At 68.1% G+C, this 57,671-nt stretch carries 47 protein-coding genes (1 of these 47 cut by a window edge); 20 read left to right on the top strand and 27 right to left on the bottom strand.

Annotation, left to right across the window (positions count from 1 at the left end; all coding sequences use genetic code 11):
- The 3 genes from THSYN_RS02465 to THSYN_RS02475 all read right to left on the bottom strand — a co-directional run.
- Positions 1-126, bottom strand: partial view of a glycosyltransferase gene (locus THSYN_RS02465; RefSeq protein ID WP_157817410.1) — the 5' end (the start) only. It extends 867 nt beyond the left edge of the window; the window shows 126 of its 993 coding nt (coding positions 1-126); its start codon is at positions 124-126; the stop codon falls past the left edge of the window.
- A gap of 218 nt (positions 127-344) precedes the next feature.
- Positions 345-1,439 carry a glycosyltransferase gene (locus tag THSYN_RS02470; RefSeq protein WP_172965223.1) on the bottom strand — a complete coding sequence of 365 codons (1,095 nt, stop codon included), beginning with the start codon at positions 1,437-1,439 and terminating at the stop codon, positions 345-347.
- A 62-nt stretch (positions 1,440-1,501) separates the two neighbouring features.
- Positions 1,502-2,440 carry an FkbM family methyltransferase gene (locus THSYN_RS02475; RefSeq protein WP_157817411.1) on the bottom strand — a complete coding sequence of 313 codons (939 nt, stop codon included), beginning with the start codon at positions 2,438-2,440 and terminating at the stop codon, positions 1,502-1,504.
- 700 nt (positions 2,441-3,140) lie between these two features.
- Here THSYN_RS02475 and THSYN_RS02480 point away from each other — a divergent pair.
- Positions 3,141-4,472, top strand: a complete 1,332-nt coding sequence (locus THSYN_RS02480; protein ID WP_100917745.1) for a PilT/PilU family type 4a pilus ATPase — start codon at positions 3,141-3,143, stop codon at positions 4,470-4,472.
- A gap of 88 nt (positions 4,473-4,560) precedes the next feature.
- Positions 4,561-5,592: a PilT/PilU family type 4a pilus ATPase gene (locus THSYN_RS02485; RefSeq protein WP_100922267.1), complete on the top strand. Its 1,032-nt coding sequence runs from the start codon at positions 4,561-4,563 to the stop codon at positions 5,590-5,592.
- On the opposite strand, the gene gspD is transcribed toward THSYN_RS02485, so the two are convergent.
- The 9 genes from gspD to gspG form a co-directional block, all read right to left on the bottom strand.
- Positions 5,589-7,943, bottom strand: a complete 2,355-nt coding sequence (gene gspD / locus THSYN_RS02490) for a type II secretion system secretin GspD (protein WP_100917746.1) — start codon at positions 7,941-7,943, stop codon at positions 5,589-5,591. The genes THSYN_RS02485 and gspD overlap by 4 nt on opposite strands.
- Positions 7,909-8,619, bottom strand: coding sequence for a type II secretion system protein N (locus tag THSYN_RS02495; protein WP_236848776.1), 711 nt, complete (start codon positions 8,617-8,619; stop codon positions 7,909-7,911). The genes gspD and THSYN_RS02495 overlap by 35 nt, the downstream gene beginning before the upstream one ends.
- Positions 8,616-9,233 carry a type II secretion system protein GspM gene (gene gspM, locus THSYN_RS02500; protein WP_100917747.1) on the bottom strand — a complete coding sequence of 206 codons (618 nt, stop codon included), beginning with the start codon at positions 9,231-9,233 and terminating at the stop codon, positions 8,616-8,618. Before gspM ends, THSYN_RS02495 begins: the two co-directional genes overlap by 4 nt.
- Positions 9,230-10,330, bottom strand: coding sequence for a PilN domain-containing protein (locus tag THSYN_RS02505; RefSeq protein WP_100917748.1), 1,101 nt, complete (start codon positions 10,328-10,330; stop codon positions 9,230-9,232). Before THSYN_RS02505 ends, gspM begins: the two co-directional genes overlap by 4 nt.
- A 164-nt stretch (positions 10,331-10,494) precedes the next feature.
- The gene (locus THSYN_RS02510) at positions 10,495-11,508 is read right to left on the bottom strand and encodes a type II secretion system minor pseudopilin (RefSeq protein WP_100917749.1); all 1,014 of its coding nucleotides are present in this window, start codon (positions 11,506-11,508) and stop codon (positions 10,495-10,497) included.
- Positions 11,466-12,188, bottom strand: coding sequence for a prepilin-type N-terminal cleavage/methylation domain-containing protein (locus THSYN_RS02515; protein WP_100917750.1), 723 nt, complete (start codon positions 12,186-12,188; stop codon positions 11,466-11,468). Before THSYN_RS02515 ends, THSYN_RS02510 begins: the two co-directional genes overlap by 43 nt.
- 1 nt (position 12,189) lies before the next feature.
- Positions 12,190-12,603: a type IV pilus modification PilV family protein gene (locus THSYN_RS02520; protein WP_100917751.1), complete on the bottom strand. Its 414-nt coding sequence runs from the start codon at positions 12,601-12,603 to the stop codon at positions 12,190-12,192.
- Entirely contained in the window at positions 12,600-13,037 is a 438-nt protein-coding gene (locus tag THSYN_RS02525) for a GspH/FimT family pseudopilin (protein WP_100917752.1), read from the bottom strand. The genes THSYN_RS02520 and THSYN_RS02525 overlap by 4 nt, the downstream gene beginning before the upstream one ends.
- A gap of 69 nt (positions 13,038-13,106) precedes the next feature.
- Complete coding sequence (gspG, locus tag THSYN_RS02530) at positions 13,107-13,535, bottom strand: type II secretion system major pseudopilin GspG (RefSeq protein WP_100917753.1); 429 nt, start codon at positions 13,533-13,535, stop codon at positions 13,107-13,109.
- 284 nt (positions 13,536-13,819) lie between these two features.
- Between gspG and THSYN_RS02535 the strand changes: the two genes are divergently transcribed.
- The 11 genes from THSYN_RS02535 to xerC all read left to right on the top strand — a co-directional run bounded on the left by THSYN_RS02535 (position 13,820) and on the right by xerC (position 23,137).
- Positions 13,820-14,722 (top strand): recombination-associated protein RdgC, encoded by a 903-nt coding sequence (locus THSYN_RS02535; RefSeq protein ID WP_100917754.1) that lies wholly within the window; start codon positions 13,820-13,822, stop codon positions 14,720-14,722.
- A gap of 28 nt (positions 14,723-14,750) precedes the next feature.
- On the top strand, positions 14,751-15,476 hold the full coding sequence (gene trmB, locus THSYN_RS02540) for a tRNA (guanosine(46)-N7)-methyltransferase TrmB (protein ID WP_100922269.1): 726 nt from the start codon (positions 14,751-14,753) through the stop codon (positions 15,474-15,476).
- Positions 15,476-16,168 carry an ABC transporter ATP-binding protein gene (locus THSYN_RS02545; protein WP_100922270.1) on the top strand — a complete coding sequence of 231 codons (693 nt, stop codon included), beginning with the start codon at positions 15,476-15,478 and terminating at the stop codon, positions 16,166-16,168. Before trmB ends, THSYN_RS02545 begins: the two co-directional genes overlap by 1 nt.
- Complete coding sequence (locus THSYN_RS02550) at positions 16,165-16,977, top strand: ABC transporter permease (RefSeq protein ID WP_100917755.1); 813 nt, start codon at positions 16,165-16,167, stop codon at positions 16,975-16,977. The genes THSYN_RS02545 and THSYN_RS02550 overlap by 4 nt, the downstream gene beginning before the upstream one ends.
- Before the next feature lie 204 nt (positions 16,978-17,181).
- Complete coding sequence (locus tag THSYN_RS02555) at positions 17,182-18,255, top strand: META domain-containing protein (RefSeq protein ID WP_100917756.1); 1,074 nt, start codon at positions 17,182-17,184, stop codon at positions 18,253-18,255.
- 84 nt (positions 18,256-18,339) lie between these two features.
- Entirely contained in the window at positions 18,340-18,630 is a 291-nt protein-coding gene (locus tag THSYN_RS02560) for an LptM family lipoprotein (RefSeq protein ID WP_100917757.1), read from the top strand.
- Positions 18,630-19,877 (top strand): diaminopimelate decarboxylase, encoded by a 1,248-nt coding sequence (lysA, locus tag THSYN_RS02565; RefSeq protein WP_100917758.1) that lies wholly within the window; start codon positions 18,630-18,632, stop codon positions 19,875-19,877. Before THSYN_RS02560 ends, lysA begins: the two co-directional genes overlap by 1 nt.
- Complete coding sequence (locus tag THSYN_RS02570; RefSeq protein WP_100917759.1) at positions 19,874-20,554, top strand: class I SAM-dependent methyltransferase; 681 nt, start codon at positions 19,874-19,876, stop codon at positions 20,552-20,554. The genes lysA and THSYN_RS02570 overlap by 4 nt, the downstream gene beginning before the upstream one ends.
- Complete coding sequence (gene dapF, locus THSYN_RS02575; RefSeq protein WP_100917760.1) at positions 20,554-21,384, top strand: diaminopimelate epimerase; 831 nt, start codon at positions 20,554-20,556, stop codon at positions 21,382-21,384. The genes THSYN_RS02570 and dapF overlap by 1 nt, the downstream gene beginning before the upstream one ends.
- A complete protein-coding gene (locus THSYN_RS02580; protein WP_100917761.1) occupies positions 21,381-22,232 on the top strand; it encodes a DUF484 family protein in 852 nt (283 codons plus the stop codon). The genes dapF and THSYN_RS02580 overlap by 4 nt, the downstream gene beginning before the upstream one ends.
- Positions 22,229-23,137, top strand: coding sequence for a tyrosine recombinase XerC (xerC, locus tag THSYN_RS02585; RefSeq protein ID WP_100917762.1), 909 nt, complete (start codon positions 22,229-22,231; stop codon positions 23,135-23,137). The genes THSYN_RS02580 and xerC overlap by 4 nt, the downstream gene beginning before the upstream one ends.
- Positions 23,138-23,150: 13 nt before the next feature.
- Here xerC and THSYN_RS02590 read toward each other — a convergent pair whose 3' ends face one another.
- The 6 genes from THSYN_RS02590 to THSYN_RS02615 form a co-directional block, all read right to left on the bottom strand.
- Entirely contained in the window at positions 23,151-27,062 is a 3,912-nt protein-coding gene (locus THSYN_RS02590; protein ID WP_100917763.1) for a helicase-related protein, read from the bottom strand.
- Positions 27,063-27,077: 15 nt separating this feature from the next.
- Entirely contained in the window at positions 27,078-27,887 is an 810-nt protein-coding gene (locus THSYN_RS02595; protein WP_100917764.1) for an HNH endonuclease family protein, read from the bottom strand.
- 3 nt (positions 27,888-27,890) lie between these two features.
- Positions 27,891-29,183, bottom strand: coding sequence for an AAA family ATPase (locus tag THSYN_RS02600; protein ID WP_100917765.1), 1,293 nt, complete (start codon positions 29,181-29,183; stop codon positions 27,891-27,893).
- A gap of 237 nt (positions 29,184-29,420) precedes the next feature.
- The gene (locus tag THSYN_RS02605; protein ID WP_100917766.1) at positions 29,421-32,651 is read right to left on the bottom strand and encodes a DUF1156 domain-containing protein; all 3,231 of its coding nucleotides are present in this window, start codon (positions 32,649-32,651) and stop codon (positions 29,421-29,423) included.
- A 623-nt stretch (positions 32,652-33,274) separates the two neighbouring features.
- Positions 33,275-33,898 (bottom strand): DUF7680 family protein, encoded by a 624-nt coding sequence (locus THSYN_RS02610; protein ID WP_100917767.1) that lies wholly within the window; start codon positions 33,896-33,898, stop codon positions 33,275-33,277.
- 224 nt (positions 33,899-34,122) lie between these two features.
- The gene (locus THSYN_RS02615) at positions 34,123-37,374 is read right to left on the bottom strand and encodes an ATP-binding protein (RefSeq protein WP_100917768.1); all 3,252 of its coding nucleotides are present in this window, start codon (positions 37,372-37,374) and stop codon (positions 34,123-34,125) included.
- A 37-nt stretch (positions 37,375-37,411) separates the two neighbouring features.
- Between THSYN_RS02615 and THSYN_RS02620 the strand changes: the two genes are divergently transcribed.
- Positions 37,412-38,020, top strand: coding sequence for a hypothetical protein (locus THSYN_RS02620; RefSeq protein ID WP_100917769.1), 609 nt, complete (start codon positions 37,412-37,414; stop codon positions 38,018-38,020).
- A complete protein-coding gene (locus THSYN_RS02625; RefSeq protein ID WP_100917770.1) occupies positions 38,017-38,199 on the top strand; it encodes a hypothetical protein in 183 nt (60 codons plus the stop codon). The genes THSYN_RS02620 and THSYN_RS02625 overlap by 4 nt, the downstream gene beginning before the upstream one ends.
- Before the next feature lie 939 nt (positions 38,200-39,138).
- Here the strand turns inward: THSYN_RS02625 and hisS are convergent.
- From hisS to THSYN_RS02655, 6 genes are all read right to left on the bottom strand, one after another.
- Entirely contained in the window at positions 39,139-40,542 is a 1,404-nt protein-coding gene (hisS, locus tag THSYN_RS02630; protein WP_157817412.1) for a histidine--tRNA ligase, read from the bottom strand.
- Positions 40,543-40,750: 208 nt separating this feature from the next.
- Entirely contained in the window at positions 40,751-40,978 is a 228-nt protein-coding gene (locus tag THSYN_RS02635) for a zinc-finger domain-containing protein (protein WP_100917772.1), read from the bottom strand.
- 37 nt (positions 40,979-41,015) lie between these two features.
- Positions 41,016-41,939, bottom strand: a complete 924-nt coding sequence (locus THSYN_RS02640; RefSeq protein ID WP_100917773.1) for a branched-chain amino acid transaminase — start codon at positions 41,937-41,939, stop codon at positions 41,016-41,018.
- A gap of 66 nt (positions 41,940-42,005) precedes the next feature.
- A complete protein-coding gene (gene glnE, locus THSYN_RS02645) occupies positions 42,006-44,873 on the bottom strand; it encodes a bifunctional [glutamate--ammonia ligase]-adenylyl-L-tyrosine phosphorylase/[glutamate--ammonia-ligase] adenylyltransferase (RefSeq protein WP_100917774.1) in 2,868 nt (955 codons plus the stop codon).
- Positions 44,870-45,799 carry a D-hexose-6-phosphate mutarotase gene (locus THSYN_RS02650; protein WP_100917775.1) on the bottom strand — a complete coding sequence of 310 codons (930 nt, stop codon included), beginning with the start codon at positions 45,797-45,799 and terminating at the stop codon, positions 44,870-44,872. Before THSYN_RS02650 ends, glnE begins: the two co-directional genes overlap by 4 nt.
- A 129-nt stretch (positions 45,800-45,928) precedes the next feature.
- The gene (locus tag THSYN_RS02655; protein WP_100917776.1) at positions 45,929-46,348 is read right to left on the bottom strand and encodes a hypothetical protein; all 420 of its coding nucleotides are present in this window, start codon (positions 46,346-46,348) and stop codon (positions 45,929-45,931) included.
- A gap of 166 nt (positions 46,349-46,514) precedes the next feature.
- On the opposite strand from THSYN_RS02655, the gene THSYN_RS02660 reads away from it, so the two are divergent.
- Positions 46,515-47,735, top strand: a complete 1,221-nt coding sequence (locus THSYN_RS02660) for a TraB/GumN family protein (RefSeq protein WP_100917777.1) — start codon at positions 46,515-46,517, stop codon at positions 47,733-47,735.
- A 210-nt stretch (positions 47,736-47,945) separates the two neighbouring features.
- Here the strand turns inward: THSYN_RS02660 and THSYN_RS02665 are convergent, their stop codons facing one another.
- Entirely contained in the window at positions 47,946-48,536 is a 591-nt protein-coding gene (locus tag THSYN_RS02665; protein WP_100917778.1) for a YqiA/YcfP family alpha/beta fold hydrolase, read from the bottom strand.
- Positions 48,537-48,826: 290 nt separating this feature from the next.
- On the opposite strand from THSYN_RS02665, the gene THSYN_RS02670 reads away from it, so the two are divergent.
- Positions 48,827-49,822 carry a hypothetical protein gene (locus tag THSYN_RS02670; protein ID WP_100917779.1) on the top strand — a complete coding sequence of 332 codons (996 nt, stop codon included), beginning with the start codon at positions 48,827-48,829 and terminating at the stop codon, positions 49,820-49,822.
- Between the two features lie 174 nt (positions 49,823-49,996).
- Here the strand turns inward: THSYN_RS02670 and THSYN_RS02675 are convergent, their stop codons facing one another.
- On the bottom strand, positions 49,997-51,154 hold the full coding sequence (locus THSYN_RS02675; RefSeq protein WP_100917780.1) for a hypothetical protein: 1,158 nt from the start codon (positions 51,152-51,154) through the stop codon (positions 49,997-49,999).
- 110 nt (positions 51,155-51,264) lie between these two features.
- Positions 51,265-53,721 (bottom strand): penicillin acylase family protein, encoded by a 2,457-nt coding sequence (locus tag THSYN_RS02680; protein WP_100917781.1) that lies wholly within the window; start codon positions 53,719-53,721, stop codon positions 51,265-51,267.
- A gap of 394 nt (positions 53,722-54,115) precedes the next feature.
- Here THSYN_RS02680 and THSYN_RS02685 point away from each other — a divergent pair, with 394 nt between their 5' ends.
- Genes THSYN_RS02685 through THSYN_RS02695 form a run of 3 tightly spaced genes read left to right on the top strand, consistent with a single transcriptional unit; the run spans position 54,116 to position 57,605 of the window.
- A complete protein-coding gene (locus THSYN_RS02685; protein ID WP_100917782.1) occupies positions 54,116-55,540 on the top strand; it encodes a UbiA family prenyltransferase in 1,425 nt (474 codons plus the stop codon).
- 5 nt (positions 55,541-55,545) lie between these two features.
- On the top strand, positions 55,546-56,868 hold the full coding sequence (locus tag THSYN_RS02690; RefSeq protein WP_100917783.1) for an FAD-binding oxidoreductase: 1,323 nt from the start codon (positions 55,546-55,548) through the stop codon (positions 56,866-56,868).
- Entirely contained in the window at positions 56,865-57,605 is a 741-nt protein-coding gene (locus tag THSYN_RS02695; RefSeq protein WP_100917784.1) for an SDR family oxidoreductase, read from the top strand. Before THSYN_RS02690 ends, THSYN_RS02695 begins: the two co-directional genes overlap by 4 nt.
- Positions 57,606-57,671 lie beyond the last annotated feature (66 nt).

The raw sequence follows: 57,671 nt of genomic DNA on the forward strand, positions 1-57,671 counted from the left end.
CGAGGCGATGACGAACGGGACCTGGTGCGACATGGACCAGGCCATCGCCAGTATGGCACTGCTCTGCGACCAGCCATTAACGAATAGCGCATCGGGGCGGGCGTCGTCCAGCGCCCGATACAGCATACCGCGGAGCCTGCCGAACGAGATCGCTCCGGCGTCAGGAGCGAACAGGGTGCGGCAGTGAAGAGCGCGCACTGCATCCCGGGCCGCTGCGAATTCCGGGTATTCGCTGCGACACTTCAACTCGATCACTTTGAGATCGTGTTGGAGCGATGACTGAAGCGCGCGCATCCGCGCGGCATGATAATTGCCGAGATCCGCAATAATCCAGCACAGGCGCACTAAGAGCCCCCGCTCAGCAAGGACTCGATCGCGCCGACAGTATGCGCTTGCGGGGTCAATTCGCTCACCCTTGCCCGCGCGAGATGGCCGGGCCGGTCCGGCCCCGTGCGCAGGCACTCGATAACCGCCGCGGCCAACGCATCGGTGTCGTGACGGTCAAGCAGGATGCCATGGGCGCGCTCACGGATGACCTCCTTGAGCCCTCCGTACAGACTGGACGCCACTACCGGTACCCCGTAGCTCATCGCCTCGAGCGGGGTCATACCCAAGGCGTCCTGGTCCGAATTAAACAACAATACGTCCAGTGCAGAATAAAAGCTCGCCAAGTCCGGCAGGCGGCCGGCCCAGACCACTTGCTGACCGATCCCCAGGCGGCTGGCCTGCGCCTCCAGGGTGCCGCGCAACTCGCCGTCACCGGCGATCAGGAAGTAACAGCCATCCCGTGTCGCAGACACCCGGGCCGCCACGTCCAGGAATACATCAAAGCGCTTGCGCGCGATCAGATGTCCCGCATTGCCGATGACCACGGCGCCCGGCGGCAGCCGAAAATGCGCCCGGGCAATCATCTTATCACGGGCGTCGGGGAGGGGCGGCAGATCGATCGGGTTTCTTACCGTGTGGGCGATGCGGGCAATACCAGATTGGATCGCCTGGGCCTCCGTGCAGACGAAATCGGACGGAAAGGTGATGGCATCGAACCTGGCCAGCGCCATGCTATAGATCAACCGCCACTGCCAGCGTGGCTTCACACCGAGATGGTGGTAATGTATCGCCAGGACTCGACGGCGCGCCGGATCCCGGTCGAGGGCCAGCATGGCGATCAAATTGTGTCCAGTCATCAACAGGGCGTCATGGTCGTGTCGCGCGATGGCCGCTCTGACTGCGCCCAGGCTGCGCCAACCCCAGGTCCCGCGATACGTCAGACCTTCAGCGGCAATCCCGCTCGCCGCCAGCAGCGGCGCGAGTGCCCCCAGTGGGTGGAGGGACAGCAACTCGACCCTGTGACCGCGCTGCATCAACCCCCGCATCAGGCGCAGCGAGGCGACCTCCATGCCGCCGAGGTTGGTGCACTGGATCAGGTTCAGAACACGCACGGAAGTCTCTTGGCGGTCATTTGAGGTCATCCCGATCGGCCTAGGCCTAAGTCACGTCAGGGCTATAACCAATGATGGAGAACCGGCAACGGCGGGGCTGACGCGAGCCGCTCCAAAACGGCCGCCGGATCGCGCACATAGAGGGTGTTACCGACATCGTGGCGCCAGTCTTGCAGCGGACTCAGGCGGCGATCGAACAGCCCAAAAGCAAACGGTCGAAACCCACGGGCACACATCAGCTCATGTACCTCCTGGTCCGTGCGCCGATAGCGTGCGCCGCTGCCGTTGAGTTCCAGCACGACGGCCAGCAGAGGCGCAGCGCCGAGTGTGCGTGTCGCCCCTTCCAGGGCCGGCAACTCATATCCTTCAACGTCGAGCTTTATCAGCGTTGCAGAGCGGTTACCCAAGATCTGATCCAGAGAGCGGAGCGGGATCTGCGCTAGGTGTTCATTGCCATGAGTATCATTGGTCACGAGATGATTCATGGTGTCCAGATCGGTCGTCATCCGCGCGATCTCTTCGCCGGCCCCCACGGCGCAGGTGTGACACTCAACCTGATCGACGATCCGGTTCAAGCAGAGATTCATCTTGAGGGTCGCCATCGCCTGCGGGTTCGGCTCGATCGCAATAGCCACCGCCCGAGCGAACGTCGTCACTAACACTGTATAGGCGCCGACGTTCGCCCCCACGTCAACGAATACGTCGCCCGGTCTTAGGCACAAGGCCGCGAAGGCCATGTCCTGTGGTTCATGCAATCCCGCATAAATGTTCCCGGTGGCCCCGGTCATGCCCCGGCGCACGAGTAATTTCGATGATCCGACAAAGGGCACTACTGCCGCACCGGGGAGCAGCCGGATGGCTAGTTGCCAGCGCAGATATCTGGAGAATGCGCGGACAATGTGTCCGCGATTCAAGGGATGGCTGGCAAGGAATGCGAGGGTGCGCCAAAGCGGGATAACACCTACCGCGGGACGTCGGAGCGTTGCAGGCGGGGTGTTCATGGAAGGGATTTCGTTCGGCGCAGCAGCGGCAAGGGAACCACCTGCGTGGGACTCGCTATCACGAACCAGTGCGGAGTGCAGGTCGGGGGCCGGACCAAGCCCGGCACGGCCGTGAGCGACCGACCCGAAGACCACGGCCTGGCGCTTCCCATGCGCTCGGTAGGGGCGGCAGCGTCGCACGAACACGCATCGGCAGCACGCCGGATGCGCGGCGAGCCGCGTTGTCCGGGGTGGCCCGTTGCTCCCCCAGCTTGCTGAAGTCGACGGGTGTTGCATGGATGTTCAAGGGGCGGTTCATCACTCATGCGATCGCCATCGCGGCGGGCGAGTCGGCGCGGCGCGCCTTTAGGCTGACTGCCCGAGAGTGTGCCATAAAGGACGACCCGTCTGCGACCCCCCGAGGTCGGTCGACTGGGCCGGGGGCAACCCTTGCGGGGCGTTTGGCGTCGCAACGCAGCCGTGGTCCGGATTAGTCTCAGGTCACGCGCTGGACCAAGGCGTTGTCAACCGTCGCCGTATCGGCAATCCCAGCCATTTCTCTAACATTATGATAATGCTTTGTATTATCCTGGGCGCTTCGGTTGCATAATCCCCTGCCCGGGGCTATCGTCTGTACGGCGGAGGCCGTGACGCCGGCCGCCGCAAGACGACGTGCAACCACACTGCGACCGAAGGCCATACGACCGCGACCGGGGACCCCATGGACCGCCAAGAAGCCACCAAATTCATGCTCGACTGCCTGCGGACCATGCTGGCCCGCAACGGCTCCGACCTCTTCATCACCGCGGACTTCCCGCCCGCCTGCAAGATCGACGGGCGCATGACACCGCTCAGCGATCGCACCCTGAGCAGTGTGCAGACCAGTGTCCTGGTGCGTGCCATCATGAACGACCGCCAGGTGCGCGATTACGAGGCCCACAAGGAGTGTAATTTCGCCATCAGCCCCCAGGGTATCGGGCGCTTCCGCGTCAACGCCTTCATCCAGCAGGGGCTTTCTGGTGCGGTGCTGCGCACCATCACGAGCAGCATCCCGGAGCTGGACGATCTGAATCTCCCGCCGGTGCTCAAGGACCTGATCATGACCAAACGGGGCCTGATCCTGGTGGTCGGTGGCACCGGTTCGGGTAAGTCGACCTCGCTCGCGGCCATGATCGGGCACCGCAACAAGAACAGCTACGGCCACATCATCACCATCGAGGACCCGGTGGAGTATGTCCATCCGCACCGCAACTGCCTGATCACGCAGCGCGAGGTGGGGGTCGACACCGAGAGCTGGGACGCCGCCCTGATGAACACCCTGCGCCAGGCCCCAGACGTGATCCTGATCGGGGAGATCCGCGCCCGCGAAACCATGGAGCACGCCATCAACTTTGCCGAGACCGGCCACCTGTGTCTGTCCACCCTGCACGCCAACAGCGCCAACCAGGCCCTGGACCGCATCATCAATCTGTTCCCCGAGGAGCGCCGGGTGCAACTGCTGATGGACCTGTCCCTGAACCTCAAGGCGGTCATCTCCCAGCGGCTCCTGCCCTGCAGCAGCGGCGGGCGCATCGCCGCGATCGAGATCATGATCAACTCGCCCCTGATCCAGGACCTGATTTTCAAGGGTGATGTGCACGGCATCAAGGCCATCATGAAGAAGTCCCGGGAACTGGGGATGCAGACCTTCGACATGGCCCTGTTCGCGCTCTATGAGGCCGGCAAGATCAGCTATGAGGACGCGCTGCGCAGCGCCGATTCAATGAACGAACTGCGCCTCGCCATTAAACTTGAGGGTCACGAGGCCCAGGGTCGGGATATGTTCGCCGACGTGGAAGGCTATTCGATCGTGAAGGACGGCGAGGATCTGATCCCCGACGTTCCCCTCTTTGGCGCCCCGCCCCCCAGGCCGGCGCCGCCGTCGGGCGCAACGAGCGAGACGAGCGGCGGCGTGCCCTTCGGCCAGCCCGAGACCAGCACCGGCCTGGCCGTGGAGACGACCGGTCCGGCGTTGGTCTACCAGGCGGGGGTCCGCAAAGAGCGGAGCAACTGAAGTCCGCACACCGAACCAAGGACCACCCGGCTGGCCGCCGCGGTCCTGAACCGGAGACGCCCGATTGGATATCGCCCCCTATCTCGAAATGATGGTCCGGCACGAGGCCTCGGACCTGTTCTTCACCCCGGGCTCGCCGGTCAGGATCAAGATCGAGGGGATCATCCGTCCGATCGGTGAGAGTCCAGCCTCACCGGAGTTTTGTCGCGAGGCGGTGCTGTCGATCCTGGACGCGGACAAGGCAAGCGCCTTCGCAACCGAGTGGGAGGTGGATTTCGCCATTGCCCTGGGGGACCGGGCGCGCTTCCGGGTCAATGCCTTCCACCAGCGCGGGGAGGCGGCCATGGTGCTGCGCTATATCCGCGCAAGCATCCCCACCGCCGCGGAGTTGGGCCTGCCGCCGATCCTGCCCAAGCTTATGACGCACAAGCGCGGGATCATCCTGATGGTCGGGTCGACCGGGTCCGGCAAGTCCACCACCCTGGCGGCGATGATCGATGCCCGCAACGCCGCCGCCCCCGGCCATATCCTCACCATCGAGGACCCGGTGGAGTTCGTCCACCCCCACAAGCAGTGCATCGTCAACCAGCGCGAGGTCGGGGTCGATACCAAGAGCTACGCCGCCGCCCTGAAGAGCTCGCTGCGCGAGGCCCCGGACGTGATCCTGATCGGAGAGATCCGCACCCGCGAGACCATGGAGGCGGCCATCGAGTTGGCCGGCACCGGGCACCTGGCCATCTCCACCCTGCATGCCAACAATGCCCACCAGGCGCTGGAGCGGGTCATCAATATGTTTCCCCAGGAGTTGCACAAGACCCTGTTCCTGGATCTCTCCATCAACATGCGCGCCATCGTCTCCCAGCGCCTGGTGCGCACCGTGAGCGGCAAGCGCTCCGCGGCCATCGAGGTGCTGGTCAACACCCCGCACATCGCCGATCTGATCCGCGACGGGCGGGTGGACGAGGTCAGTGAGGCGATGCAGGGCAGTAGCGAGGACGGCATGAAGACCTTCGACGACGCCCTGCTCGAGCTCTTTCACGCCGGGACCATCAGCTTCAGCGAGGCCCTGGCCAATGCCGACTCCGGCCCCAATCTCGAGGCCAAGATCAACTTCGCCTAGAACTTGAATTGCAGGCCGCGCATCCGATCGCGGAAATCGTTGTTGACCGACTCGATGTCCTGGTCACTGGCGATGACCTTGGGGATCAGGATGACGATGAGTTCGGTCCGCTTCGAGCCCTTACCGCGCGTCCCGAACAGGGGGCCGGCGACGGGCACGTCGTAGAGGCCCGGTATGCCGGACTTCGCGTCGGAACGGGAGTCTTCTATCAGGCCACCCAGGACCACCGCCTGGTTGGAGCGGACCGCAACCGTACTGGTGATCTGGCGCAATCCAAAGGTGGGGTTGTTGGGCGTATCGGAAGCGACCTTGTTGCTGACCTCCTGGAAGATACCCATCTGCACCAGCCCGCCGGGGGTCACGCGCGGTTTGACCTTGAGTTTGACGCCGACCTTCTTGTACTCATAACTGTTAAGGATATTGGAGCCCGCCTGGAGCGCCTGCTGCTGCTGGGTCTGCACCGGGACTTCTTGACCAACCTCGATATTGGCTTCTTGATTATCGATCACCATGACGGACGGCGAAGACAGGACGTTGACCAGCCCCTGGCTGGCGAGCGCATGGAGATTGGCAATCAGCCGCCCCGGATTGGCGACGATGGCCCAGTTGAAGCCCGGGAAGGTGCGGGCGAGCGCATTCGCCGCCGCGGCGGTCGTCGTCGCCGGGGTGGTCGCGGTCGTGGTGTCGGTCGTGAGGGGGGTCACCGCGTTGCGGTTAGTCGTGACGCCGTCCAGGGAAAAATCACTCTTGTAACCATCGCTGGCGTGCGCCAGCAGGTTCCAGGAGATCCCATACTTGAGATCTCCAGTCAGGGTGATCTCGATGATGGTCGCCTCCACCAGCACCTGCAGCGGGACTATGTCGAGTTGCTTGAGCGCATCCAGGATCTTTTTGTAGTCCTTGGGGTTTGACCGCACCAGGATCGAGTTGTTCGTCGCATCGGCGACGACGCTCACCTCCGAGCTGAGTTGAAAGGTGTGCGCCTGGGCGGTTTGGCCACCGGTCCCACCAGCCCCGCCCGGTACCCCCTGCCCGCCGGACAAACCGCCGCCCGTGCCGCCGCTCTTGCCAAACCCGCTGCCGGTTCCGCTGCTGCCGCCGGTGCTCCCACCCAGGCCGCTGCCCATTTGCCCGATCACCGCGCGCGACCCGATACTCGAGGTGCCGAGCCCCGGGGCGACGCCGCCCGTGGATTGCTTCTTCTCCTTGCCGTCGCCGGCGAAGAGCTTGGAGAGCACGTCCGCCAGGTTCTCGGCGTTGCCGTGCTTGACCCGGTAGACGAAGAGCTTCTCTGCGGCGCTGCCGCTCGCCTCGGCCATATCCAGGCGCTCGATCCAGTTGCGCGCCTGTTGGATGTAGCGCTCCTGCGGCGAGATCACCATCAGGCTGTTGGAACTCTCCACCGGGATGAAGCGGAACAGGCCCTTCATGGGGTTTCCCGATTCGTCGGCCAGCAGCCCCTCCAGTTGCGTCACCACCTCGTTGGCCTTGGCGTATTCGAGCACGAAGAACCCGACCGAGAGACCCTTCATCCAGTCCACATCGAACACCTTGATCGTGTCGATGAGATTGCCCATCTCCGGGCTGGTGCCGGCGACCAGGAGCAGGTTGCGCAGTGTATCCACGCGCACGACGCTGCCCTCCGGGGCCAGCGGCTGGAGGATGCGGCTCATCTCGTCCGCGCTGATGTACTGAAGCGGGATGACCTGGATGCTGTAGCCCGGGGGCAGGGGGCGGGTCGACTCACCGAGTTGCGGGACCAGATTGCCCTGGACCGCGTTGGCGATGGGGACCACCTCATAGGTCCCGGACTTGTAGACGATCGCTGCGTTGTTCATGCGCAGCAGCGTCTCCAGGGTCGGGATCAGGTGCTCGCGCCGCAACGGCCGGCCGGTCTGAAGCGAGGCGACGCCCTGCACCGCCGGGCTGAGCACATAGTTCACCTGGAGCAGGTCGCCCAGGATGACCTTCACGACCTCGCGGATGTCCGTGCCGTCGAAGTTCAGCGTCACATCACCCGGGGTGGTGTCCACGCTGGGGCCGGAGACCCGCCGCACGAAGCTGCCGGTCCCCCGCTGCACCGAGTCCACCGCCTTCTTGGTGTTCTTGTCATCGGACAGGTTGATGCCGGAGTCCTCGACCAGCCCGGCGGTCGGGGCCCCGGACGCGGTGGTCCCGGTCCGCCCGGCGGTCAGGTGGCCGCTGGCGGAGCCGACCTTGATCGTCGGGTCCCAATAGCCGCGCTCGCAGCCGACGAGTCCCAGAACCAACAGGGTTAGGGTCAATGCGGCCAGGGCGGGGCGCCCCGGCCGACGGCTACTGCGGCCGTTGCGGTGCTGGTCTTCGTCCATTCGGTCTCGGTTGGGGCGGCTTCGGCGGCGCGACCCGCTGGTCTGCGCCCGCCGCCTGTTTGCGTTGGGGTTCGCGCGACGGCGGCTTTAGCTGGCCCGGTGCCGCGGGGTTGGGGCGCCCGGCAGGGTTGGGGCGTACCGGCGCCGGGGCTGGTGCGGCGGGAGGCGAGGCTGGCGTCTGGGAGAAATCACGCAATAATAACTCATTCGTCTCGCCCTGTCGCTCAAACACCACGCGGTCGGCCAGGATGGCCTTGACCGACCAGCCGGCTTGCTCGTCCCCGAGCCGCAGGCGTTTGATCTGGGGTGTGCTGGGGTCGGTGATCCAGGCCGAGGTCGCCCCGGGAGAGATCAGGACCGCGCTCAGATCCAGGCCCTCCAAGGTGCCGTCCTGCACCGCCTCGGGCTCAGGTGTCGGCTCGGCGGCCGGCGGCGGCTCGGGTTTGCGCTGGGGTCGGAACAGTGGTCGCTCGGCGACGGACGCATAGGTCTCTTTGGCCTCCGGCGGCGCCGGCGTGGTCAGCGATGCGTCGGCCGCGGCGCCCGGGTCCGCCGCGGCACCCTGGTCCGACTGGGGGGGGCCGACCGGCGACAGCGGGCGCGGCCAGTCCCGCCACTGCAGCACCAGGACGCCCGCCAGCGCCAGGACCAGCAGGAGCGCCGCGGCCTTGATCACGCCTTGCCCCCGAGGGCGAACCCGAAGACGTCCAGGCGCACGGTCAACTCGCCGGCCTCATTGATCGCCGACGGGCGCCGGCCCGCACGGCCGCGTGCCACCTGCTCGGGCAGCTCTCCACGGGCGGACGAGCGCACCGAGACCTGCTCGACGAAGAGAAAGGGGCGCGCCTGATCGAGCTCATAGAGGACCTCGAGCAGGATATCGGTGGTACCTTGGATCTGGACCCGCAGGCGCACCCGCGCCGGCTGTTCGGCCTTCTCCTCGGGCAGCAACTGGGTGCTGATCAGGCGGCCGTGGGCGGCGGTGACGATGTCCTGCACCTTGCGTGTCAGTTCCGCGCCGGCCAGGTCCGGGGTGGGGGCATCGAAATAGAAGGCCTTGAAGTCCTGATTGCTGTTGACCTTCTCCAGTTCGGCGCGCAACCCGGGCAGGGTGGCAATGAGGCGCTGATAGCGTCCGAGTTGCTCCGAGCCGGCGGCGATGGCGTCGCCGAGCCGCCGGACCTCCCCCAGCCAGGGGATGGCGATGGCGGCGATGAGCAGAGAGGGGAGAAGGATCGCCGCACCCCAGACGAGTACACAGTAACGCTTGGTGGGGTTGGCCTGGGTCATGGCGGGGCGGGCTCGGCACGCTTGTAATTGAAGGCGAGGTTGAAGCGTTCCTTGCCGGTCTGGGCCACCTGGGTCACCGGGGAGCGGAACGAGACCCCGGAGATCCCCGGGGCGCCCTCCAGGAGGCCGATCAGGGCCGTGGCCCGACCGGACTCACCGCGCACCTGGACCTCGCCGCTCTGGTATTCGAGGCTTTGCACCCAGGTGTCGTCGGGGATCCGTTCGGTCAATTCCCGCAACATGTCGAGCATGCGCGGCAGTTCCCATTTCTGGCGCAGGACCTCGGTACTGCCGCGCCGCGCCCGTTCCAGTTCCTGGCGGACCTGATCCACCTGCACCGCCTGGGTGCGCGCCTTGCGCACCTCGGACTCCAGAGTCTCCAGGGTACGCGAGCGCTGCCACAGGGGCGTGACCAGTACCCCAGCACCCAAGAGCAGGATCAGGGCCAGGAGCAACTTGCCCGGATCGAGCAGCGGCTGACGGTGGCGCGGGCGCTCGGCCGGGGGCAGGAGATTGGCCTTGGGCCAGGCCCCCTCCCAGGTGACCTGATCCACCGGTGACCCGGCCTCACGCAGGCGCTTGAGCCAGCCCTCCACCAGGTCGCGCCGGGCCAGGGCCAGGTCCAGCGTGAGGCGCGCCTCGCCCTTGCCGCCGCCGACCACGCGCGAGTCATAGACCACCTGCTCCGGCCGGAAGGGCGAGAGCCGGTCCAACTCATAACGCAGGACGGTCGCCAGATTGTCGCGGACCTGGGCCGGCAGCGAGGTGCGGCGGGTCAACACGGCAGTGGCCGGCAGCAGCAGGATGGTCCGGCGATGCTGATCCTTGGAACGGTCGGCCAGGACCCCGGGCAGCGGCTCTCGCCCGCCGAGGTCGAGGGTGCCCAGGACCTCCCGGGTCTCCCCCGCGATCCACTCCAGGTGGGCACCGGGACCGTCCGCACGGATCACCAGGCGCCGATCGCGCCGCGCCAGGTAGCGCCGCACGGGCGTCGGCAGACAGGCGACGAAGCGCTCGCCGGACGGGCGCGGGGCACTGGCCCAAGAGCGTCGCGCGAGCCCGCCCCAGGGTCGTTTCAGAGCATCGATCAGGGCCATGGAACTAATACCGATACGACAACGATGGTGTCTGTGCCTAACCTGTGCTTGACTGGTTACTGAGCGGGCTGACCATCCCGCCTAAATCCGTCACGCTACCCGTCCCGGGGCACCGGGGCGAAAATACCTGGGCAGTGTAAGTCGGGCGCCCCGCCGGGCGCCAGTCAGCCGTTCGGCGCACCGCTCGGGGTCGGCGGCGCCGCTACCAGCCCGAAGCGCCGCCACCGCACCTGGTAGGGCGGGTTCCGGCCGGGCGTGATGCTCACCAGGGCCTCCATGGTCCGGGCCGTCGCGGCTCCCTGCTCCTTGATCTGGATGCGGTAGATGGGTCCGCCGCGGTTGAGCGCGCGCGGGGCCTGGGCGTCCGGCACCACCGGGCCAGTGCGTTGCTCGACCTGGAGTTGGGCGTCCGCGAGCGCGATACCCTGTTGGGCGGCGATCACGGCCGCCGAGGCGAAGGTCAGGTCTACCACGTCGCCTTCGGTATCGACGGTCACCTCCGGGGCCAGGTGCTGGTAGACCTCACGGTTGACCCCCAGGACCTGCTGCAGCTCCTCCACCGCGACGAAGGGGGCGTTCTTGGGCCCCAGCGCCCGCCCGGCGCTTTCGTATTCGCTGGCCTCGGCGCCGTTCAGGAGCTTGAGGTCGTCCTCGTCGCGCCAGTCGATGATGGCGTCGGCGATGGCCTGCGCCTCCTGTTCCTGCGCCCCGAGCGTCGCCAGCAGCGCGGACAGCACCTGCGCGGATGCCTCGTTCAGGTTGATCCGGGACTGCTCGTTGAACACGGCGATGGACAGCGCGTTGCCGTCGAAGTCCCAGGGCCGGGGCGACCCGTCGGGGACCCAATCCGGCGTTTGCGCGGCGTCATCGGCCGCCGCCATGCCACCTGAGCCGCCCTGCCGGACGCTCCCCTGGCCGACATCTTCCGCGGGCGGCGGGGCCATAAAGCTGAAGACGGCATAGGCGATCGCCGCATCCGCCGAGGCGCCGAAGCGGGCCTGCGCGATCAGGTTTTCCGTCAGCGCCGTCTCGGTGCGTCCGGCGGCGGTCATCCCGACCGCCATGACCGTCAGCAGGGTGAGGACCCAGAGGACCAGGACCAGGGCGATGCCGCGGCGCGCACCGCCGCGGTGCCTCAGGCGCGCAGGGCGGGGAGGGCGACGATCAGGTCCGGCCATGTCTGGTCAACCGTGCTCAGGTGGATGCGGATCAGGGCCGGCGGCGCCGGTTGCTCCAGCCACTCCTTATGCCAGGCGGGGTCATTCTCCCCCGCCAAGACCCCGTAGTAATTGATTTCGATCTCCGCCACGCCCTCCAGCAGCAGGGTGCGCCCGAAGGCCCCGGCGGCCGCGTCCTGGTCCAGGGCCGTCCCCCCCAGACCCATCCGCGTGTTCTCCTTGAGCGGCTCCCACTTCACCGTGCCCTCAAGCGTGCCCTCCAGTACCTGCGGGTGCATCAGCCAGCGGGTCAGGATCAGGGCGCGCTGCCGCCCGGCCCCCTCCACCTGCAGGCGCAGGATATAGACACCGGGGACCCCGACATGTTCGGACAGCGGGGCCGCATACTCCACGCGCTCGGCGTCACCGGCGAACACCGGCAGCAGGGCGCCGTCGAACATCAGGCTGACCGGGCGTGCCTGAATCAGGGTGCGCAACAGGAAGCCGTGGGCGAGCCGCACGGCCCCGACGCGCTCGGCGGTGATATCGACCAGGTCCCAGGACCGGGTGCCCACCCGTAACCCGGCAAACAGCAACACCATGATCAGTGAGACCATCGCGAGCGCGATCAGCAACTCCACCAGGGTGAAGCCGCGCGCCGCGCGCGCTCGTCGCGAATCAAGGTCGAACCGGACCTGCATGCTATTGCGCCGGCTCCCCCAGCCGCAGGGTGCTGAGCGTGAGGCGCCGCACCCGCGGGCCTTCCTGCCACAGGGCGGTCACCGTGACCCGATAGGCGGTCACCGCGGGTGCCACGTCGGAGAGCCCCGAAGCCGTGGGCGTCTCGCCGAGTTCGACCGGGACTATGCCGATCTGCCAGGCGAAGCCGTCCTCCGGGTCGCCGGAGACCGGACCCTCCTTGAGCGCGATGGCGCTGCCCACCGCGGCCAGGCGCGCCTGCGCAAGCGCCACGGCGCGGCTGTACTGGGCCGTGGTGATCGTGGTGATGGTGGCGCGCGAGAAGATCTGCATCAAGACCCCGAGCGACACGGCCAGGATCGCGAAGGCGACCAGCACCTCCAGCAGCGAAAAGCCGGCCTGACGACGGCGGCTCACTCCCGTTCCCAGGGTGCCATGCGTACCCGACCGGTGAGCCAGTTGACCCCGACCTGGTAGCCCGCGCCCCCGTTCGCCGTGTCGCGCGTCAGGATGATGACCCCGCCGGTGGAACTGCCGTCCGGAAAGAAGCGCACGGCTCCGCGCCGATCATCGAGCATCTCACGACTGGCCGCATTGAGCTTGACGTGCACCTGGCTGGGCAGGGAGAGGGTGCGCATGCCGGTGAGCGCGAACGTGCGCTCCTGCACATCGACTACCAGCGCGGCATCCGCCCCGGTGCGGATGGCGCTCTCCCGGGCGAGCCGCAGGGCCGCCGCGGTGCGGCGCGCCGCGGCCTTGAGTTCGACCCCGGGAAAGGCCGCGGAGATCAGGGGCGGTACCGCCGTCAGCAGCAGGGCGGCAATGGCCATGACCACCAGCAGCTCGACCATCGTGAAGCCGCGGCCACGGGCGACGCGCGGCCGGCGGCCCCGGGGCGTACCGGACAAGGCGCCGCGGCCTCAGTCCCAGCTCTTCACGTCCGCGTTCTCGCCCTCGCCCCCCTCCCGGTTGTCCGCACCCAGGGTCCAGATGTCGACCCCGCCGTGCTCGCCGGGGAACTTGTATTGGTACTCGAAGCCCCAGGGGTCTTTCGGCACATCGCCCTTCTTGAGATAGGGCCCGTTCCAGTTCGCGGCATTGCCGGGCTTCTTCACCAGGGCCTCCAGTCCCTCCTCACCGGTCGGGTAACGCCCGGTCTCCAGCCGGTACAGGTCCATGGTAGCGCTCAGGTCCTCGATCTGCAGGCGGGCGGTCTTGGTCTTGGAAGACCCCAGGAACTTCATGACCTGCGGACCCACCAGCCCGGCCAGGAGGCCCAGGATGGCGAGCACGACCAGGAGCTCGACCAGGGTGAAACCAGCGGTGCGCTTGGCACAGGACGGATACATCGCGAGACCTCCGAACCAACGAAATGATCCGGGCATTCTATGCCGACCAAGGTCGCGTGGCGAGTGATGGGGCCCCCCGGGTGCGTTGTCGTTGTCGTTGTCGTGATCGAATAATCCGACCACGATTACGACAACGACAACGACAACGACGCCCGGTCCGTGAGAACGTTCTGATCGCACCCAGGCTCCCCGGGGCGGGCGCCGGACGCACCGGTGCGGGAAAGCCATGGCGCCCCCGGCGGGACTCGGGGATAATCCGACGGCTTTTACCCAGGGGATTGTCGATGTTCAAGAACGCCAGGATCTATCGTCTCGGGGCACCCTTCGGCCGCGCCGCCGCGGAACTGGAGGCGGCGCTGGGGACCCGGCGGTTCCGCCCCTGCGGCCCGGTGGAGGTCGCCACCCTGGGGTGGTCGGCACCGCTCGGCGAGGACACCTCGGCCCTGGTGCACGGGGTGGGCGGCTGTCTGCTCCTGTGCCTGCGTAAGCAGGAGCGGCTGCTGCCGTCGTCCGCGGTCGCCGAGGCGGTGGACGAGCGCATCGCCGAGATCGAGGCCGGCGAGGCACGCGACCTCAGCCGCTCGGAGCGCCGCGCGCTGCGCGAGCAGACCGTCACCGAGATGCTGCCGCGCGCCTTCACCCGCTCGCGCCGCACCCTGCTCTATATCGACACCGAGTCCGGTTGGCTGGTGGTCGACGCCGCCAGCGAAAAACAGGCCGAGGAGGCGATTTCACTGCTGCGCCTGACGCTGGAGACCCTGCCGGCCAAGCCCCCGGCCCCCCGGCAGCCCCCCGCCGGCATCCTCACCGCCTGGCTGCTCACCGGCGAGGCCCCGGCCGATTTCATCCCAGCCGACGCCTGTGAACTGCGCGACAGCGAGGACAGCGCGAGCGTCATCCGCTGCAAGGGGCAGGATCTCGCCAGCGAGGAGATCCTGAACCACCTGCGGGCCGGCAAACAGGTCGTCAAGCTGGCCCTGGACTGGGACGAGCGGCTCGCCTTCATTCTGGCCGACGACCTGTCGCTCAAACGCCTGCGCGTCGGCGACGCCCTGCTCGACGAGATCGAGGACGGCGACGACCCGGCGGCGCGGCTCGACGCCGAGTTCGCACTCATGGCCCTGCAACTGCGCGAACTGTTCGTGCGCCTGGACGCGCTGTTCGGCCTGGTCGGCGAGCCTGCTTAGTCGCAGCACCTTGAACACCGTGGCGCCGGTGAAACAACCTGACGAACCGTGTGCGCCCGCCGGGGAGGCCCCGGACCGGCGCCGCCCGGTGCGTAGCTTTGTGCTGCGCCAGGGCCGGCTCACGGTGGCGCAGGAGCGGGCCTTTGTGGACCTGTGGCCGCGCTATGGGGTGGACTGGGTGCCCGGGACGCTGCTCGACCTTGCGGCCCTCTTCGGCAATGAGCGGGCGGTGGTGTTGGAGATCGGCTTCGGCAACGGGGACAGCCTGGCGGCGATGGCGGCGGCCGAACCGCTGCGCAACTGGCTGGGGGTGGAGGTCCACGCACCCGGCGTGGGCCACCTGCTGCTAGAGACCGAGCGGCGCGGGCTTACCAACCTGCGGGTGGTCCGCCACGATGCCGTGGAACTGCTCGCCGGGGGGCTGCCGCCCGCATCGCTCGCGCGGGTCCAGCTCTTTTTTCCGGACCCTTGGCCCAAGCAGCGCCACCACAAGCGCCGCATCCTGACCCCCGCCTTTCTCGACCTGCTGGCCCGCGCGCTGGTCCCGGGCGGGGTCTTCCACGCGGCCACCGATTGGGAACCCTACGCCACCCAGATGCTCGAGGTGCTGGAGGCCCAGGGCTCGCCGTTCGTGAACACCGCGGGGCCGGACCGTTTCGCGCCGCGCCCCGCCACCCGCCCCCTGACCCGCTTCGAGCAGCGGGGCGAGCGCCTCGGGCATCAGGTCCGCGACCTGGTGTGGCGGCGCCGCTGATGGGCGCCCTACGCCTGGAGGCGGTGCGTCCGCGGGTCCTGGCCCCGGTGAACCTGAGCCTGGCGGCGGGTGAGTTGGTCTTCATCTCCGGCCCCTCAGGTTCCGGCAAGAGCCTGCTGCTGCGTGCCGTGGCGGATTTGGACCCCCACGCGGGCGAGGTCTGGCTGGGGAGCGAGGCGCGCTCGACCATGGCCCCGGCCCGCTGGCGGCAACGGGTCGGACTCTTGCCCGCGGAGGCCTTTTGGTGGGCGGATGCGGTCGGCGAGCACTTTCCTGCGACCACCGGGCGCGTGCAAGACGTGGGCGAACGGGTCGCACCAGGGTCCGCGGACGGGGGGCTCGATGGCCTGCTCGCCGCCCTTGGCTTCGCGCCGGATGTACTGGATTGGTCGGTCGCGCGCCTCTCCACCGGCGAGCGCCAGCGCCTGGCCCTGGCGCGGCTGCTGGCCCAGGGGCCGGAGGCCCTGCTGCTGGACGAGGCCACGGCCAACCTGGACCCGGCCAACCGCGAACGGGTGGAACTGGTGACGGCGGCCTATCGCGCCGGTCAGGCCGCGGCGATCCTCTGGGTAAGCCATGACCCGGAGCAGCGCGAGCGCCTCGGCGGGCGGCAGTTCGGTATCCGGGATGGGCGCCTGGGGCCGACCGAAGCGGTGAGCGCGGGCCCCGCCCGCCTGGAAGACGGGCGATGAGTCTGGTCCTGCTCACCCCCTTCGACCTGGCCCTGGCGGCCGTCCTGGTGCTGTTGCTGGCGGCCATGTCCTGGTACCTGCATCTGGGGGTGGAGCGGCGCCTGCTGATCGCGGCGGCGCGCAGCACGGTGCAATTGATGCTCGTGGGGCTGGTGCTCAAGGCCCTGTTCGCGCAGACCAATCCCTGGCTGATCGGGCTCATGGCGCTGTTTATGCTGGCGGTCGCCGGGATCGAGGTCCTGCAGCGCCAGAAGCGCCGCTTCCGCGGGCCCTGGGGCTACGGGATCGGGGCGTTCTCCATGTTCATCTCCTCTTTCAGCGTACTGTTCTTGACGCTGACCCTGATCATCCGGGTGGAGCCCTGGTATCAGCCCCAATACCTGATCCCGCTTTTGGGTATGTTGCTGGGCAACACCATGAGCGGTGCGGCGATCGCGCTGGACACCCTGACGCGCGGCGCCTGGGACGCGCGCGGGCGTATCGAGGCGCGGCTGCTGGCCGGGGGTACCTGGGATCAGGCCATCGCGTCGCTGCGGCGGGACTCGCTGCGCGCCGGGCTGATCCCGATCGTCAACGCCATGGCCACCGCCGGCCTGGTCAGCCTGCCGGGGATGATGACCGGGCAGATCCTGGCCGGCAGCCCGCCCATGGAGGCGGCCAAGTACCAGCTCTTGATGATGTTCGTGATCTCCGCCGGGACCGGCCTGGGGTCGGTGGCGGCGGTGTGGCTCGGCTCCCGGCGGCTGTTCGATGAGCGCGAGCGGTTGCGCCTGGATCGGCTGCGCGACCAGGGGCGCGACCGCGGGTAGTAGGAGCGGCCCCCAGGCCGCGACGGGTAGCCGCAAGGGCACGTGGCCAGCGTTATGATCAAGGCCCGCCCCCGCGGCCGGCGCCCCGTCGGTCCGGTCCTTTTGGGCGCGCCGCTTCACCGGTAAAATCCCATTTCCAGTCGAATCATTGGTGCCGCCGCCGTGCGGCAACGGTAAGCCCCCACCCCTCGAGGACCTCCCGCGATGAAGCACTCACCACCAGCCGCCGCCCCGGCCCTGCTCCTCGTCGCCGCGCTGCTGGCGGCCGTCACCCCGCTCCAGGCCGGCCCGGACCGGCCCGCGGTCGGCAACGCGGCGGCGCCCCCGGCAAGTCCGGCGGCCGCGGCGGCGCCGGCACCGCAAGACGCCGGTGAGCCCGCGACCGGAGCGCCGCCGTCCCTGGAGAATACCTCCTGGTCGCCCGCGGCCTATCGTGCCGGCAAGGCCCTGGTCGAGATCGCCGCGGGCCCGCGTCCCGGCCGCTTTCGCTTCGAGGCGGGGCGGGTCGCCGGCACCGCGGGCTGCAACCAGATCGGCGGCAGCTACACCCTGGCGGGGGCGAGCCTGACCTTCAAGGCGAATATGGCCTCTACGATGATGGCCTGTCCGGAGCCGCTGATGAAGCAGGACAAGGCGGTCGGCCTGGCCCTGACCCGGGTCGCCGCCTACCGTCTGGATGGCGAATTGCTGGAGTTGCTGGACGCCGCGGGCGCGGTGCAGCTGCGCTTCGTGCGGCTCAAGCCCACCCCCCTGGTCGGGCAGGTCTGGCAGCTGACCGGCTACGACAACGGCAAAGAGGCCATCAGTTCGGCCCGCAACGGGACCGAGATCAACCTGGAGTTCCGCGACGACGGCACTCTGGGCGGCTCCGATGGCTGCAATCGCTACATGAGCGGTTACACCCTGAGCGGCGCGACCCTGACCATCGGCCCCCTGGCCAGCACCCGCATGGCGTGCAAGCCGGACGGGGCGGCGCAACAGGCCCGCGACTACGCGGCGGCCCTGGGCTCGGTGACCAGCTACCGCATTGAGGGCGGCGAGTTGCTGCTCCTCACCGGCGAGGGCAAACCGGCCGCCCGCTATCGCACGGAGGTGGTCCGGCCGGTCGAGGTCGAAGTCGCTGCCGGCGGCGGCGCCCTCCCCAGCGGTACGCCTGACACTGCGCAGACCCCGCAACCGGCCCTGACGGCCCCCGCCACAAGCACGGCTCCCCAGGGCGGCGCGGTCGGTGGCGGGGAGGCACCGCGGCGGAGCCTGCCGCCGACGCCGACGCCCTAAGGTTCCTTGGACTGCGGATCGCGGGCGACGCCGGATCGGCTACACTGGCGCCCCCGTTCCCGGTCGCGCGAGTCAATCGTCAATATGCACTGTTGGGCCCACAACTCTTTCGTCGTCATGGTGATCGCGCTCGGGACCCTGGGCATGATCGACGCCTGCGGGCAAAAGGGCCCCCTGTTCCTGCCGAAACCGGACGAACAACAGGCCCCGGCGAAGGGCGCGGAGGTGCCCAAGACGCCGGCCCCGACGCCGGTGTCGGCTCCGACTCAGGCGCCGGCCCCGGCCCTGCCCCCGGCGACCAACGCCGAACTGCTGGCATGGCCGGCGCAAAATCCGAGCGGCTGCACCGACGGGTGCTCGGGAGGAGCCAGGTAATGGACCATTTCAACTACCGCGACAACCTGCTCCACGCCGAGGACCTGCCGCTCACCGCCATCGCGCAACAGTTCGGCACCCCCTGCTATGTCTACTCCCGGGCGACGCTTGAGCGGCATTGGCACGCCTTCGACCGCGCCTTCCAGGGGCATCCGCACCTGATCTGTTTCGCGGTCAAGGCCAATGCCAACCTGGGGGTGCTGAGCGTTCTGGCGCGGCTCGGCTCCGGGTTCGACATCGTCTCGGTAGGCGAACTGGAGCGGGTGCTGGCGGCGGGGGGCGAGCCCGGCAAGGTCATCTTCTCGGGGGTCGGCAAGCGGGAGGATGAACTGCGCCGGGCGCTTGAGGTCGGCATCCGCTGCTTCAACGTGGAATCGGTGCCGGAGCTCGAGCGTCTCGACCGGGTGGCCGGGGACCTGGGTGTCATCGCGCCCGTCTCGCTGCGGGTCAATCCGGACGTGGACGCCCGCACCCACCCCTACATCGCCACCGGACTCAAAGAGAACAAGTTCGGGATCGACATCCGGGCGGCCGAGGCGGTCTACCGGCAGGCGGCGCGGCTGCCGCACCTGCGCGTCACCGGGATCGACTGCCACATCGGCTCCCAACTCACCGATCTCGCCCCCTTCCTGGCCGCCCTGGAGCGGGTGCTGGCCCTCGCCGATCGGCTGGCGGCGGCCGGCATCCCCATCGGCCACCTGGACTTGGGCGGCGGGCTCGGTATCCGCTACCTGGGCGAACACCCGCCGGAGCCCGCCGCCTATGCCGCCGCCCTGCTCCATCGCCTGGGCGGCCGCGGCCACGAGATCATCCTGGAGCCGGGGCGCGCCATCGTCGGCAACGCCGGCATCCTGCTGACCCGCGTGGAATATCTGAAACCCACCGAGCACCGGCGTTTTGCCGTGGTGGACGCGGCGATGAACGACCTGCTGCGCCCCGCCCTCTACCAGGCGGTGCAGGACATCGTTCCGGTCCGCCTGGACAGCGCGGCCGACGCCGCCCGCTATGATCTCGTGGGCCCCGTGTGCGAGACCGGGGACTTCCTGGGCAAGGACCGCCTGCTGGCCCTGGAACCGGGCGACCTGCTGGCCGTGCGCGGCAGCGGTGCCTACGGGTTCAGCATGAGCTCCAACTACAACAGCCGGCCGCGCGCCGCCGAGGTCATGGTGGACGGCGGGCAGGCCCACCTGGTGCGGCGCCGGGAGAGCATCGCCGACCTGATGAACGGGGAGTCGCCGCTCCCATGAAGCGCCGTCCCGAACCGGAACTCATGGAGGACGCCGAACAGGCCCTGGCCTATGCCCAGGCCGACTTCTCGGAGTCCAACGCACTCTTCATCAAGCTGCTCGGCCGGCTGGACCCCGCGCCCCTGCACCGCGCCCGCGCGCTGGATCTCGGCTGCGGCCCGGCGGACATCGTCTGCCGCTTTCTGCGCGCCTGGCCGCAGGCGACCTGCGACGCCCTGGACGGCTCCGCCGCCATGCTGGGGCACGCCCGGGCCGCGCTGGACCGGCTGCCCGGGGTCGCCGCACGCGCCCGGCTGCTGTGCGAGTGCCTGCCCAGCCCTAACCTGCCCCAGGCCCACTACGACCTGATCCTCTCCAACAGTCTGCTCCACCAACTGCACAATCCCCAGGTGCTCTGGCAGGCGGTGCGGGCCGCCGCCGCCCCCGGCGCCCAGGTGCTCATCATGGACCTGATGCGCCCCGCCTCCGCCGGTTGGGCCGAGGCCCTGGTGGCGACCTACGCGGCCGGCGAGCCCGAGGTCCTGCGCAGCGACTTCCGCAACTCGCTATTCGCCGCCTTCGAGCCCGCCGAGGTGGTGGAACAGTTGGCGCAGGCGGGCCTGAGCGCACTGGAGGTGGCGGTGGTGAGCGACCGGCATTTGGCGGTCTTCGGCCGTCTGGACGGACAATCTTCCTGATGGCGTTGCGGTTTACCAAGATGCACGGCCTGGGCAACGACTTCGTCGTCATCGACGCCGTGCGCCAGGTGGTCGAACTCGACACCGCGGCCATCCGGCGGCTGGCGGATCGGCACCGCGGCATCGGTTGCGACCAGGTGCTGCTGGTGGAGCGCCCGCGGCTGCCCGGCACCGCCTTCCACTACCGGATCTTTAACGCCGACGGGTCCGAGGTGGAGCAATGCGGCAACGGCGCCCGCTGCTTCGCCCGCTTCGTGCGCGACCAGGGGCTCTGCGATCAGACCGAGATCCCGGTCGGCACCGCCGCCGGTGCGATCCGTCTCTTCATCGAGCCGGACGGCCAGGTGCGGGTCGACATGGGGGTCCCGATCCTGGACCCGGCGCGCATCCCCTTTCTGGCGGATGCGCAGGCCCCGACCTACGACCTCGCGGTGGACGGCGAGACGCTCACCATCGGCGCCGTCTCCATGGGCAATCCCCATGCGGTGCTGCTGGTGGAGGACACCAAGACGGCGCCGGTGGCGCGGCTCGGCCCCCGCATCGAGTCCCACCCGCGCTTCCCTCAACGGGTGAACGTGGGCTTCATGCAGGTGCTGGCGCCGGATCAGGTCCGGCTGCGCGTCTACGAGCGCGGCACCGGTGAGACCCTGGCCTGCGGGACCGGGGCCTGCGCGGCGGTGGTGAGCGGACGCACCCGCGGTCTGCTCGGGCCGCGGGTGCGGGTCAGCCTGCCCGGCGGGGACCTTGTGATAGAGTGGTCGGTCAACGGGGGAGCGGTCCAGATGACCGGACCGGCACAACGGGTCTTCGAGGGGGAGATCGAGCCATGAGAAAGACAAAGGGCGAGGGGGGCGCGGCCGGGGCCGGGGCGAGCGAGGCCGCGATCACCGCAGGGCCCGCACCGGGGGAGGGCGCCGGGGCGACCGCGGCGGCGGCGGTCGCCGCCTATCTGCAGGGTCATCCGGACTACTTCGCGTCCAACCCGCAGATCCTGGCCGAGCTGCACATCCCCCACACCGCGGCCGGTGCGGCGGTCTCGCTGATCGAGCGCCAGGTCAGGGTGCTGCGCGCGCAACTCGAGACCGAGCGCGGCCGGCTGGCACAGCTCATCGCCCGCGCCCGCGAGTACGAGTCCTTCTCCGCCCGCCTGCACGCGCTGGTGCTCGCCCTGATCGCCGCCCCGGATCTTACGCGGGTCAGCGCCGCGCTCCAGGAGGGCCTGATGCACGAGTTCAGCGCCCAGGCGGTCACCCTCAAGGTCTTCCCGGTGGACCCCGCGGTCGGGGACCCCGATCCCCTGGTCGCCGCCTTCCGGGACTTCCTGGAGCGCAAGCACGCCCTGTGCGGCCCGCTTGACGAGGCCAAGAACGCGGCCCTGTTCGGCGATCTGCATGATCCCGCGGGCGAGCAGGTCCACTGCGCCGCCCTGATACCGATCCGCGCGAACGGACGCTGCGGCGTACTCGCCATCGGGGCCGCCGACCCGGACCGCTTCAAGCCCGACATGCGCACCGACCTCCTGGACCGCCTGGGCGAGATCGTGAGCTGCAAGCTGCAGATGCTGCCGCCTGAAGTGCCGAGCGCGGTGACGCCGCCGCCCCCGGCCCCCGCGAGCGAGGACGAACCCAAGCCGACGCCGACCCGGCGCAAGCGCACCAAGAAGACGGTCCCGGAATGAGCGAGCCGGAAGGGAGCCCCATCGAGCCCTTCCTCGCCCACCTGGCCCACGAGCGGCGCCTGGCCGAGCCGACGCTCTGCGCCTATCGGGCGGACCTGGAGCGGCTCACCGCCTGGCTGACCGCGGCCGGCGGGACACCGGACGCCATCACCCGCCTGGACCAGCAGCAGATCCGCCGCTATGTCGCCTGGCGGCACCGCACCGGGGTCTGCGGGCGCACCCTGCAACGCGAACTGTCGAGCCTGCGCAGCCTCTATCGCTGGCTGCTGCGCGAGGGGCGCGCCCAGAACAACCCCGCGGTGGGCATCCGCGCCCCCAAGACGGCGCGCAAACTCCCCGCCACCCTGGACGCCGATCAGTTGTGCAGCCTGCTCGACCGCCCGGTGGATGACCTGCTCGCCATCCGCGATACCGCCATGATCGAACTGTTCTACTCGTCCGGGCTGCGCCTGGCCGAACTGGTCAGCGTCAACTTAGGCGACATCGACATGGCCGACGCCATGCTCAGCGTCACCGGCAAGGGCGCCAAGACCAGGCGGGTCCCGGTCGGCGCCCAGGCGCGCGCGGCCGTGCAGCACTGGCTGCGGGTACGCGCCAATCTGGCCGCGGGCGACGAACCCGCGCTCTTCGTCAGCAGCCGCGGCAGCCGCATCCACCCCCGCACGGTCCGCACCCGGGTCGCCCAGTGGGCACAGGAACAGGGCGCCACCCGCAATGTGCACCCGCACCTGCTGCGCCACTCGTTCGCCAGCCACCTGCTGGAGTCGTCCGGGGACCTGCGCGCCGTCCAGGAACTGCTCGGGCACGCCGACATCAGCACCACCCAGATTTACACCCACCTTGATTTTCAGCACTTGGCCCAGGTCTATGACCAAGCGCATCCCAGGGCCAAGCGTAAGCCATGAAAGGATACCGGGTTCACACAATGGCCCGTTTCATCTCAGCCGCAATCCGGGTCAACGCAAAGTCCGTGGTCAGATCGGCCTTTTTGCGCTTGATCCCGGCGGCAACCCGGGCCGCGGCATCCAGGGCCGCGTTCAGCAACGGCGCCGGGGCCGTATCGACCCAGAAGCTCTCGTCGCTGATCTTGCGTTTGACCTCGAACGGCACGAAGGCCGTGGCCACCTGGTCGTAGACGCTCGGCACCCGCTGGACGGTGAGGCCCCCACCCTGCGCGGTGCGCTCCGCCACCAGCCGTCGGCAGGCGTCGAGTTCCTTCCAGAAGTTGTCATCGGCGTTGCCGAACTTCTGACGCCCGGTGATGAGCCCATAGGCAGTTCCGAGCGCCAACGCCGCTTGGGCGCGGCCGGATCGCTGGTTGTCCGCCTCCAGGTCGGCGACGTGGGCGGTGAGCCGAAATTCCGCGTCCGCCATCTCCTGAAGTCGGGTCACAAAGGATTCTGCATCGGCCTCGGAAAGCGTTGCAGAGTCGTCGAGATCGATCCCGGCCAGGCTATCCAGGTCGGCAATCAGCCGCGGCGCCCAGCCTTCGCCTTCCTGTATCGCGACAACAAAGGCCACGCACTCCAGGTCCAGCCCCTGCGGCCTGACGGCAATGCGGCGCACGCAACCGGGCTGCTCCCATCGCGCGCTCTGCGCCAGGATCGCGTCAAAGACCGGTTCCCCGTAGGTGGCGAACCGCAATGCAGGGCCAAGCGACTCGATGCCCTCCTCGTACAGCCGCCGGTCCGTGGTCAGTGCGGTACCGTCCAGCACGCCGGCAAGGCCGCGGAGCAACAGCGGCTCGCGCCCGTTGCCCGTCAGGTTGACGGCACAGGCACACCCCAGGGCCTTCAGATAAGCGGAACCGGTCAGGACGCCCCAGAGTCCATCCAAGGTGGCCGGCAGCCGCACGGCCGCGTGCGCCTGCTCCAAGCGCTGATAGATCTCATAGACCTCCTGCCCGGTCAGCTCGGTCTCGCGGATGCGCCGCTGACTGAAGGCAATCCGTTGGCGGGCCTCGGCCTCCAACTGCCCCTCAGTCACCTCGCCCGCCGCCAGCCGGCGGAAATCCTCCTCGGTGACCGGCAACATCGGCACCTGTTGATCGCCGACCACGGCGATCATACTGCCCAGCCGATCGAGCAACCGACCGTAGACGATCTCTTCGACCGAGCCCAGATAGCACAGGTTCTGGACGTGGATGTGCGCGTGCAGTTGGCCGATGCGATCGATCCGGCCGATCCGCTGCTCGACCTTGGCCGGGTTCCATGGCAGGTCGAAATTGACCAGAAAATCGGCCGTCTGGAGGTTGAGGCCCTCGGCCGCCGCATCGGTGCAGACCAGGATGTCGATCTGACCGCGCAGGAAGCGCTGCTTGATCTCGTCGCGCTCGGTGCCGATCAGCCGGCCGGTCGCGGGATCGGTGTATTGGCCACCGCGGCCCGAGTAGGTCCCCACCAACAGCCTGGCCTCGGCCTGCCGCAATCGCCGGACGAGGTCTTCCAGGGTATCCCAGAACTGGGTAAAGATGACCGTCTGCCGGACCCGGCCGGGCCGCGCGGAGTCCCTTCGCTGTTCCACATAGCCCAGCAGGGCTTGGGTCTTGGACGAGGCCGGCGCGGCGTCGTACAGGCTGCCCGCCAGCATCCCGCTGAGCTTTTCCAACTCCCAACGGAGATCCGCCTCGCTGCGGTTCTTGAGCAACTGCTCGATGACCTCCGCGTCGCCCTCTTCCTGTTCCAGATCATCATCGAACTGGGACAGGTCGGGGCCAGCGGTGGTCGTGGCGGCCCCCGGCGCGTCCAGCAGATGTTCCAGGGTCCCCTTGACCCGTTCGCGGCGCCGCCGCAGGGTCTCGCCGATGGCGTGCAGACTGGAGGCGAAGCGCCGCTGCAGAAAGCTCAGATAGAAGCCGGTGGAGACCCGCGCCTGTTGATCGTTGGCGGCGGCGACTTGCTGGGACAACTCCTGGGAATAGGATTGCAGGGCCTCGTAAGCCGCCTGCTCCTGCGGCGTGTATTGGATGCGCCGCATTGGCAGGATGTGCCGGTGCGCCAGGTTGGCTGTGAGCCGGCCCTGCTCCTGGTAGACCCGCAGCAGGGCGCGGTTGTGGCGCATCATCACCCGTGAGAGGGGCGCCGAGGCAAAGATGGCACGCAACAGTTGCTTGAGACTTGCCCCCGTCGGCTGGATGCCCCGCGTCAGCCAGTTGTCATACTGGGTCCGGTTCGAGGGACTGAGCACCGTCTGGCGGATAAAGGTTGCCAACTCAGGGTCATGCCGCCCAATCGAGGCTAGCACCCGGCGCAGAAAACCCAGATCCTCGTCCGAAACCTTCTCGCCCCGCTGGATACGGCCCTGGATCTCGTAATACGCCTGGGTCAGGGACGGATCATCCTGGAAGGGCCCGACCCGCCGCGTCAGGCGAAACAGGTCATAGACCTCGATCGGGTCGAGTTGCATGGGTGTCGCCGTGGCGAGCCACAGGGCACGCGTCTGCGGACGCAAGGTCTGGCTGACCGCCCGGTAAAGGTCGCCGTATTGGGGTTGCACGACGGTTCCCGCGGTGGAGTTGCTGCGGCGCGCGTAATGGGCCTCGTCGACCAGGGCGATGTCCCAGGTCTGCGCCGCCAACTCCCGCTGGCGCTCCTTGCGCCGGACCAGCCCGGTGGAGACGATGACCAAGGCCGGCGCAAAGACCGATTTGGCCGGAATCTGTTCCTCCATTGATGCAAATGGCGGATACAGATAGGCGTGCCGAACCTGGGGGCCGGAGAGCGCCCGCCCGAAACGCAGGAAAAACTTGGTCGCCAACTCGCTCTGCCACTGTCGGGCCAGGCTCGCGGGCGGCGCGATCAACACCCGCCGCGCCAGTCCGGACAGGATCAGCGAGCGCAGGGCCAGGCCCGCCTCGATGGTCTTGCCCAGGCCGACCTCGTCGCACAGCAGGAAGCTGTAGGGGTAGGAGGCGATCAACCGGCGCGCCACGATGGCCTGGTGGGGCCAGGGCTCCACCGGGGCCGTGACCATGCCGACGAAGCGGCCGTTGGGCATCCGCGGGGCCTCGCGCAGGATCGCAAACTGGAGCCACTCCAGCGCCGTCGGCCGCGGGACCTGCGGCGGGTGCGCGCTGGACCCATCGATCTCTTTCGGCTCAGCGACGGCGCTGCCGATCTCGATCAGTCGCTCGCGCACCGCCTGGGGCAGGTCCACCACATAGAGCCCCGGGTCCCGGTTGGCCCAGATGGCCTCGAAATCGGCCGCGTAGCTGTCGGCCCTGGCCGCCTCGCGGGTGCCCCACCAGTCGCAGTGCACCCCGATGTTCTCGGCGTTGATCAGCAGGGCGGTGCGCGACTCGTTCAGGGACCCCTCGGCGAGCAGCCGGTTGCCCTCGGCGTCATGGACGACGGCCCATTTCTCGTGGACATAGCCATCCTCGCGTGACTCGTAGGGGATGGCCATCCCGGTCTTGCGATGGCGGCGCAAGGCCACGCGGATCTCCAGGCAGCCGGCCTTGAGCATCCCGGCCAGCAGACCCAGGCCGTTCGCGACCGACTCCGGCCCGGACTGGGGCTCCGTAAGGGCGGCCAGCAGCGTCTTGGCGAGATGCCCGAGGTCCTGGTGGTCGAGAATGATCTGGGCGTCCTTCGGGTCCAGGTCCGCGCCTGCCACCAACCGCACGCGCCCCTGGTGTTCGACCAATGCCGAGAATCCCTGGGAGGCCGCGGCGAGTGAGGTCGAACGGAAGTACCCCGCCACCCGGTCGTAGCGCCGACTCAGGCGCAGGACCGGGATATAGAAGTCATGGAGCAGGTCGCTGGTGGTGCTGCGATAGCGGGGCTCCCAGCTGCGCTGCTGGAACGACTCGGGCTTGTCGGTGCTCGCCATCTGAGATTCTCTGATTCAGAAAGCGAGTGCTTCGGGCGCCTGAGCGAATAACTCGGCAAGCTCGGGAAGGTGCCGGTGTTGGCGCTTCATCTCGGCCCACACCGTGGCGTGGGGCGCCGTCTGAAACCCATTCCCCAGGCGTGCCAAGTCATCTGCCGAAGCGCCTGCTTCGCGTTGCTGGATGAACTCCCGCAGACGTGCGCGGTAACCGCCGAAGGCATCGGCCCGCGCGGCGACCAGGAGGTCGCGCTCATTGAGCCGCAAGACCCTGATCGTGTACTCGGCACGCAGGTACTCCGGGGTCTCCGGGACGTGCAGGGGCGTCAGTTGGAAGGTATCGCGGAGATCCAGCATCAGGAAGTCGAACGGGTCCTCACGCCGCGGGTCGAGTAGGGCCGGTTTACCCGCGGCAGGCGGCACGACTGGCGCCTTCCGCAGGCGCGAAACGTCGATGAACTGCTGCGTGTCTTGATCGATGACAGCGAACTGATTGTTCTTCGGTCCATTGCAGGGTCCGCAAGCATACAGATAATTCCGCCAGACGAAAACCAGCTCGGGATAGAGGTCCTTGGGGCTGTGATGCTCCACCTCATCGGCCGGGGCGTCCTCGCAATACATGCAGCGCCCAAGCCCCCTGCACATACTGGTCAGGGTATCGCGCACGGCGGCAAAGGCGGGATTCCTCCTCTTGTTACGGCTACTGAAGAGCGATTTGGCCGCCGCAACCCGGGCGGCATAGTTACCCTTCCCGTCGACCTCAGCCTGGTATTGCTCCAGCAACCCGTTTGCCTGGGCGGGAAGCACTGCGTCCGGTATCCTGATCATCACTCAATCGACCCGCGCGGCGACGGTCGGCAGGGCAGCACGGAGTTCCACCTGTTGCTTGCGCTCCGCCGCATCTAGGCCCTTGATCAGTTCCTTGTTGTTCAACTGGGCCAGGCGGTCGCGCATTCCCTGCGCGGTCGGCGACCGGGTATTCGCTGCCTCCGCGCCGAAGGCATCGGTGCCGTAGGCGTCCAGCACGTTGCCGTAGACCACGCGCTTGAATTCATTGCCATCCAGTAATCGGGCCTCCTCATTGGTTCCGGAGCGGGGCAGCAGCAGGATCGAACCGTGCTCCGCCGCCTGGCAGATCAGTGGGCTGTGGGTGGAGACGATGAACTGGATATTGGGGAAGTGTTCGCAGAGCCAGAATCCGATGCGCTTCTGCCAGGTCGGATGCAGATGGGCGTCGACCTCGTCGATGAGTACGACACCACCGGCCCACACTTTTTCAGGGTCATTCCAATCAAAGATCTGCCCCGGTCCAAACGCGAAGGAGAGTTGTCGAATCAGCTCAAAGGTCATGCTCAGGATCGAGCGGTACCCATCGCTAAGCTCCTGCACGGGAATCGACACCCCCGATGCGTCTGAAAAAACCACCTGCTTCGGCGTGATGTCTTTTAGTCGTACGCCCGACGGCAAGAAGCCATCCTGGTTGATGAATCGTTTTAACGGATCCAGTAGAACGTGAGCATCGTCCTGAAAAAGCCCCTCAGCGCGTAACCCGACCAGCCACTCCAACCCCTCCGTCAGTGCGATGCCTTCGCCATAAAGCGACAAGTGTCGATTTAGTCGAAGCAGGGTCCCCGATGTGGATTGCTCCACGCGCCCCACGCCCCCGGTAAAACGCCGAAACGGGCCGTATGAAGCCGCGAACCAGCCTCGTTCGCTGCCCCAAACGTGTCTGTTTGGGTCAGGTTTGCTTTTCAGCGGCTCAAATGAAGGGGCCTTCGTGTCGTCGTCTGCTCGCGCCAGTTTCAAGCCCAAAGGCAGAACGGTATCCGCGGCCGGCGTTGTTCCCTTCCCAGCAAAGCCGTCGAAATCTGGATTCCAGGCGATTCGTAGCTCGATCTCGCCTGCGTCGCAGCCATCACGCAACCAGGCATCCCAGGGCTGCCTTAACCCGTAGGATTCGCGCGGCCCCAGCAACGCGACAGCGATCGACTTCAATAGCGTCGACTTGCCTGCCCCATTATCGCCAAGTACCACATGCCAGCCCTTGGCCTTGTCCGCCGGTATGTCCCAGGTCAGCTCACGAATAGACTTGATGTTCTTTATGTGAATCTGGCGGATATGCATGACTCGAACCTCACCGGAAGGGCGATATGCCCCGCTTGTTCTCGTGACACCGCTTTGCGGTGTCACGCATGTGTCTGGCGCTCTGCGCCGGGACTTGGCAGCACACGCGGACCGCGTATCGAGACGACCCCATACTCAACTCTGCGTACCAGACCCCAGACCCCGCCGCACAGCGGCTGACACATGGGTGACACCGCAGAGCGGTGTCACCAGCGGATCACCGGGCCGCCCACCCGGCTACCCGGCCGCCCCGCGCAGCCCGAAGAGCGCGGTACGCGCCTGGCGCTTGAGGTCCGGGGAGCGCGCCTCGGCGGCCCAGACCTCCAGGAGGTCGAGGATACGCCCGGCGCGTTCGGCGGCGTGCTCCTGGAGATAGGCGCGGGCGACCGGGATATCGCCCTCACGGTAGACGGCGATCAGGCCCTGGAGGCGGTCCCAGTCGGTCTGGGGGTCGGTCAGGCGGGCGCCGTGGCGCTCCTCCGGCAGGGCCAGACGGAGTTTGGAGCCGGTGCGGACCAGGGGGGCCTGGTAGCCGTCGGTACCCTTGTCCCGGCCACGGGTACCGGTGGCCTGGTTGATGCCGATCTCCCGATCCTGGACCCGGTAGCCCCCGGGCTTGGCGTCCAGGGCAATGCCCAAGGAGCGGGAGAGGTTCAGGATGTCGTCATAGGCGACCTCGGACAGTTCCCAGATGCCGAAGATCGTCAGGGCCATGGCGGTCTCGCTGTCCAGGTCTTCCACCCGGACCTTGCCCTTGGTGATCTGACTGACCCGGCCCTGAGAGACCACGCGGCTGGCCTCGTTCATCGCCTTGACGGGGCTCACCAGGTCATCGCCGTCCTGCACCGGCCAGTGGGCGGAGAGGACCTGGAGCGCTTTGCCGTAGCTCGCGACCATCTCGTCCACCGGGTTGAGGCGCAGCGGCGCGAAGTCGGTGAGGCCCTGGCGGACGGCCGCCTCGATCTGGCGGCGGATGCCGGTCTGGCCGAAGGCGCTGTCCCAGATGGCGGTCTCGGTGCCCTGGGCCGGGCGCTTGCGGCAGGACAGAAAGATGGAACTGGCGGCGGCGGCCAGGTCCTTTTGGTGGGTGGAGTTCTCGCCCTCGGACTCGACCGGGAAGCAGGCGGTGATGATCCAGCCGGCATCGATCAGCGAGCGGGTGAGGGTCTCCCAGGCGTCCTGTGACTTGTGGTTGAACATCAGGGTGAAGAGGCCGTCGTCCTTGAGGGTGCGCCGGCACTCGCGGAAGATCTCGCCCATCATCCGCTCATAGGTCGCCTTGGCCCCGTCCGGTCCCCCGTCACGATGGGGATTGGCCACCGCCTCGGCCTTCTTGTCGGTCAGGCGCCGGTTGTAGACGCCGGGATAGAGGTCGCGCAGGGTGCGCCGTTGCCAGACATAGAAGTAATCGGACAGCTCGGCGTATTGCACGTTGTTGTAATACGGCGGGTCCATGCAGACCAGGTCCACCGATTCATCGGGAACCTGCGGGATGTGTGCCCCGGTGCCATTGAGGATGGTGACCGGCGGCTTACCGTCCGTCCCCTCCAGCACGGGTGCCAGCAATTCAGCCATGCCTTTGTAGGCATCGAGAACCTGAGATAGACCCCAGGCGGCGCCCGAGTTAGGGCCGGAAAATATCATCTCGCCGAAGGTCCATTTCAGCGAAAAATCATGGCGGCCGAAGGTACCTTTGACCACGCCGCGAGTAAACTCCCAGCGGGTCTGACGGCTGTTGTAGTCGAGCCCCTTGTCGATGGCGAATTGCAGATAGGTCACGACCGCCCGGCCGCGTTCAGGTCCTAACTCAGCGAGAATCTCCGGTTTGAGCTGGTTCAGGGTCTCGATCAGGGTTAGGTGGCCCAGCAGTTGCCTCGGGCTGAACATATCGAGCCAGTGGGTGATTCCGTAGCGCAACAGTCCATCGCGTTGGTCGCGGCGATGTCCGGGCGGGATCTCCTCGGTCGGGATCAGACCCTGATCGTCCCAGCTATTCCACTTGGCCTGTAAACGACGCTGGGCCTCTTCCAACGCGTCGAGGTCGCGTTGATTCGGCGGGCGGAAATAGCGAGCCTTGGTGGTCTTAATCTCGCCCTTGCGGGCGCCGCTGGTATAGCGCAGCGGTTGACCGTGGCTGTCGAGTTTGGGTTCCAGGCGCACGGCCACCACGGCATAGAGTCGGTTTTGCCAGCCGTCCGGGCAGTCCGTCATCGCGGTCGGGTGCTTGGCGACGGCACGCGCCTGGCGCTTGATTTCTTCGCCGTCGATGGCCTGCTTACAGTGAACGCATTGGCCAGTGCCCCGATTGACGGTTGCGGCGTTCGGGTCCTCGCCGTTGGGGCCACGGCCGTGTTTTACCTGATAGGTCTGAAAGCCGACCTTACCGCGCTCCGGGATGACTCGAACTCCCCACGCGTCGCTGGCATCCTTTGACAGCCAACAGGTGTTGAGCAGCGGCGCCTCGCCGCCGCAGTGGGAACAGGTGACTTGGCGGTTGTATAGAAACGCGTCGAGGAACTCTGTAAGAAAAGGTCCACCTTCCTCTGGTGAGTCGGCGAACAGACGCTGTAAACGCGATAAATGCGGTTCAGCAATCGGCGATGGGGGAAACAGGTCGGCGATCTGATCGCGCATGTCCGCGAGCATGATTTGACCCCAATGTTCGATGTCGTCGTAAAGGGTCTTTCCATAACGCGCGGGATAGTCGAGCGTTGCATAAAGGATCGCAGTAGCGACCGGATTCAACTCGTTGGCAATGACCCGATGCCCAAGACGGAGCGCCTCGAACGGGATCGACCCACCGCCTGACGTCGGATCGAGGACAGTGAGACCGGTCGCCGCATAGTTGGGTAGATGGGTGTAGGCGCGAGGATAGAGATACTTGTCCTCAGGGGTGCGAATCTTGTGCCCGTTCTCGAACGCGATCCGTTCATTCGCCCATGCGGGGTCGGCCGTCGCCCTTTGGATGGGGAGTAGGCGGTCGATCAGCGGACGAAGCTCGGGCAACGGTTTGCACTCGGCCTCCCATCGCACCATTACGGGATCAGACCGCAGGTCAGGCTGCGCCTCCTGCAATCGCTCGATAATCCTGAGGTTCGCCTGACGGCGCACCTGTTCCTCCGCCAATGCCCGCAAGACGGGATCATCGACCGGCAAGACCTCAGGTCCCGCCCTCGATTCGATCCGTTCCAATAGCTTGCCTGTCAGGGTCCAGGGCTCGCCATGGACCAGCGCCTGAACGCGCTCAATGCCGAGCCGGCGGATGAAGGTCTCGGGGTCGGTCCCGGCCGGCAGCAGGGAGGACAGGATGGCGGCGCGGCTCGCCGTCAGCGGCCGGCGCGCCCACCAGACATGCAACCGATTGACCGGCGGCTGGAGCCCGACGCTCTGCTCCCGCTGCGTCTCAGCCCCAACCTGGTGGCAGGGAAATCCGGCCTCGATCAGTCGGGTGTCTGTGGTGTCTTCCATCGGATGTCCTCGAAGCCCTTGCCGAACGGGCGCAGTATCCCATAGGCTGCCGCTTCCATGTAGGAACGACTGAGCCTGGTGCGGGTTACCCGCAAGATGATCCGGCGGCCCGCCGATGTCACGCCCTTTCAGGGCTAAGACCCTAACGACAGACCACCCGGGGCGTTGCCCTGGGCTGGTATGTCGCGCCCCTTCGGGGCTAGGGGCGTCACGCACTGAAAAACCTTGGTGAGCGGGGCGTGACAACGGCTCTTTCCAGGTTGACCCCAACGGGGTCACACATACCAGCCCAGGGCAACGCCCTGGGTGGTACACGGCAATGATCTTAGCCCTGAAAGGGCGTGACAGATGACCGCACCGACACCCGCTCGGTTGCGACACGAAGCAGGTCCGGTGATAAGGCGAAGTGTCACGCGCTCTGCGCAGTGAGCGCGGGTGGCCGGAGTAATGCCAGGGCCTTGGTGACGAACGCAGGGATACCCCGGAGGATGTCGCCGTCATCGGTCTGCACCCCGGCCGCGGATTCCCAAATCGCGCTGTAGTGTCAATCTTAATCATTATGCCGGCCACATCACGAATGACATTCGTCGCGGCCCGGGGGCCGCTCCTACCCGGAGCGTCGCTCATGCCGCCAACCGCAGCCGCTCCAACATTTCGGCAACGCCCTTGTCGTCCGTATGTCCGCCCAGCATGGTCCGCAACCCGGAGAGCGCCCAGCGGTTGGCGATCGGGCCGAAACTGGTGGTCCGCGACAGCCAGTAGGCGGCCTCTTCACGGGTGAACTGGCGGACACGATAAGCGATCAGCTCCACTCGATCCAAGTCTTTGATGCGATCCTGCAAACGGAAGATCAGGGCGAGCTTGGCGCCGGCCTCCTCGTCCAGGGGCAGGTTGCCGCGGATACGCATCCCCTCGGCGGTGAGGTAGCGGGCAAGCTCCAGGGGGACCCCGGCCGGATCGGTGACGCCCTCGACGATGCGGCGCAGCAGCGGCAGGCAGCGGTGCAGCGGTTCGCCGCAGAGGTTGCCGCGCTCGATCAGGACGGGGCGGGCGCGGCGGCGCTGGCCGTCCGGCCCCGGGGCGCCCTCGTCCGGGTCGCGGTACTGGCGCTCTTTGACCACCAGCACGGGAACCGGGGCACCCTGCCACTGCGTGATGCGCAGGAGGAAGGGCGCCTTGGCGCTCTGTTTGGCAAGCCGCTCCGCGAGGTGTTTGGCGAGGTCGAAGGGTTCTTTTTTCTTGGCCATGGGCGGCTTCGTCATGTTTGCGGGAGCGATGGGCAGCGCTGCGAGACTGTGAAAGTATTCGCCGCCGCGCCAATACGCGCGGCCTTTGTAGGCTGGGTAGAGCGCAGCGAAACCCAGCAATCAACGCCTTACCGAGGCGCGGACGATGGGTTTCGCTGCGCTCTACCCATCCTACGGATTCACGCAAATAGCAAGTAGGATGGGCAGAGCGGGAGCGAGGCCCATCATGAAGCCTTCAGTTCGGCGACGAGCTTGCAGCCGGGCCTGGGCTCATTGATGACGATCTGGACCTCGGTCTCCGCATCCTGGGTGGTCAGGGACATCGCCGGGTCCAGCAGTTCGTCCAAGGCACGCACGTCATCGGGCTTGAGTTGATGCAGTTGCAGGGTGATCCGCCCGCCCTCGGGGAGCTTGAGACCGCTGACCTCCAGGTAATCGATAGTGGAGGTGCCGCCGGTCTTATAGATTCCCGCGAGCCCCCGTAACAGCGGCAGGACCTTCTTGCGCGCCTGCTCGCCGGAGAGTGACAGGGTTTCGTCCTTCGTGGTAACCCAACCCCGTGTCGCGGCCTCGGTCCTGGTGACGACCTGGTAGTCCGGGCTGACGGTCTCCAGCACCCATTCGTTGGCCCCGCGCAGGACACTGGGGTCGAGGCTGGGGTCCTTGTCCGGAGCATGGACATAGAGATAGTTGGCCTTGACCAGCTCGTCGATGGCGCGTCCCGTGTCCTGGACCGAGATGTCGCCGTGGGTCTGCGCGACCGCGGCGGCCACATCGGTGACGGAGCAATAGCGGGCCTGCACGATGGCCTCCTGGACCCATTTGCGGACCTGGGCGGCGTCCGGCTTGTCCACGGCGGTCCAGTTGCGCTGCTTGGCACCCTGGGGGGTAACCAGGCTCCAGCCCTGCTCGGCGAGGTCGATCGGGAGCGGGACCTCGTCCGTCTCGCGGGCGTAGAAGTCGGCCGGTCTCTCCGATTCGGCCGATCCCATGCGGAAAAGGCACCAGGCACCATGCCTGATGCCGGCACGGACCAGGGTGTCGAAGCTGCCCTTGTCCTCCAATACGGGCCAGTCACGGCGGCAGGCGAAGGCGCCGCGCAGGTCCGCAAGGGTCTGGTAATCCTTGTTCGCCGCGAAGAACAGCTTGAGGGCGGCACCGGCGGTCGCGCTGGTGACGGCCAGTTCGGCGGTGACGAGCTTGCCGTCGGCAAGCAGGACCTCGCGGATACTCTCGATCACGGAGCGTCCGCCCTCGCCGCCGGCCGTACTGATCTCGTGGCGGATGATCTTGCCGCCCTGGCCCGGATACCAGAGGTTGCGGTACGCCTGGGTGACGACGGTCAGCAGGGCCTGCTCGCGCTCCTTGGTGTCACGGTTGAAGGTCTGGTCGCTCAAGACCGCCTCCGACAGGCCGTAGCCGGCCGGGTTGTTCTTGAGCGTGCGCCGCGCCAGTACGTCGATGCCGATGCCGTTCAGACGCTCGCGCAGGTCCAGTGCGCGAGTGGCGGCGTTGTCGAGCATGTCATCGCCGGGGCGGTGCTCGCCGTTCACCTCGACCGTGTCCGGCACCAGTAGAAATACCAGATTCTGGTGCAGGCGGGGCTTGTTGGCGCCCGCCTGGGTGATGAAGTGCTCCGGTCGGACCGCCGGGCTGTCCAGGGCGACCAGGGCCAGCGTTGGCTTGGTGCCCTTGTCGGGGATACGTTCCGGAAGCTCGACCTCGGCAATGACCTCGAAATTCAGCGTGCCGGGTTTCACCACCTTGCGCGAGGTTTCGTGGATGAGTTGATCGACACCCTTGGTGCCGCGTAGCGCCCGGCGGATGTCGGCCAGGACCCGGTTGATCGAGACGCCGGTGCTCGCGTAGTAGCGGCCCTCGGTCTCCGAGTAGCGCAGGTAGTAGGCCTGGGAGCGCAGGGCGTCCAGGGCGGTTTCCACCTGGGGCGGGGTCATGCCCGGAAAGGCGGTGGCGAACAGTGCGTCCTGTTTGGCGATGCCGAAGACGTTGGAACCAAGCCCGTCGCCGAACCCTGCCAGGCTGTGCAGGAAGACGGTCTTCCAGGCGTATTCGTGCAGGGGGAAGCCGTCCGGGTGTGGATTGGCGCGATCGGCCAGGGCGGCGTTGCTGTGTTGCGCCTTGAGGTCGCCGCTGTCGGGGCCACCGATGTCGGCGTTGATGATCGGCATCAGCTCGGCACTCTCAGTGCGGCTCACCAGCTCGTCGGAGAGTCGCGGGTCGCGTAGATCCAGGTGACAGGCATGGATCATGGGTGCGGGGGAGCGGCGGCGCCAGAGGTTGGCGACCGTGAGCGCCAGGACCCGCAGCACGCCGCGGGTACCCTGAAAGCTCTCGACGGTGGCGAGCTTGTCGGTGAGATAGTCGATCAGGGTCGGGTGAAAGGGGTAGTGGGCGGTCAGGCGCTCCCGATAGGTCTCCTGCCGGGCCTGTTCGGGTAGCAGCAAGGCGGTACGCCGGTACATCTCCATGTAGGCGTCGGCCGCGGCGGCGGCGCCGCCCTGGTCGATGTGGACGAACAGGCGCCGTGCCAGCACCCGGGAGATCTCCTGGCCCCGGACCGGGACAACGGCGGTGGCGTCGCGCTGGACGACGCTGCGCACCTCGCCGTCCGCCGCGCGGGCGATCCCGAGTGCTTCCTCCTTCGATACGTCCTGGCCGCGGGCCTGGGAGACCAGGTCCTGGATCATCGCGGTCTGGCGGGCAAAGGCATCACGTTGACTGGCCAGGGTCAGGATCACGGCGAGCCCCGTATGCTCCTTGGCATACTGGAAGAGCGACATCAGGAAGGTTGCGACGCTGGCGCGTCCGCCCGGCCGGGCGGCCTCGATGCGGGCCGCGTAGGCGGCCAACTCGTCGAGCATGATCAGGACCTTGCGGCCCTTGAAGACGACATCGAAATACTCGTCCCCGGGGGAACCGAAGGAACTGGCGCCGGGGCCGATCGACTGATAGAGGGCCTCGCCGCCGATCTGGAAGGCGATCTCGCCCCACAGGGTATAGGGGATCAGCCGGGCGCCATGGGTCTCATGGATGGCGACCCGATCGCCCGCGATCCCGACCACCGTGACCTCGCCGGGGGCGAGCAGCAGGGCGGGATCGATCACGCCTTGGGCCGCCGCGGCGATGGCGGTGCCCTGGAAGGCCAGGTGGGTGGCGCCGATCAGGGTGTGGGTCTTGCCGCCCCCGAAGGCGCTTTCCATGCGCTGGATCGCCGGATAGGTCGCGTCCGTCCCGCCGAGCCGGCCGAAGCAGTTGCGCAGGACTTGGCGCATGCCTTCAGTGGGATAGGTCCCCTCGCCGAAGAAGGCCACCGGGTCCGTGTAGATGTTCTGGACCACATCGGGATCGCCCCGGTAGTGGTCGATGACCTGCATCAGGTTGGCGGTGAAGATCTCCGGGTTGAGGGTCCCGGCGAGCAGATCCGCGCGGGGCTGGCAGAATTCCAAAATCGACATCGGTGCGCTTCCTATCGAGGACCAATCGGCGCCCCGGATGGTAACCAAACGCCGCGGGCGCGTCGCGCCTGTTGTTGCGGGCTGGCTCGACTGGGAGGGCAGCCCGCTGGTGGTGGCCGACCACCTGGTCGACCTGCTCGACGGTCAAGAACCGGCCCCCGGCATCCCCGCGCTGGGACTCATCGCCCAGGCCGTCGAGCCGCTGGTCGGGGCGGCCCACCAGGGCCCCTTGGTTGCACTGCGTCCGCGCATGGGCTGGGGCGCCGACCCCGCACCCGCGCCGGCCGCGACCTGGCAGGACGGGCGCTCGCCCGAGGCCGTGGTGCACGAGCGCATCGTCGGCGAGGACACCTCGCTTCGGCCCGTCGCGCCTGCAAACGAAGGATTGCAGCACATGCCCGCGCAGGCCCCAACGGTCGGCGTAGCGCCCCAACGCGCCAAGACTGGTCTTGCTGCCATGGCCGTTAACCGGTGCCCGCCGCTTGCGAGCCTGGTTGGGGCGACAAAGCGCGCAGTTTGGGCCGACGAAGGAGGCCCAAGGCCCCAGGCGACTGCCCAGGCTTCTCGATCCGATCCGGCCCCGCTAAGATGGTCTCGTCGGCGGTCATCGCACCGCCCCTTGCCCGCGGAAGGTGATTCCACATGACCGACATCTCAGTTGCCGAGGCCAAGACCCGGCTGACCGGCCTGATCCATTGGGGTCTGTGGGACACCATCGCCGACTGGCGCACCCAGACCGCTTTCGACTGGCCGGACCTGACAGCGGAGGAGGTCGACGGATGGCGCGATCCCTCGCCCGGGAGGGTCTTCGATTGGACCGACTGAGGTTCCTGCTCGACACCGATATCCGGTCGCAGTCCGTAGGGTCCGCTGTGCGGACCCTTCGCACGCTGGGTCCGCGTGGTTCGGTCCGCATAGCGGACCCTACCCGGCTGGGTCCGCGCGTGGTTCGGTCCGCACAGCGGACCCTACCGGGCTACCGGACGTTCTCGCGGACCGGGCGTCGTTGTCGTTGTCGTTGTCGTTGTCGTAATCGTGGTCGGATTATTCGATTACGACAACGACAACGACAACGACAGCGTACCCGGGATCTCGGGCGCCACATCAGTGCTGATCGCACCCGTGGCGCTGCGTGCGTTGGACGAGGGCTGCGATGACCAGCAAAATGAAAGACGGCAGCCGCATCCTCGCGGCGGTCCACGAAACCGCCCAAGACCTGCATGTTGCCGGCTTCATCGACAAGCGGCGTATGCGGCATTTCGATGCCCTGTGTCTTGACCCCATCCCCACCTATACCGGTGAGGGTATCCGCGCCTTGCGGGCACGCTACCAGTTGAGCCAGACCGTGCTCGCCTGCGTTTGCTCAACCCACACCGGCGGGGTTATTTGCGAGATCGCGCCGCACTGGGGTGCGGCGCTCCCAGGCCGGGCTGGACTGGAAGTGAGGCTTAACCTAATGGCAGTGAGACGGCGCGTGGGAACGAGAGTGGCGCCAACTGTCGGCGTAGCGCTCCCAGGCGCCGGGACTGTGCAAGAATTCCCCGTGCGCCGTCGGCGCTTCCATCCGGCTGAAGCCTCGACCTCCGGTTCGGGCCTGATCGCCCGGGACGTCGAGGCTTGCGACTGGTCGGCGCTGATGCTGGAGGAGGTCGACGGGTGGCGCGATCCCCGCGGGCCCACGGGGCCTTCGCCGAATGCCGTTAGGTCCCAGCGCTGCTCATCCGAGCGGACGCAAGCGCCGGCGAGGCAGCGGGCCTGTTGCCGCTACCACGCGATCCCGCAGAGACCTAATACCCGGAGTTTCTCGGTCACCCGCGCTGCGATTTCCGGCAGCGGGATTTCCTCTACATCTTTCTGCGCGAAATCCTCGGTCAGATACTTGAGTTGGACCTGCCCTTGCGACAATTCCTGGTCTCCCGCGATGATGACCAACGGAATTCCTTTGCGCAGTGCATATTTCAACTGTTTGCCGAGCCGTGCTTCCTCGGTGAAGACTTCCGTTGCGATGTTTGCACTGCGCAAGGCGTTCGCGATCTTCAAATAGTCCGGCAAGTGCTTCTTGTCGAGGCTCGTGACGAGTACCTTCGCCGGGGTAGAGGCCCGTGGTTTGACAATCTTCTTATCAAGCAACTGTGCCATCAGGCGCGTCAGGCCGATTGAAATTCCCACGCCGGGCAATTTTTCATCGGCAAAGAAACCGGTGAGATCATCATAGCGGCCGCCGGAGCAGATACTCCCGATGGCCTCATGCCCCACCAGCAAGGTCTCAAACACCGTGCCGGTATAGTAGTCGAGACCTCGCGCCAAACGCAGGTCGATCTTGAAATGGGTCTCGGGCACTCCAAGTTCGCCGACCGCTTTGACAACGACGCCCAACTCTTCTACGCCCAAGGCGAAATCCTTATCCGCGTTGGCGTCATGATCCTTCAACCACTGAAGGGTCTCGGCCGTGGCCCCGCCGGCACCAAAAAAGAATCCCGTAACACGCTCTACCACGTCCGGGGACAGGGTCGTTTGTGCAATGAGTACCTTGTTCCAGTCTGCCGGCGGATGGCGATCGAGTTTATCGATAACACGCAGGCCGGCGGCGCTCGTATCCCGATCTACTCCGTAATGTCTCAAGAAGCCTTGGAGAATCTTCCGGTTGCTGATACGAATAATGAACTCACCGATGGCAAGCGAGCGAAAGACGTCATAGATGACGGCCGGCATTTCGGCGTCCGCGAGCAGGCTGAGTTGCTCGCGCCCGATGATATCGATATCGCACTGGTAGAATTCGCGGAAACGCCCGGCCTGGGCCCGTTCTCCTCGCCAGACCTTCTGAATCTGATACCGTCGAAAAGGGAATGAGAGTTGTGACGCGTAGGAAGCGACATAGCGCGCCAAAGGCACGGTCAGATCGAAATGCAGGGCGAGATTGGAATCCGAGGCCTCGGCGCCGTCCTGCTGCCCGAGCAAACGCGAAATCGCGTAAATCTCGCGTTCCGCCGCCTCGCCGCCTTTGGAGGTCAGCACCTCGACGCGCTCTACCGCGGGGGTCTCGATCGGAGAAAAGCCGTGCAGTTCGTACGCCGCGCGGATGCGGCGGATGAACTCCTGAAGAATCAACTGCTGTTCCGGAAGAAATTCAATAAAGCCGCTGATCGGCAATGGGGCTGATTTCGCCACGCTGGCAGAACCTCTCAATTAATCCGGTAAGATATGAAAACACCGAGGTGCGCGACCCCTCCCGGCAGCTTGAAGAGCTTATCGGGCGGAAAGTCGCGTCCGGCCTTTACCAGTCTGTTAGTGAAGGTGTACGGGAAGCCGTGCGCCGGATGGACGAACCGGATGGACGCGACGCGCCGGGCCGAACGGTGCCCGGCGCACCCCGGGGCTAGTCGATCAGCCGATACCGCGCCCCGCAATAGGGGCAGATCGCCTCGTGGTCGGGCTCGTCCGCGATCGGCAGATAGACCCGCGGGTGCATGTCCCAGAGGCTGTCCCCCGGGCGCGGGCAGGCGAGCGGCAGCTCGGCGCGGGTGACTGGGATGAGCGGCTGCACCGCGGCGGGGGCAGCGGGTAGCGCGGTTCCAAGCGGGGTCTGGGTGATGGCCGGTACCATGCGGGTTCTCCGTCGTGTGCGGGGCGCGGGGGCGGGTTCAGACCAGGTTCAGCCATTCCGGGTGGGTGTCCCGGCGACCGTGGACCTGATCGAAATAGAGTGCCTGGAGACGCTCCGTGATGGGGCCGCGCCCGCCCTTGCCGATGGGCCGGCCATCGACCTCGCGGATCGGCGTGACCTCGGCGGCGGTGCCGGTGAAGAAGGCCTCGTCGGCGATGTAGACCTCGTCGCGGGTGATCCGCTTCTCGACCACCTTGAGCCCCAGTTCGTCGCACAGTGTGATGACGGTGCGCCTGGTGATGCCGTCCAGGGCGGAGGTCAGGTCCGGGGTATAGAGGACGCCGGCGCGCACGATGAAGACGTTCTCGCCGCTGCCTTCCATGACATGGCCGGAGGTGTCGAGCAGCAGGGCCTCGTCATAGCCGTCGCGCACCGCCTCCTGCAGGGCCAGCATGGAGTTGGCGTAGCTGCCGGTGGCCTTGGCGCGGCACATGGTGACGTTCACATGGTGCCGGTTGAAGGACGAGACCCGGATGCGGATGCCGTTCTTCATGTTGTCCTCGCCGAGATAGGAACCCCACTCCCAGGCGGCGACGACACAATGGACCTCGAGATTGTCCGCGCGGATGCCCATGCCCTCGGCGCCATAGAAGCAGAGGGGGCGGATATAGGCCGAGGCGAGCTGGTTCTCGCGCACCACCGCGCGCTGGGCGGCGATCAGGGTCGCACGGTCCCAGGGCATGGGCATGGCGAAGATGTGGGCGGAGTTGAACAGCCGCTCGGTGTGGTCCTCCAGGCGGAAGATGGCCGCGCCGCGGTCGGTCTCATAGGCACGGACCCCCTCGAAGACGCCCATGCCATAGTGCAGGGAGTGGGTGAGGACATGGACCTTGGCCTCACGCCAGGGCACCATCTCGCCGTCCAGCCAGATCAGACCGTCGCGGTCCGCCATCGTTGCCATTCTGCTACTCCGAAGGGTCGGGCCGATGGCCCCACCCTGTTGATCTAAAAAAGGTTCGCCGGGAACTCAGTCCCCCATCAGGTCCCGCCACAGCGCGCGGACCCGCGCGCGCTCCGGGACCAGTTGGTCGTCCGCGACCGTCTTGGGCTGGTCCTGCAGGGCACTGCGGTGATAGGCACCGCGCAGGGCCTTGTAGGCGGCCGTGAGGTCCGCGGCCGTCGCGCCGGGCAGGAGATCGAGCCGCGCCAGGGTCTCGAGCTGGCGGATATTGTCCGTCCAGTCGGCCAGGGCCGGGTGCGCGGCGGCCCAGCGCAGGACCGAGTATTGAACCATAAACTCGATATCGGCAATACCGCCGCGTCCCTGCTTGAGGTCGAAGCGCCCGCGCTCGCCCTTGTCCAGGCTCTCGCGCATCCGTTGGCGCATGGCGCGGACGTCCTCGCGCAGCCGCGCGGGGTCGCGCGGGCGGCAGATGGTGGCGCGGCGCACGGCGGCGAAGCGCGCGGCGAGCCCGGGGTCCCCGGCCACCGGCCGGGCGCGGATCAGGGCCTGATGCTCCCAGGTCCAGGCGGCCGTCGCCTGGTAGTCCGCGTAGGCGGCGAGCGAGCGCACCAGCATCCCCTTGTTGCCGTCCGGGCGCAGGCGCATGTCGACCTCGTAGAGGATGCCAGCGGGGGTGCGGGCGGTGATCATGTGGATCAGGCGCTGGCCGAGCCGGTTGTAGAATTGCTCGGCGCTGGTCGGCTTGGGGCCATCGGTGTCGGCGCCGGGTTGGTCGCCGCCGTGGAGCAGTACCAGATCCAGGTCCGACCCGTAGCCCAGCTCCAGCCCCCCCAGCTTGCCGTAGCCCAGGACCAGGACCCCGGTGTCCCCGGCGCCGAGCCCCGGGGGGCGGCCGTGGCGCTCGGCCAGGTGGGCGAAGGCCAGGGACAGGACCCGCGCGACGGCGACCTCGGCGACCTCGGTCAGATAGTCGCTGACCTTCATCAGGGGCACGCCGCCGGTCAGGTCCGCGGCGGCCACCCGCAGGATGTTGCCATGCGCGAACTGGCGCAGCCGCTCCAACTGTTGCTCCAGGTCGTCGGGGTCGATGGGGGCGAGCAGGGCCTCGAGTTCCACCTCCAGATCGGCGCGGCGGTGCAGGGCATAGAGCCGGCGTGGGTCGATCAGCTCATCGAGCAGCAGCGGCTGGCGGACGATCTGCTCCGCGATCCAGGGGCTCATACCGGTGAGCCGGGCGAGTTGGGCGAGCGCCATGGGCCGCTCGATCAGCATCGCCAGATAGGCGGTGCGCCGCACCACCGACTCCAGTACCTTGAGGACCCGCTCCAGGGCCAAATCCGGGGCCTCGCTGGCGGCGATGATCCGCAGCGTCAGCGGCAACAACTGCCGCAGCCGCTCCGCCCCCCGGGTGCTCAGGCCCTTGCGGGCGCAGGCCTCGCGAAAGGCCGTCAGGCGCACCAGGGCCGCCTGGGGGGCGCTGAAGTGGTTGGCGGCCAGGATCTCCAGGGCGCGGCACTCCTCCAGACAGCCGCTCCAGAGCGCCGCGAAATCCGGGTCCTGCCCCGGGCCCTCGGTCTGGGTGGCGCTGAAGACCTGGTCGAATTGACCCTGGACGCGCCGCCGGTGCCCCTCGAGCACCGCCGCGAAGGCGCCCCAGTCGGGGAAGCCCATGGCGCGCGCCAGGCGCAGGCGGCCCGGGTCGTCCGCCGGCAGCAGGTGGGTCTGCTTGTCCTTGTAGGCCTGGATCCGGTTCTCCACCAGGCGCAGGAAGCAATAGGCGGCGTCCAGGTGGGGGACGGCGGAGGCCGGCAGCAGGTCGCGCTCGCCCAGCAGCGCCAGGACCTGGCGGATGGGGCGGACCTGGAGCGCCGGGTCACGCCCGCCGCGCACCAACTGGAGCGCCTGGCCGATGAACTCGATCTCGCGGATGCCGCCGGGGCCGAGCTTGATGTTGGCGTCCATGCCCTTGTGGTGCAGTTCCTTGGCGATCATCTGCTTCATCTCGCGCAGCGACTCGATGGAGCCGAAGTCGAGATAGCGCCGGTAGACGAAGGGCCGCAGCAGGTCCTCCAGGGCGGCGACCGCGGCCGGGTCGCCGGTCAGCACCCGCGCCTTGATCATGGCGTAGCGCTCCCACTCGCGCGCCTGGGACTGGTAGTAGTCCTCGAGTGCGTCCAGGCTCATGACCAGGGGGCCGGAGTCGCCGAAGGGGCGCAGCCTGGTGTCCACGCGGAAGACGAAGCCGTCGGCGGTCTGGGCGTTCAGGGCCTGGACCAGGCGCTGCGCCAGGCGCACGAAGAACTGCTGGTGGTCGAGCGGGCGCGGCCCGTCCGTCACCTGGCCCTGGGCGGGGTAGGCGAAGATGAGGTCGATATCCGATGACAGGTTGAGCTCGCGCGCCCCGAGCTTGCCCATGCCGATGACCAGCAGGCACTGCGGCCGACCTTGTGCATCGCGGGGCGTGCCCAGTTCCGCCCGGGTCCAGTCCTGGAGCCGGTCCAGGGCCGTGCGGATGCAGCAGTCGGCCAGTTCCGAGAGGTCCTCCAGAGTCTCGTCGAGCCCGGCGAGCCCGCCGATGTCGCGCCAGATGATGCGGGTCTGCTCGCGGCGCCGGACCACCCGCAGGGCGCGCTGCAGGGCGGCCTCGTCCGGGTGGCCGGGCAGCGCGGCGGCCAGGGTCGCCGCGACCCGGGCGGCGAGGTCGCCGGGGGCATAGGCACGCCCCAGGTCGCCGCAGTCCAGGAGCGCCGCGAAGTCCGCCGGGTAGCGGGCGGCGCCTTGGGCGCAATACTCGCTCGCCTCCCAGACCCGCGTCCTGACGGCCTCCAGGTCGGCGGCGAGCGGCACCATCCGGCCCTGCGCCTGCGCCCACGCGAGCCACTCCTGCCAGAGCCGGTCCGGGGCCTCACCCAGTGCCGCCAGGCCACTCATTCCAGCGGCTCGATAGCGTACTCGGCCGCCAGCCGCGCCTCGCCGCCGCCCGGTATCCCGATCACCTCGGAGGCGGCGTTGACGGTCTCCACGCACAGCATGATCCGGTAGTCCCCGTCGTCCAGGTCCGCCATGGCGCGGGCGGTCGCGACCCAGGGGTTCCAGACCACGGTGGTGGCGCTGTGGCGGCTGCTGATACGGATGCGCCGCGCGAGTACCGGGTCCTCGATGGTCAGGACCGGGGGCACTGATTCGTAGATGCGGTTGACCTCGGCGGCCACCCTGAGCGGCCCGTCCTGGGTGAGGATGGCGTCGTTGGCCCCGGCCGCCTTGTCGATATAGTCGCACCCCGCAAGCCCCAGGACCCGCGCCTGGGTCGCGTCACCGACCCGGAAATAGCTGTGCAGGCCTTGGGTGATCTGGAAGGATCGGTCGCCGGCATTGCGCGTGATCAGCTCGACGGTCAGGGTCGACCCCACGGTGATCTCCACCAGCAGGTTGAAGTGATGGCGCCACAGGACGCGCGTATCGGCATCGTCGGCCAGGCCCAGGGTGACGCGGGTGGCCCCGCTCGGCAGGGCGGCGGTGGCGAGGATGGACCAGGGCAGCCGGCGGGCGAACCCATGGATCCCCCGGTCCGGTACGTCCAGGTCCGCGGTATCCGGGTCCGCCCCGAACCAGGGCCAGCAGATGGGCACGCCGCCCTTGATCTCCTTGCCGGGGGCGAACCAGGCCCGCTCGCTGACGAACAGCAGGTCATCCGGTGCCCCCGCCGGGCAGTAGGACAGGACCTGCCCGCCGTGGGTCGAGATCAGGGCGTTGGCGAGGCCGTTGTAGACCTCGATCATGGTCAGGCCGCCGCGGCCCACGGCGATGCGCAGGGTCCCGGGGAGCCCGAAGTCGGCATTGAGTGCGTCGATATCCAACCTGAAGCCTCCGGAGTTGGGAGCCGGCCGCGGGTGCCGGCGCGGGGCGCAAAGCGGGAGGGTACCCCGGGCGGGCGGAAACGGGAAGGGCAGGGGCGCCGCGCGCCTGCCGATCGCCATGTGAACGCCCTATTTGAACGCAGGCAGTCCGGAGACCAGCCACCAGTTCTTGAGGTCTTTGTCATACTGCCAGACTTGCCGGTCGGTGAGGGTCATCATGCTCTGCCGGTCTTCATGGAGGTAGTCGATGGTGACGATCTGGGTCGCCTTGCCCTTGTCCGCCTCCATGGGCTGCTGCACGACCTCGTAGCCCGTGAGACGCAGGTCCTTGTACAGGGCCGGCAGGTCCTTGCCCTTGCGCAGGGCGGGGTCCACGAAGCCGTAAGCGGTCTCGAAATAGCCCCAGCGGATGGCGGACTCGTAGCGGGCGGTCGCGGCCTGTAGGGCCAGGGCGCGCTGGTCGTTCATGACGACGCAACCGCCGCCCACCAGGGCGCAGAGGGCGAGGACGAGGACGAGGATCAGTCGGCCGACGGGTTGGGGGTTCATCCTGGTTACTCGGCATGGTAAGGGTAGCGCCCCGGCGTGGCGGCGCGATCGACATGACCGCCCCGGGGCTGACGGCGATTCTACGGCATCGCCCCAGGCCCACCAACGTGGCGTCGGCGTATGATGGCGCGGCCACGCCTCGCGCCCGCCCGACCAGGATCCATCCATGCCGCAACCGCCCAGTGCCCCGCCCAGCGCCCCGGCGGCGCAGCCCCAGTGCGAGCGCACCATCGGTGCGGCCCGCGTCACGCTGCTGGGCACCGCCCATGTGTCGCGGGTCAGCGTCGCCCAGGTCAGTCGGCTGATCGAGGGCGGCGATTACGACGCGGTGGCGGTGGAACTGTGCCGCAGCCGCTTCGCCGCCCTGACCGATCCGCAGGCACTGGCCGGCATGGATCTCTTTTCGGTCATCCGCCAGGGGCGGGTCTATATGGTCGTGGCCAACCTGGCGCTGGCCGCCTATCAGCAGCGCCTGGCTGACCAGTTCGATATCGAGCCAGGTGCCGAGCAGCGCATCGCCGTGCGCCTGGCCCAGGAGCGGGGGCTGCCGGTGCTGCTGATCGACCGCGAGATCGGCGTGACCTTCCGACGCATCGCGGCGCGCCTGGGCTGGTGGCGGCGCACCACCCTCTTCGCCGGGCTCCTGACCGCCCTGCTCTCCGGCGAGAAGGTCACCGCGGACGAGGTGGAACGGCTCAAGGAGGGGGATGTGCTCGAGACCGCCTTCGCCGAGTTTGCCCAGGACCGCGAGGACCTCTTCGTCCCGCTGATCGCCGAGCGCGACCGCTACATGGCCGCCAAGCTGCGCCTGGAGGCGCAGCGCGTCGGGGCGCGCCGCGTCCTGGCCGTGGTGGGGGCCGGCCACCTGGCCGGCATCGCCCGCGACCTGGATGCAGCCCCGGGGGACCCGCAGGCCTGCCTGCGCGACCTGGAACAGGTGCCGCCGCCGCGCCGCGGGCCGTCCGTCCTGCCCTGGCTGGTCCTGGTGCTGGTGCTGGGCGGGCTCGCCTGGGGCTTCGTGCAGAGCCCGCAACTGGGCTGGGACCTGGTGCTCTCCTGGGTCCTCATCACCGGCGGGCTCTGTGCCCTGGGCACCCTGATCGCCGGCGCTCACCCGCTGACCATCGCGGCCGGCTTTCTCGCGGCACCGCTCACCACGCTCCACCCCGCCATCGGCGCCGGGATGGTCACCGGGGCGGTGGAGCTGTGGCTGCGGGCGCCGAGCGTGGGCGACTTCAGCCGCCTGCGTACCGATGCCGCGACCCTCGGCGGCTGGTGGCGCAACCGGGTGGCGCGGGTCTTCGTCGTCTTCCTGCTGAGCAGCCTGGGGGCGGCGCTCGGGACCTATGTGGGCGGGGTCCACATCGCCAAACGGCTGCTTGCCTGAGCCCGGCCCCGGTGGCTCGGCCCGCACAGCGGACCCTACGGGCTCTTCGCGCCGTTGTCGTTGTCGTTGTCGTTGTCGTTGTCGTAATCGAGGTCATCGTAGCGCCGCGGATTTTCCCGCACCGCAAATTGCATCGCTTCTGCGATCACGACAACGATAGCGACAACGACAACGACAACGATTGCGTGTGACTTGTTCTTGACTCGTTACTCAGCCCGCTTGCTGCGACTCCCGGCGCTGCGTGCTCAGGTGCGTGCGGATGCAGTCGATCGCCTCGTCCAAATGCTGGAAGGCGTGGTCGCCCCCGTCCCAGATCAGCAGCCGGCCGCAGCGCCGGTAATTTGACTGCGCGATCCGATAGTCGATCACCTCGTCGCCGCGGTCCAGGAAGAGCGTGGTCGGCACCCCATCGCAGGGGTCGGCGAGGCCGTAGGCGCGGGTGGCCTCGATCAGCTCCCGGGTGATCTGGTAGGTTTCCCCGTCCGCCGTGGTCATGGTCTCGCCCAGATGGGGCGGGAGCAGGTCCCAGGGGGTCAGGGCCGGATTGATCAGGAACAGGTGCGAGAAGGCGAAGCGGCGCGCCAGCCACTGACCATAGAATCCGCCCATGGAACTGCCGACGACGGCCGGGCACGCCGGCCCCAGGTCAGCGAAGAAGGCGGTGAGGCGCGCCACCGCGGCGGGCGGGCGGTGGGCCTGGTAGTCCGGCGCCAGTACCGGGTAAGGCGAGAGGCGTTCACGCAGCGCCGCGGCCTTGGCCGAGCGGCCGGAACTGTTGAGTCCGTGGAGATAGACGAGCATGAGGTCAGGGTTCGGGGTTCGGGGTTCGGGGTTCAGCGGCTAGTGATGGGGTGCCCGGACCATTGACCGCGCCGCTGCCGTAGGGTGCGCCGTGCGCACCACGGCGCCGCCCGAGACGCTGACGGCAGCACCCGAGCGCAGCCTCTCAAGGTGCGCGCGGCGCACCCTACGCCTAAATGGTCCGAACAATTGCGCCTGGTGGTACTGGTAACCAGGGAGAGGGAGGAGATCCCTGTACAGGCTTGCATCATACTAGCCACTGACCACCAGCCACCAACCACTATACAGCCATGGCAAAACGCCGGATCGACGCCGATAACCGCTTGACGGAGCGCCTGGCCGGGCTGCGGACGGCCGTGGCGGATGGCGGGGCGACCCTCGAGACCCTGCGTCCGGCCCTGGCCGATCCCAACTACCGCCTGGTCGCCGCCGCGGCGGGGTATGCGGGCGACGGGCTCCTCTACCCACTGGAGCCGGACCTGATCGCCGCCTTCCGCCGACTGGCGGACGGGCCCCACACCCAGGACCCCCAGTGCACCGCCAAGGGCGCCATCGCCCGCGCCCTGGTCGCCCTGGACTGTGCCAATGTCGAGTTCTTCCTGACCGGCATCCGCCTGCGCCAACTCGAACCCGCCTGGGGCGGCAGCCAGGATACCGCGCTGGACTGCCGCGTGAGCTGCGCCATGGGTCTGGCCGCGACCGCCTATGCCCGCGCCCTGCCCGAACTCATCCGCCTTTTGGCGGACCCGGAACCCCGGGTGCGGGCCGGGGTGATGGACGCCATCGCCTGCTGTGAGCCCATCGCCGCGGAGTCCGTCCTGCGCACCAAGGCACAGTGCGGCGACCCCGAGCCCGAGGTCACGGGCGCCTGCCTGCTCGCCCTGCTGCGGCTGGACGCGGCCCCCTGCGCCGCCTTCGTCGGGACCTTTCTGGACCGGGGCGACCCCACCCTGCGTGAACTGGCGGCCCTGGCCCTGGGCGAGTCCCGCCTCCCGGAGGCGCTCACCGAGTTGCGGACCCGCTGGGACGCCGAGCCCTACAAGGGCGCGGCCGAGCAGGTCCTGCTCAAGGGTGCCGCCCTGCACCGCAGCGAGGCCGCCTTCGACTGGCTGCTGTCCCTGGTCGCCGACGGCGAGCACCGCATCGCCGAGCGTGTTCTGCGCGACCTGACCGCCTATCGCGGCAACGAGCGCCTGCGCCAACGCCTGGCCGCCGCGCTCACCGCCCGCCAGGATGCCGACCTGATCGCGCTGCTGGCGCGGGTGTGGCCGGCGGGTGCCGAGTAGGGGATCAAGACCAATGCCGACCTCAAAGGTAACGAAAGAGCCCCGGTATGGTTCGCTACGCCGTGTTTGATCATCGTCTCGGCCACCGGGTGTCGATGTATGCGCGAAAAAGCATCGCCACCGCCGGTCGCCGCCTTACCGTGAAAGTCAGGCCGGCCCCCGGTGGGAGCGGCTTCAGCCGCGACGCGACCTCGCAAACTGCCGTGGCCCCCGACCGGCCGCGCTCGCTCCGCACAGCATGGCCGCGGATTCCCCGTAGGGTCCGCTGTGCGGGCCAACGACACCGCAACCCGCGCGCTTGATGTCCGGCCTTGAGCCGATCAGGTTCCGCCGACCATAGGCCTGCCACCAGGGCCAGACAAGGAACGGCACCAATAGGGCAAGCGGAGCGGGTGCGGGGGCTGCGGCCTGGGTCGCCGGGGCGAATAGCGGGCTCAGGGGCAGGGTGAAGGGCGCGGGGGGGATGATGCCGCCGCTCCCAGCCACGAGGTCGTGCAGACCGACGACGTACTGGATGTCCGGGTCGAACTTGGTGGACTCGAATGGTACCCATTTATCCTGACTGCTGCTGTAGCGGCCGGGCAGGTAGCCGGTGGTGCCGCCGAAATGGACGGTGCCTTTGCCGAGCGTGCCCTCGATCTGGGTATCGACCAGGTCGTCGATCAACAGGTTGCAGATCTGGATCGCGGTGACGACTGCATCCGGCCAGTCCGTCAGTACGTCGAAGTCATTGAAGTCGTCGAAGTCGATCAGGGTCGCGGTGGCGTCGTTGTCCGTGCTGTAGACCTCATGGTCAGGCGTGTAGCGCCAGTTCGTCCAACCCAGGGTGTCCAGGTACAGGCGTGCCCCGAAGGCCTCACTGGTGGCGGCCTCGAAGATCGCCAGGTCGGGGCCGGGCAGGTTGGCGAGTCCCTTGCCGTCTGACCAGGCCAGTTGGATGGCGTCGCGCGGGTTGCCTGAGGTCGGGGGAAAGTTCGCGTCATGCCCCAGGGTGACCGCGCTGCCGGGCCGGCCGGTGGTGGCCGAGTCGGCGCTGTAAGTGGACTGGAAGGTCGGAACCAGGAAGCGGGTGCCGAGTGAGTCGGGGATGGTCCAGGACGGTGAGGTCCCGCTGTGCAGGGCCGTGCCATGGTTGGTGTCGTAGCCGCCGCTGACGATGTCGGTGCTGGTGGTGACATTGTCGGTATCGAAATCGATGCCGGCCACGCTCGCCGGGGCACTGCGACCGCTCCCCGGCGCCAGGCTCAATGCGGAGCAGAGCGGCAGGGCGAGCAGGGCGTGGGGAACCCGGGGCATGGGAAGAAAACGCGAACCATGGTGCTGGTTGGTCACTATCAACTCCAGTTATCCGTTGCGAGGCGCACGGCGCCTGACACCTGCGTGACACCGCGGCAGCGGGGTCACGAGAGCAAGCCGAGCGGGTACCCGGCGCTCCCTGGTGCTCACTGCCCCGCCGGCCGTAACATCAGCACCCCCTTAGTCTCCTGCGCGGGCGGTCCGTTCCAGGGCCAGGGGTGGCCGCGGCCGGCCAACCAGTCGTCGAGTTGGTCGGTGCGATAGGGTGAGAGGCGGTGACCGGATTGGCCGAGCGGCAGGGTGCCCCGGGTCTGGCCCCAGTCCGCGGGCACCTGGACCACCCGCATGGAGGGGATTACCAGTCCGCGACCGGGGTCCTGCGGCGACGACTTCATCACATCGAGCGTATCGGCCGCGCCGCCGACCCCGATGGGGCCGACATCGAAGAGGCGCCCCAGGAGCGGCAGGCCGTGGAAGGCGTGGGGGAAGGTGAGGGTGCGCAACCGGTCGAGTCGCTGGTCGCGGGGGTCGGGCCGGGCGGCGGCCAGGTCCGCCGCGGCGGCGCGCAGGGCGCGGCCCCAGATCTGCGCGGGTGACTCGACCGCGGGGGTGCCCACATCGTCCCAGAAGCCGGACTCACCGGTGCGCAGGGTCTCTTGCAGGGAGTTGTAGCTGAGGTAGGCGAGCGACATCAGGGGCGCCAGGTCCTCCCCCAACTCGTCCCCATAGATGGCCTGCCACAGGGCCGGCTCCAGCAGGGCATAGAGTGCCGCGGCGCGACTCGACCCATCCATGACGCAGTCCCAGGACAACAGGTCGCGCTCGGCGATGTCCCAGGCGGCGGGGTCGGCGGCGCGCAGCTCGGGCTCGATGCGGCGCAGGGCTTGCTGGGTCAGGCGCGCCTGGATGCTCGTGCGGTCGGTCTGGATGGCGGCCATGGCGGCGGCATCGAGCGCCGGGGCCGTCGCCAGCCGCTCTGCGATCCGCTGGGCGCGGTAGGGCGCGAGCCAGGAGTGGCTCAGGTTCACCGGGTAGTCCAGCGGGATGGTGCGATTGTTGGCGGTGATGAGCGCGGCCCCGGGGGGATCGGACAGGGTCGGGTTCTGCCTTGGGGGGACCAGGCCGTCCCAGCCGTAGCCCGCCACCCAGCCGGGGGCGGGGAAGGTCCCGGCGCCCTTGGCGCGGTGCGGCAGCAGGCCGGTGACCTGCCAGGCGATACCCCCGTCGCGATGGGCGAGGATCAGGTTCTGGGCCACGGCGCGAAAATCCCAGCCGGCGCCGTGCGCCGCCGGCAGGGTGCGCGCCCGGGCGAGCCCGGCCAGCGCGGCCAGGCTGCGGTCCGGCGGGTCCGTTACCTGACTCAGGGCGAGCAGGTCGCGGCTGGCGACGGCCGGGAGCGACCCCGGCTCCATCCCCGGCGGGTGGGCGAGCAGGTCATTGAGGATGGTCCCGCGGCTGGTGCGGCGCAGTGCCAGTTCCACCGCCGGCGCGTCCTTGACCTCAATGCGCTGCACCCGGGTGCTGATCGGCTCCGGCGGCCCGCCGGCCCGCTCCACATGCTCCCCGTCCGCGGTGGGGCGCTCCAGGAACAGGTCCTGGGTGTCGGTAATGGCGCTGGTGAGGCCCCAGGCGAGGTCGGCGTTGTGGCCGATCAGCACCAGCGGCACCCCGGGCAGGGCGAGCCCGGCCACATGCAGGTCGGGCCCGATCAGCTCCAGTTCGTACCAGGTGCCGGGCATCGCCGGGGGCAGGTGGGGATCATTGGCGAGCAGGGCCCGGCCGTCGGCGGTGCGCACACCCGTGACTGCCCAGGCGTTGCTGGCCGCTCCGGGCACCGGCAGGCCGAAGCGCGCGGGCGCGTCCAGCAGCGCAGCCAGGGCGGCCGGGTTCGCGGCCGCGGCGCTCCCGCCCGGCGTACCGAGCGGTCGGTCCGGCAGTTCGGGCGGCACCGCCGGGGCCGGTACGCCCTCGTCGGTCGGGAAGAGCTCGCGCGCCCGCTCGCGACCCAGGCGCTGTGCCAGGCGCAGATAGGTCAGCTCCTCCTTGAGGTTGAAGGTCTGGGTGAAGGCCATGTAGGCGCCGATCAGCAGGCTGTCCTCGGGCCGCCAGGGTGTCGGCGCGAAACCGGCGAGCAGATACTCGATGGGCAGCCGGTGCGCGGCCCGGGCACGATAGGCGTTCACCCCGTCGGCGTAGGCGCTGAGCAGGGCGCGCTGGGGCGCCTCCAACTCGGCCAGGGCGCGCCGTGCCGCGGTATTGAGCCCCAGGGTCCGGAACAGCCGGTCGGCGTCCAGTGCGTCCGGCCCGAAGACCTCCGCCAGTCGCCCGTCGGCCAGCCGGCGCATCAGGTCCATCTGCCACATCCGCTCGCCGGCCACCAGGTAACCCTGGGCGAACAGCAGGTCGTGGGTGGAGTCCGCCTGGATGCTGGGCACCGCGTGGGGCCCGAAGCGGACCGTGACCGGTGCGTCCAGGCCCGGGACCCGGACCTCGCCGGAGTAGGGCGGCTCGGCGCGTTTGAGCACCCAGTACAGGAGGCCGCCGCCCAACAGGGACAGGGTCAGCAGGAGCGCGGCGGCGGTGGTGAGGGGGCGTCTGAACATGGCGAGACTCGGCGCGGGAGGATCGGGACTCGAGAGAAAAACACGCCCTGCGCGGCTTGTCCAGTGGGGGGAGATGCCGGTGCGCGACCGGACCTTCTTACGGACCGGGCGTCGTTGTCGTAATCGAACAATCCGATCACGACAACGACAACGACAACGACCAGGACAGCGTACCCGGGATTTCGGTCACCACATCAGTTCTGATCGCGCCCAAGATGCGGCGCTTTGGCCACGCTCTAGGGGTATGATTCCCCCCTGCAGCCGGACGCCTCTCGATGGGCGAACCAGGCGCAGCAATCCACCACCGTCGGCGGTCGGCAGCGTATCAGTCCCGCGGGACGCGGCGCTCAGACCGCTTGCCGTTCGCACAAAGCGCCGAGGTCACCGCGAGGGTATGGACGAGACGACAGTGGCGCTCTGTATCGATCTCGACCAGACCCTAGTGCGCACCGATCTGCTGCTGGAGTCGGGCCTCAAGGCGCTCAAGGACCGGCCCGTCGCGGCGGTCGCGGCCCTGTTCGGGCTCGTGCGGGGCCGGGCACACCTCAAGCAGCGCCTGGCCGAACTGGCCGAACTGCGCGTCGACCTGCTGCCCTACCACCCGGCGGTGCTGGCCCTGGCGCAGACGGCCAAGGCGGCAGGGCGTCCGGTGGTGCTTGCCACCGCGTCGAACCGCAAGTATGCCGAGCAGATCGCCCTGCACCTGGGGATCTTCGACGCGGTGCACGCCAGCGACGCCGCCACCAACCTCTCCGCCCGGGTCAAGGCCGAGCGACTGCTCGGATTGTACGGCGAGGGCGGATTCGATTATATCGGGGATTCCAGGAAGGATCTCGCGGTCTGGCGCCATGCCCGGCGCGCCATCGTCGTGAATCCGCAACCGGGGGTGCGCTCCGCATTGGCGCGCAACCACCTTCCCCATGAATTGCTGAGCCGGCGCGGGTCCCCCCTGTCACCCTTGATCCGGGCCTTGCGACCGCACCAGTGGCTCAAGAATACCATGGTGTTTGTACCCCTGCTGGCCGCCCATCTGTTCCTGGACCTGCACGCCATCCTGGGCGCGGTTGCGGCCTTCCTGGCCTTCAGCCTGATGGCCTCCGCCGGTTATGTGATCAACGACCTGCTCGATCTCGAGGCGGATCGCCAACACGCGCGCAAGCGACAGCGCCCCCTGGCCTGCGGCGACCTGCCCATCGGCTGGGGGCTGGCGCTGGCCGCGGTGCTGGTGGCGGTCGCCGCCGCGGTCGGCGCCTGGTTGCCGCCGCTGTTTCTGGTCGTCCTGGGCGCCTATTTCGCCGCCACCTTGGCCTACTCACTGCACCTGAAGCGCCGGATGACGCTGGACGTGCTGACGCTGGCTGGTCTCTACACCCTGCGGGTGATCGGCGGCGCGGCGGCGATTGGCATACCCCTGTCGTTCTGGCTGCTCGCCTTCTCCATGTTTCTGTTATTAAGCCTCGCCTATCTCAAGCGCTACGCGGAGCTCGAGTCGCTGCGCCGCGACGGGGGCGACTGGGCATCCGGGCGCGGTTACGGGATCAAGGACCTGGAGCTGGTGCGGGGGCTCGGCATCCCCGCGGGTTACAGCGCGGTCATGGTGCTGGCCCTCTACATCAACAGTCCGGAGGTTCGGGCACTCTACCGCGATCCGCAGATCATCTGGCTGGTCTGTCCGCTGCTGCTCTACTGGATAGCGCGTACCTGGTCCATCGCCCATCGCGGGCTCATGCACGACGACCCCTTGGTCTTCGCCATCGCCGATCGGGGCAGCCAGGCGACCCTCCTGCTGTGTGTCCTGGCCCTGTGGTTTGCGCTCTAGAGCGGATGGCAGCGCTCACGCCTTACCAGTCCTGGGGGCGCTACCCGCGGGCGTTACCCGCAGGCGTGCGATCCCTGCGTTTTCGCGATCAACCGCTGCCGCGGGTCGCGGGCAGCGTGCTGCCCTTCGGCAACGGCCGCAGCTATGGGGATAGTTGCCTGAACAACGGCGGCACCCTGCTCGCGACCCGGGGCCTGGACCGCTTCCTGGCCTTCGACCCCGCCACCGGCCTGATCCGCTGCGAGGCCGGGGTCCTGCTCAGTGAGATCCTGTCCCTGACGGTCGGCGGCGGCTGGTTCCTGCCGGTGACGCCGGGCACCCGCTACGTCACCGTCGGCGGGGCCATCGCCAATGACGTGCACGGCAAGAACCACCACCTGGCCGGCACCTTCGGTCACCAGGTCATCCGCCTGGAACTGCTGCGCAGCTCCGGCGAGCGCCTGCGCTGCGGCCCCACCGAACGGGCGGACCTGTTCGCCGCCACCATCGGCGGCCTGGGATTGACCGGCCTGATCACCTGGGCCGAGTTTCGGTTGAAGCGTATCGCCAATCCCTATGTCCAGGTGGAGCGGACGCGCTTCGACCATCTGGACGGCTTTTTCGAGCTGGCCCTCGGCGCGGACCGGGAACACGAATACACGGTGGCCTGGATCGATTGCCTGGCGTCCGGACGGCACCTCGGTCGCGGCATCTACCTGGCGGGGAACCATGCGGCTCCAACCTGCGAAGACGCGCCCAGGCCGCCGGGCCGAGCGCCGTCCATCCCCTTCGACCCGCCCCTGTCGTTGATCGCCACGCCCACCTTGCGGGCCTTCAACGAGATTTTCTACCGCAAGCAGCCGCGCCGCCCGACGAACGGCGTGGAACACTTTGCACCCTTCTTTTACCCCCTGGACGGCATCGGTCAGTGGAACCGCATCTATGGCCCCAAGGGTTTTCTCCAGTATCAATCGGTCGTACCCATGTCCGCAGGCCGCGACGCCACCCGGGCGATGCTCGCGTGCATCGCAGGCTCCGGGCAGGGGTCCTTCCTCAGCGTACTGAAGGTCTTCGGTGACCGGCCGGCGGCCGGCCTGCTGTCCTTTCCCCGCCCCGGGGTCACGCTGGCCCTTGACTTCCCATATAAGGGCCGTGCCACACTCCGCCTTTTTGAAACCCTTGACACCCTGGTCGCGCAGGCGGGCGGGGCCATCTATCCCGCGAAGGATGCCCATATGTCCCCACGGTTGTTTGCCGCCGGCTACCCCCGGGTCGACGAATTCCGGCGCCACCTCGACCCGGCCTTCTCGTCGAGCTTCTGGCGACGGGTCACGGGGGCGGTCGCATGAGCACGCGGGTCCTGATCGTTGGTGCCACCTCCGCCATCGCCGAGGCGCTGGCCCGGCGCTATGCGGCCCAGGGGGCGACCCTGTTCCTGGCGGCGCGCCACACCGAGCGGGCGGCGGCCATTGCGGATGATCTGCGGGTACGCGGCGCCGCCATGGTCGAGGTCGGGGCCTACGACGCGACAGTGCCGGACCGGGCCGAGGCCCTGGTGGCCGCCGCCTGGGAGGCCCTCGGCGGCCTTGATGTGGCCCTGATCGCCCACGGGTCCCTGCCGGACCAGGCCGCCTGCGCCGCCAGTGCCGCGCTCACCCGGCGGGAATTGGAGGTCAACCTGATCAGTGTCATCGATCTGCTGACGCCGCTTGCCAGCCGGATGCAGGCCGCGGGGTGCGGCACCCTGGCCGTGATCGGCTCGGTGGCCGGCGACCGCGGGCGCCAGAGCAACTATGTTTACGGGACAGCCAAGGGCGCGCTCGCCATCTTCCTCCAGGGACTGGCCCACCGCCTGGCCCCGGCGGGGGTGCGGGTGCTGACCATCAAACCCGGCTTCGTCGACACCCCCATGACCGCCGCCTTTCCCAAGGGACCCCTGTGGGCCAGCCCCGACCGGGTGGCGCGCGACATCCAGCGCGCCATCGCGCGCGGGACGCACATCTGCTATACCCCGTGGTTCTGGCGCTGGATTATGCTGGTCATTCGCCTGATACCCGCAGCGATCTTTCATCGTACGCAGCTGTGACCTCGGGCACAAGGAGTGATGGTCGCGGCGTTCAGTAGTTACTCAGGTCATAAACATTTCAGCTTT

This window comes from Candidatus Thiodictyon syntrophicum (assembly GCF_002813775.1).
Lineage (GTDB): Bacteria > Pseudomonadota > Gammaproteobacteria > Chromatiales > Chromatiaceae > Thiodictyon > Thiodictyon syntrophicum.

What these genes read in the sequence shown, in the direction of transcription:
- lysA (WP_100917758.1), top strand. Translation starts at nt 18,630, where the DNA reads ATGGACCATTTCAACTACCGCGACAACCTGCTCCACGCCGAGGACCTG.
- THSYN_RS02620 (WP_100917769.1), top strand. Translation starts at nt 37,412, where the DNA reads ATGGTAACCAAACGCCGCGGGCGCGTCGCGCCTGTTGTTGCGGGCTGG.
- THSYN_RS02610 (WP_100917767.1), bottom strand. Translation starts at nt 33,898, where the DNA reads ATGGCCAAGAAAAAAGAACCCTTCGACCTCGCCAAACACCTCGCGGAG.
- THSYN_RS02475 (WP_157817411.1), bottom strand. Translation starts at nt 2,440, where the DNA reads ATGAACACCCCGCCTGCAACGCTCCGACGTCCCGCGGTAGGTGTTATC.
- gspG (WP_100917753.1), bottom strand. Translation starts at nt 13,535, where the DNA reads ATGTATCCGTCCTGTGCCAAGCGCACCGCTGGTTTCACCCTGGTCGAG.
- THSYN_RS02680 (WP_100917781.1), bottom strand. Translation starts at nt 53,721, where the DNA reads ATGTTCAGACGCCCCCTCACCACCGCCGCCGCGCTCCTGCTGACCCTG.
- gspD (WP_100917746.1), bottom strand. Translation starts at nt 7,943, where the DNA reads ATGGACGAAGACCAGCACCGCAACGGCCGCAGTAGCCGTCGGCCGGGG.
- dapF (WP_100917760.1), top strand. Translation starts at nt 20,554, where the DNA reads ATGGCGTTGCGGTTTACCAAGATGCACGGCCTGGGCAACGACTTCGTC.
- THSYN_RS02685 (WP_100917782.1), top strand. Translation starts at nt 54,116, where the DNA reads ATGGACGAGACGACAGTGGCGCTCTGTATCGATCTCGACCAGACCCTA.
- THSYN_RS02550 (WP_100917755.1), top strand. Translation starts at nt 16,165, where the DNA reads ATGAGTCTGGTCCTGCTCACCCCCTTCGACCTGGCCCTGGCGGCCGTC.
- THSYN_RS02670 (WP_100917779.1), top strand. Translation starts at nt 48,827, where the DNA reads ATGGCAAAACGCCGGATCGACGCCGATAACCGCTTGACGGAGCGCCTG.
- THSYN_RS02580 (WP_100917761.1), top strand. Translation starts at nt 21,381, where the DNA reads ATGAGAAAGACAAAGGGCGAGGGGGGCGCGGCCGGGGCCGGGGCGAGC.
- THSYN_RS02665 (WP_100917778.1), bottom strand. Translation starts at nt 48,536, where the DNA reads ATGCTCGTCTATCTCCACGGACTCAACAGTTCCGGCCGCTCGGCCAAG.
- THSYN_RS02590 (WP_100917763.1), bottom strand. Translation starts at nt 27,062, where the DNA reads ATGGCGAGCACCGACAAGCCCGAGTCGTTCCAGCAGCGCAGCTGGGAG.
- THSYN_RS02570 (WP_100917759.1), top strand. Translation starts at nt 19,874, where the DNA reads ATGAAGCGCCGTCCCGAACCGGAACTCATGGAGGACGCCGAACAGGCC.
- THSYN_RS02695 (WP_100917784.1), top strand. Translation starts at nt 56,865, where the DNA reads ATGAGCACGCGGGTCCTGATCGTTGGTGCCACCTCCGCCATCGCCGAG.
- THSYN_RS02525 (WP_100917752.1), bottom strand. Translation starts at nt 13,037, where the DNA reads ATGGTCGAGCTGCTGGTGGTCATGGCCATTGCCGCCCTGCTGCTGACG.
- gspM (WP_100917747.1), bottom strand. Translation starts at nt 9,233, where the DNA reads ATGACCCAGGCCAACCCCACCAAGCGTTACTGTGTACTCGTCTGGGGT.
- THSYN_RS02480 (WP_100917745.1), top strand. Translation starts at nt 3,141, where the DNA reads ATGGACCGCCAAGAAGCCACCAAATTCATGCTCGACTGCCTGCGGACC.
- THSYN_RS02605 (WP_100917766.1), bottom strand. Translation starts at nt 32,651, where the DNA reads ATGGAAGACACCACAGACACCCGACTGATCGAGGCCGGATTTCCCTGC.
- THSYN_RS02660 (WP_100917777.1), top strand. Translation starts at nt 46,515, where the DNA reads ATGCCGCAACCGCCCAGTGCCCCGCCCAGCGCCCCGGCGGCGCAGCCC.
- THSYN_RS02615 (WP_100917768.1), bottom strand. Translation starts at nt 37,374, where the DNA reads ATGTCGATTTTGGAATTCTGCCAGCCCCGCGCGGATCTGCTCGCCGGG.
- THSYN_RS02640 (WP_100917773.1), bottom strand. Translation starts at nt 41,939, where the DNA reads ATGGCAACGATGGCGGACCGCGACGGTCTGATCTGGCTGGACGGCGAG.
- THSYN_RS02505 (WP_100917748.1), bottom strand. Translation starts at nt 10,330, where the DNA reads ATGGCCCTGATCGATGCTCTGAAACGACCCTGGGGCGGGCTCGCGCGA.
- THSYN_RS02535 (WP_100917754.1), top strand. Translation starts at nt 13,820, where the DNA reads ATGTTCAAGAACGCCAGGATCTATCGTCTCGGGGCACCCTTCGGCCGC.
- THSYN_RS02690 (WP_100917783.1), top strand. Translation starts at nt 55,546, where the DNA reads ATGGCAGCGCTCACGCCTTACCAGTCCTGGGGGCGCTACCCGCGGGCG.
- THSYN_RS02655 (WP_100917776.1), bottom strand. Translation starts at nt 46,348, where the DNA reads ATGAACCCCCAACCCGTCGGCCGACTGATCCTCGTCCTCGTCCTCGCC.
- THSYN_RS02545 (WP_100922270.1), top strand. Translation starts at nt 15,476, where the DNA reads ATGGGCGCCCTACGCCTGGAGGCGGTGCGTCCGCGGGTCCTGGCCCCG.
- THSYN_RS02555 (WP_100917756.1), top strand. Translation starts at nt 17,182, where the DNA reads ATGAAGCACTCACCACCAGCCGCCGCCCCGGCCCTGCTCCTCGTCGCC.
- THSYN_RS02510 (WP_100917749.1), bottom strand. Translation starts at nt 11,508, where the DNA reads ATGGCCGGACCTGATCGTCGCCCTCCCCGCCCTGCGCGCCTGAGGCAC.
- THSYN_RS02485 (WP_100922267.1), top strand. Translation starts at nt 4,561, where the DNA reads ATGATGGTCCGGCACGAGGCCTCGGACCTGTTCTTCACCCCGGGCTCG.
- THSYN_RS02515 (WP_100917750.1), bottom strand. Translation starts at nt 12,188, where the DNA reads ATGCAGGTCCGGTTCGACCTTGATTCGCGACGAGCGCGCGCGGCGCGC.
- THSYN_RS02560 (WP_100917757.1), top strand. Translation starts at nt 18,340, where the DNA reads ATGCACTGTTGGGCCCACAACTCTTTCGTCGTCATGGTGATCGCGCTC.
- xerC (WP_100917762.1), top strand. Translation starts at nt 22,229, where the DNA reads ATGAGCGAGCCGGAAGGGAGCCCCATCGAGCCCTTCCTCGCCCACCTG.
- THSYN_RS02635 (WP_100917772.1), bottom strand. Translation starts at nt 40,978, where the DNA reads ATGGTACCGGCCATCACCCAGACCCCGCTTGGAACCGCGCTACCCGCT.
- THSYN_RS02600 (WP_100917765.1), bottom strand. Translation starts at nt 29,183, where the DNA reads ATGCATATCCGCCAGATTCACATAAAGAACATCAAGTCTATTCGTGAG.
- glnE (WP_100917774.1), bottom strand. Translation starts at nt 44,873, where the DNA reads ATGAGTGGCCTGGCGGCACTGGGTGAGGCCCCGGACCGGCTCTGGCAG.
- THSYN_RS02625 (WP_100917770.1), top strand. Translation starts at nt 38,017, where the DNA reads ATGACCGACATCTCAGTTGCCGAGGCCAAGACCCGGCTGACCGGCCTG.
- THSYN_RS02595 (WP_100917764.1), bottom strand. Translation starts at nt 27,887, where the DNA reads ATGATCAGGATACCGGACGCAGTGCTTCCCGCCCAGGCAAACGGGTTG.